Source organism: Mycobacterium europaeum (genome assembly GCF_034555895.2).
Taxonomy (GTDB): Bacteria; Actinomycetota; Actinomycetes; order Mycobacteriales; family Mycobacteriaceae; genus Mycobacterium; species Mycobacterium europaeum.
On the sequence record NZ_CP157315.1, the window covers coordinates 2806343 to 2862350 of the forward strand.

General features: G+C 68.6%; 57 protein-coding genes and 1 pseudogene (2 of these 58 cut by a window edge). 27 read left to right on the top strand and 31 right to left on the bottom strand.

Features of this window, described 5'->3' with window-relative positions:
- The 3 genes in view from U8D42_RS12390 to fdxA are tightly spaced (at most 6 nt apart) and all read right to left on the bottom strand, a layout consistent with a single transcriptional unit that may run on beyond the window.
- On the bottom strand, positions 1 to 130 hold the start of the coding sequence (locus tag U8D42_RS12390) for a hypothetical protein (RefSeq protein WP_322861580.1). Its footprint begins 296 nt before the window's first position; the window shows 130 of its 426 coding nt (coding positions 1-130); it begins with the start codon at positions 128 to 130; its stop codon lies beyond the left edge, outside the window.
- Positions 127 to 807 carry a helix-turn-helix transcriptional regulator gene (locus U8D42_RS12395; RefSeq protein ID WP_322861579.1) on the bottom strand — a complete coding sequence of 227 codons (681 nt, stop codon included), beginning with the start codon at positions 805 to 807 and terminating at the stop codon, positions 127 to 129. Before U8D42_RS12395 ends, U8D42_RS12390 begins: the two co-directional genes overlap by 4 nt.
- Before the next feature lie 6 nt (positions 808 to 813).
- Complete coding sequence (gene fdxA / locus U8D42_RS12400) at positions 814 to 1170, bottom strand: ferredoxin (protein ID WP_322861578.1); 357 nt, start codon at positions 1168 to 1170, stop codon at positions 814 to 816.
- 94 nt (positions 1171 to 1264) lie between these two features.
- On the opposite strand from fdxA, the gene U8D42_RS12405 reads away from it, so the two are divergent.
- Positions 1265 to 2086, top strand: coding sequence for a class I SAM-dependent methyltransferase (locus U8D42_RS12405; protein ID WP_322861577.1), 822 nt, complete (start codon positions 1265 to 1267; stop codon positions 2084 to 2086).
- A gap of 16 nt (positions 2087 to 2102) precedes the next feature.
- Here U8D42_RS12405 and U8D42_RS12410 read toward each other — a convergent pair whose 3' ends face one another.
- Together U8D42_RS12410 and U8D42_RS12415 are read right to left on the bottom strand one after the other, a co-directional pair.
- The gene (locus tag U8D42_RS12410; RefSeq protein ID WP_322861576.1) at positions 2103 to 3263 is read right to left on the bottom strand and encodes a site-2 protease family protein; all 1161 of its coding nucleotides are present in this window, start codon (positions 3261 to 3263) and stop codon (positions 2103 to 2105) included.
- A 118-nt stretch (positions 3264 to 3381) separates the two neighbouring features.
- Positions 3382 to 5487, bottom strand: a complete 2106-nt coding sequence (locus U8D42_RS12415; RefSeq protein ID WP_322861575.1) for an adenosylcobalamin-dependent ribonucleoside-diphosphate reductase — start codon at positions 5485 to 5487, stop codon at positions 3382 to 3384.
- Positions 5488 to 5623: 136 nt separating this feature from the next.
- Between U8D42_RS12415 and U8D42_RS12420 the strand changes: the two genes are divergently transcribed.
- Both U8D42_RS12420 and U8D42_RS12425 read left to right on the top strand, forming a co-directional pair.
- The gene (locus tag U8D42_RS12420) at positions 5624 to 6046 is read left to right on the top strand and encodes an Hsp20/alpha crystallin family protein (RefSeq protein WP_322861574.1); all 423 of its coding nucleotides are present in this window, start codon (positions 5624 to 5626) and stop codon (positions 6044 to 6046) included.
- 198 nt (positions 6047 to 6244) lie between these two features.
- Entirely contained in the window at positions 6245 to 6460 is a 216-nt protein-coding gene (locus U8D42_RS12425; RefSeq protein WP_208859494.1) for a hypothetical protein, read from the top strand.
- 43 nt (positions 6461 to 6503) lie between these two features.
- Here the strand turns inward: U8D42_RS12425 and U8D42_RS12430 are convergent, their stop codons facing one another.
- From U8D42_RS12430 to U8D42_RS12440, 3 genes are all read right to left on the bottom strand, one after another.
- Positions 6504 to 8162, bottom strand: coding sequence for an HAD-IIB family hydrolase (locus tag U8D42_RS12430; RefSeq protein ID WP_322861573.1), 1659 nt, complete (start codon positions 8160 to 8162; stop codon positions 6504 to 6506).
- Between the two features lie 170 nt (positions 8163 to 8332).
- Complete coding sequence (locus U8D42_RS12435; protein ID WP_322861572.1) at positions 8333 to 9730, bottom strand: wax ester/triacylglycerol synthase family O-acyltransferase; 1398 nt, start codon at positions 9728 to 9730, stop codon at positions 8333 to 8335.
- A gap of 16 nt (positions 9731 to 9746) precedes the next feature.
- A complete protein-coding gene (locus U8D42_RS12440; RefSeq protein ID WP_322861571.1) occupies positions 9747 to 10997 on the bottom strand; it encodes an alpha/beta hydrolase family protein in 1251 nt (416 codons plus the stop codon).
- Between the two features lie 128 nt (positions 10998 to 11125).
- On the opposite strand from U8D42_RS12440, the gene U8D42_RS12445 reads away from it, so the two are divergent.
- A complete protein-coding gene (locus tag U8D42_RS12445) occupies positions 11126 to 11257 on the top strand; it encodes a hypothetical protein (protein WP_322861570.1) in 132 nt (43 codons plus the stop codon).
- A gap of 24 nt (positions 11258 to 11281) precedes the next feature.
- Here U8D42_RS12445 and U8D42_RS12450 read toward each other — a convergent pair whose 3' ends face one another.
- Both U8D42_RS12450 and U8D42_RS12455 read right to left on the bottom strand, forming a co-directional pair.
- Positions 11282 to 14083: an AMP-binding protein gene (locus U8D42_RS12450; RefSeq protein ID WP_322861569.1), complete on the bottom strand. Its 2802-nt coding sequence runs from the start codon at positions 14081 to 14083 to the stop codon at positions 11282 to 11284.
- Between the two features lie 157 nt (positions 14084 to 14240).
- Positions 14241 to 15224 carry a GNAT family N-acetyltransferase gene (locus U8D42_RS12455; protein ID WP_322861568.1) on the bottom strand — a complete coding sequence of 328 codons (984 nt, stop codon included), beginning with the start codon at positions 15222 to 15224 and terminating at the stop codon, positions 14241 to 14243.
- 328 nt (positions 15225 to 15552) lie between these two features.
- Between U8D42_RS12455 and U8D42_RS12460 the strand changes: the two genes are divergently transcribed.
- Positions 15553 to 15816 (top strand): hypothetical protein, encoded by a 264-nt coding sequence (locus U8D42_RS12460; protein WP_322861567.1) that lies wholly within the window; start codon positions 15553 to 15555, stop codon positions 15814 to 15816.
- A 154-nt stretch (positions 15817 to 15970) separates the two neighbouring features.
- A complete protein-coding gene (locus U8D42_RS12465; protein ID WP_322861566.1) occupies positions 15971 to 17809 on the top strand; it encodes an AMP-dependent synthetase/ligase in 1839 nt (612 codons plus the stop codon).
- A 35-nt stretch (positions 17810 to 17844) separates the two neighbouring features.
- Here U8D42_RS12465 and U8D42_RS12470 read toward each other — a convergent pair whose 3' ends face one another.
- Positions 17845 to 18873 (bottom strand): YncE family protein, encoded by a 1029-nt coding sequence (locus U8D42_RS12470; RefSeq protein ID WP_322861565.1) that lies wholly within the window; start codon positions 18871 to 18873, stop codon positions 17845 to 17847.
- A gap of 210 nt (positions 18874 to 19083) precedes the next feature.
- On the opposite strand from U8D42_RS12470, the gene U8D42_RS12475 reads away from it, so the two are divergent.
- Both U8D42_RS12475 and U8D42_RS12480 read left to right on the top strand, forming a co-directional pair.
- Positions 19084 to 20208 (top strand): hypothetical protein, encoded by a 1125-nt coding sequence (locus U8D42_RS12475; protein ID WP_322861564.1) that lies wholly within the window; start codon positions 19084 to 19086, stop codon positions 20206 to 20208.
- Between the two features lie 10 nt (positions 20209 to 20218).
- A complete protein-coding gene (locus U8D42_RS12480; protein ID WP_322861563.1) occupies positions 20219 to 21538 on the top strand; it encodes an alpha/beta family hydrolase in 1320 nt (439 codons plus the stop codon).
- A gap of 105 nt (positions 21539 to 21643) precedes the next feature.
- Here U8D42_RS12480 and U8D42_RS12485 read toward each other — a convergent pair whose 3' ends face one another.
- Both U8D42_RS12485 and U8D42_RS12490 read right to left on the bottom strand, forming a co-directional pair.
- Positions 21644 to 22447 (bottom strand): ribosome hibernation promotion factor, encoded by an 804-nt coding sequence (locus tag U8D42_RS12485; protein ID WP_085240113.1) that lies wholly within the window; start codon positions 22445 to 22447, stop codon positions 21644 to 21646.
- 27 nt (positions 22448 to 22474) lie between these two features.
- Positions 22475 to 22756 carry a DUF1876 domain-containing protein gene (locus U8D42_RS12490; RefSeq protein WP_085240112.1) on the bottom strand — a complete coding sequence of 94 codons (282 nt, stop codon included), beginning with the start codon at positions 22754 to 22756 and terminating at the stop codon, positions 22475 to 22477.
- A gap of 243 nt (positions 22757 to 22999) precedes the next feature.
- On the opposite strand from U8D42_RS12490, the gene U8D42_RS12495 reads away from it, so the two are divergent.
- Positions 23000 to 23647, top strand: a complete 648-nt coding sequence (locus tag U8D42_RS12495; protein ID WP_322861562.1) for a TetR/AcrR family transcriptional regulator — start codon at positions 23000 to 23002, stop codon at positions 23645 to 23647.
- On the opposite strand, the gene U8D42_RS12500 is transcribed toward U8D42_RS12495, so the two are convergent.
- The 5 genes from U8D42_RS12500 to U8D42_RS12520 are packed head-to-tail and all read right to left on the bottom strand — an operon-like array spanning position 23635 to position 27686.
- The gene (locus U8D42_RS12500) at positions 23635 to 24864 is read right to left on the bottom strand and encodes a lyase family protein (protein WP_322861561.1); all 1230 of its coding nucleotides are present in this window, start codon (positions 24862 to 24864) and stop codon (positions 23635 to 23637) included. The genes U8D42_RS12495 and U8D42_RS12500 overlap by 13 nt on opposite strands.
- Positions 24861 to 25424 carry a protocatechuate 3,4-dioxygenase subunit alpha gene (pcaG, locus tag U8D42_RS12505; RefSeq protein WP_322861560.1) on the bottom strand — a complete coding sequence of 188 codons (564 nt, stop codon included), beginning with the start codon at positions 25422 to 25424 and terminating at the stop codon, positions 24861 to 24863. Before pcaG ends, U8D42_RS12500 begins: the two co-directional genes overlap by 4 nt.
- Positions 25417 to 26172: a protocatechuate 3,4-dioxygenase subunit beta gene (gene pcaH, locus U8D42_RS12510; RefSeq protein WP_322861559.1), complete on the bottom strand. Its 756-nt coding sequence runs from the start codon at positions 26170 to 26172 to the stop codon at positions 25417 to 25419. Before pcaH ends, pcaG begins: the two co-directional genes overlap by 8 nt.
- A 60-nt stretch (positions 26173 to 26232) precedes the next feature.
- Positions 26233 to 26718, bottom strand: coding sequence for a hemerythrin domain-containing protein (locus tag U8D42_RS12515; protein WP_085240107.1), 486 nt, complete (start codon positions 26716 to 26718; stop codon positions 26233 to 26235).
- Positions 26715 to 27686 (bottom strand): Rieske 2Fe-2S domain-containing protein, encoded by a 972-nt coding sequence (locus U8D42_RS12520; RefSeq protein ID WP_322861558.1) that lies wholly within the window; start codon positions 27684 to 27686, stop codon positions 26715 to 26717. Before U8D42_RS12520 ends, U8D42_RS12515 begins: the two co-directional genes overlap by 4 nt.
- Before the next feature lie 377 nt (positions 27687 to 28063).
- Here U8D42_RS12520 and U8D42_RS12525 point away from each other — a divergent pair, with 377 nt between their 5' ends.
- From U8D42_RS12525 to U8D42_RS12555, 7 genes are read left to right on the top strand one after another with little or no spacing between them, the layout of a single operon-like run.
- A complete protein-coding gene (locus U8D42_RS12525) occupies positions 28064 to 29371 on the top strand; it encodes an aromatic ring-hydroxylating dioxygenase subunit alpha (protein ID WP_322861584.1) in 1308 nt (435 codons plus the stop codon).
- The gene (locus U8D42_RS12530; protein WP_085240105.1) at positions 29368 to 29907 is read left to right on the top strand and encodes a 3-phenylpropionate/cinnamic acid dioxygenase subunit beta; all 540 of its coding nucleotides are present in this window, start codon (positions 29368 to 29370) and stop codon (positions 29905 to 29907) included. Before U8D42_RS12525 ends, U8D42_RS12530 begins: the two co-directional genes overlap by 4 nt.
- Positions 29904 to 30167, top strand: a complete 264-nt coding sequence (locus U8D42_RS12535) for a dihydrodiol dehydrogenase (RefSeq protein WP_322861557.1) — start codon at positions 29904 to 29906, stop codon at positions 30165 to 30167. Before U8D42_RS12530 ends, U8D42_RS12535 begins: the two co-directional genes overlap by 4 nt.
- A complete protein-coding gene (gene hcaB / locus U8D42_RS12540) occupies positions 30164 to 30958 on the top strand; it encodes a 3-(cis-5,6-dihydroxycyclohexa-1,3-dien-1-yl)propanoate dehydrogenase (protein ID WP_322861556.1) in 795 nt (264 codons plus the stop codon). The genes U8D42_RS12535 and hcaB overlap by 4 nt, the downstream gene beginning before the upstream one ends.
- Positions 30955 to 31677: a class II aldolase/adducin family protein gene (locus U8D42_RS12545; RefSeq protein WP_322861555.1), complete on the top strand. Its 723-nt coding sequence runs from the start codon at positions 30955 to 30957 to the stop codon at positions 31675 to 31677. Before hcaB ends, U8D42_RS12545 begins: the two co-directional genes overlap by 4 nt.
- 31 nt (positions 31678 to 31708) lie before the next feature.
- On the top strand, positions 31709 to 32869 hold the full coding sequence (macS, locus tag U8D42_RS12550) for a MacS family sensor histidine kinase (RefSeq protein WP_085240102.1): 1161 nt from the start codon (positions 31709 to 31711) through the stop codon (positions 32867 to 32869).
- Entirely contained in the window at positions 32859 to 33524 is a 666-nt protein-coding gene (locus tag U8D42_RS12555) for a response regulator (RefSeq protein WP_085240101.1), read from the top strand. The genes macS and U8D42_RS12555 overlap by 11 nt, the downstream gene beginning before the upstream one ends.
- A gap of 48 nt (positions 33525 to 33572) precedes the next feature.
- On the opposite strand, the gene U8D42_RS12560 is transcribed toward U8D42_RS12555, so the two are convergent.
- The 4 genes from U8D42_RS12560 to U8D42_RS12575 form a co-directional block, all read right to left on the bottom strand.
- Positions 33573 to 34889: an acyltransferase family protein gene (locus U8D42_RS12560; protein ID WP_431523850.1), complete on the bottom strand. Its 1317-nt coding sequence runs from the start codon at positions 34887 to 34889 to the stop codon at positions 33573 to 33575.
- A 159-nt stretch (positions 34890 to 35048) separates the two neighbouring features.
- Positions 35049 to 35339, bottom strand: a complete 291-nt coding sequence (locus U8D42_RS12565; RefSeq protein WP_085240099.1) for a YiaA/YiaB family inner membrane protein — start codon at positions 35337 to 35339, stop codon at positions 35049 to 35051.
- A 137-nt stretch (positions 35340 to 35476) separates the two neighbouring features.
- Positions 35477 to 36280 (bottom strand): IclR family transcriptional regulator, encoded by an 804-nt coding sequence (locus tag U8D42_RS12570; RefSeq protein ID WP_090423117.1) that lies wholly within the window; start codon positions 36278 to 36280, stop codon positions 35477 to 35479.
- 41 nt (positions 36281 to 36321) lie between these two features.
- The gene (locus U8D42_RS12575) at positions 36322 to 37413 is read right to left on the bottom strand and encodes a permease (RefSeq protein WP_322861554.1); all 1092 of its coding nucleotides are present in this window, start codon (positions 37411 to 37413) and stop codon (positions 36322 to 36324) included.
- A gap of 97 nt (positions 37414 to 37510) precedes the next feature.
- On the opposite strand from U8D42_RS12575, the gene U8D42_RS12580 reads away from it, so the two are divergent.
- Together U8D42_RS12580 and U8D42_RS12585 are read left to right on the top strand one after the other, a co-directional pair.
- Positions 37511 to 38329, top strand: coding sequence for an SGNH/GDSL hydrolase family protein (locus tag U8D42_RS12580; protein WP_322861553.1), 819 nt, complete (start codon positions 37511 to 37513; stop codon positions 38327 to 38329).
- A gap of 36 nt (positions 38330 to 38365) precedes the next feature.
- Positions 38366 to 39031, top strand: a complete 666-nt coding sequence (locus tag U8D42_RS12585; RefSeq protein WP_085240096.1) for a DedA family protein — start codon at positions 38366 to 38368, stop codon at positions 39029 to 39031.
- Positions 39032 to 39041: 10 nt separating this feature from the next.
- Here U8D42_RS12585 and U8D42_RS12590 read toward each other — a convergent pair whose 3' ends face one another.
- Positions 39042 to 39662 (bottom strand): TetR/AcrR family transcriptional regulator, encoded by a 621-nt coding sequence (locus tag U8D42_RS12590; RefSeq protein ID WP_085240095.1) that lies wholly within the window; start codon positions 39660 to 39662, stop codon positions 39042 to 39044.
- A 155-nt stretch (positions 39663 to 39817) separates the two neighbouring features.
- Between U8D42_RS12590 and U8D42_RS12595 the strand changes: the two genes are divergently transcribed.
- Both U8D42_RS12595 and U8D42_RS12600 read left to right on the top strand, forming a co-directional pair.
- On the top strand, positions 39818 to 40255 hold the full coding sequence (locus U8D42_RS12595; protein WP_208859458.1) for an anti-sigma factor antagonist: 438 nt from the start codon (positions 39818 to 39820) through the stop codon (positions 40253 to 40255).
- A gap of 239 nt (positions 40256 to 40494) precedes the next feature.
- A pseudogene (locus tag U8D42_RS12600) lies at positions 40495 to 40658 on the top strand (carboxylate--amine ligase); the annotation flags it as partial.
- 29 nt (positions 40659 to 40687) lie between these two features.
- Here U8D42_RS12600 and U8D42_RS12605 read toward each other — a convergent pair.
- The 3 genes from U8D42_RS12605 to U8D42_RS12615 form a co-directional block, all read right to left on the bottom strand.
- Complete coding sequence (locus U8D42_RS12605) at positions 40688 to 41473, bottom strand: sulfite exporter TauE/SafE family protein (RefSeq protein ID WP_322861552.1); 786 nt, start codon at positions 41471 to 41473, stop codon at positions 40688 to 40690.
- A gap of 64 nt (positions 41474 to 41537) precedes the next feature.
- Positions 41538 to 42470 (bottom strand): catalase family peroxidase, encoded by a 933-nt coding sequence (locus U8D42_RS12610; protein WP_322861551.1) that lies wholly within the window; start codon positions 42468 to 42470, stop codon positions 41538 to 41540.
- A 17-nt stretch (positions 42471 to 42487) separates the two neighbouring features.
- Positions 42488 to 43276: an SDR family NAD(P)-dependent oxidoreductase gene (locus tag U8D42_RS12615; RefSeq protein ID WP_090423113.1), complete on the bottom strand. Its 789-nt coding sequence runs from the start codon at positions 43274 to 43276 to the stop codon at positions 42488 to 42490.
- Between the two features lie 227 nt (positions 43277 to 43503).
- Between U8D42_RS12615 and U8D42_RS12620 the strand changes: the two genes are divergently transcribed.
- From U8D42_RS12620 to U8D42_RS12630, 3 genes are all read left to right on the top strand, one after another.
- Positions 43504 to 44097, top strand: coding sequence for a hypothetical protein (locus U8D42_RS12620; protein ID WP_244275444.1), 594 nt, complete (start codon positions 43504 to 43506; stop codon positions 44095 to 44097).
- A 147-nt stretch (positions 44098 to 44244) separates the two neighbouring features.
- Positions 44245 to 45804 (top strand): long-chain-fatty-acid--CoA ligase, encoded by a 1560-nt coding sequence (locus tag U8D42_RS12625; RefSeq protein ID WP_322861550.1) that lies wholly within the window; start codon positions 44245 to 44247, stop codon positions 45802 to 45804.
- A gap of 8 nt (positions 45805 to 45812) precedes the next feature.
- Complete coding sequence (locus tag U8D42_RS12630) at positions 45813 to 46592, top strand: MBL fold metallo-hydrolase (protein ID WP_322861583.1); 780 nt, start codon at positions 45813 to 45815, stop codon at positions 46590 to 46592.
- Here U8D42_RS12630 and U8D42_RS12635 read toward each other — a convergent pair whose 3' ends face one another.
- Positions 46593 to 47432 (bottom strand): enoyl-CoA hydratase/isomerase family protein, encoded by an 840-nt coding sequence (locus U8D42_RS12635; RefSeq protein WP_322861549.1) that lies wholly within the window; start codon positions 47430 to 47432, stop codon positions 46593 to 46595.
- A gap of 56 nt (positions 47433 to 47488) precedes the next feature.
- Positions 47489 to 47782, bottom strand: a complete 294-nt coding sequence (locus U8D42_RS12640; protein WP_322861548.1) for a hypothetical protein — start codon at positions 47780 to 47782, stop codon at positions 47489 to 47491.
- A 146-nt stretch (positions 47783 to 47928) separates the two neighbouring features.
- On the opposite strand from U8D42_RS12640, the gene U8D42_RS12645 reads away from it, so the two are divergent.
- Entirely contained in the window at positions 47929 to 48909 is a 981-nt protein-coding gene (locus U8D42_RS12645) for an Acg family FMN-binding oxidoreductase (RefSeq protein WP_322861547.1), read from the top strand.
- Between the two features lie 25 nt (positions 48910 to 48934).
- Here the strand turns inward: U8D42_RS12645 and U8D42_RS12650 are convergent, their stop codons facing one another.
- Together U8D42_RS12650 and U8D42_RS12655 are read right to left on the bottom strand one after the other, a co-directional pair.
- Complete coding sequence (locus tag U8D42_RS12650; RefSeq protein WP_322861546.1) at positions 48935 to 50410, bottom strand: hypothetical protein; 1476 nt, start codon at positions 50408 to 50410, stop codon at positions 48935 to 48937.
- A gap of 133 nt (positions 50411 to 50543) precedes the next feature.
- Entirely contained in the window at positions 50544 to 51311 is a 768-nt protein-coding gene (locus tag U8D42_RS12655) for a class II glutamine amidotransferase (protein WP_348636951.1), read from the bottom strand.
- Positions 51312 to 51358: 47 nt separating this feature from the next.
- Here U8D42_RS12655 and U8D42_RS12660 point away from each other — a divergent pair, with 47 nt between their 5' ends.
- Positions 51359 to 51907, top strand: a complete 549-nt coding sequence (locus U8D42_RS12660) for a hemerythrin domain-containing protein (protein WP_322861544.1) — start codon at positions 51359 to 51361, stop codon at positions 51905 to 51907.
- 265 nt (positions 51908 to 52172) lie between these two features.
- On the opposite strand, the gene U8D42_RS12665 is transcribed toward U8D42_RS12660, so the two are convergent.
- Positions 52173 to 52835, bottom strand: a complete 663-nt coding sequence (locus U8D42_RS12665) for a TetR/AcrR family transcriptional regulator (RefSeq protein WP_322861543.1) — start codon at positions 52833 to 52835, stop codon at positions 52173 to 52175.
- Between the two features lie 572 nt (positions 52836 to 53407).
- Between U8D42_RS12665 and U8D42_RS12670 the strand changes: the two genes are divergently transcribed.
- Both U8D42_RS12670 and U8D42_RS12675 read left to right on the top strand, forming a co-directional pair.
- A complete protein-coding gene (locus U8D42_RS12670) occupies positions 53408 to 55168 on the top strand; it encodes a serine/threonine-protein kinase (RefSeq protein ID WP_322861542.1) in 1761 nt (586 codons plus the stop codon).
- A 306-nt stretch (positions 55169 to 55474) separates the two neighbouring features.
- A protein-coding gene (locus U8D42_RS12675; protein WP_348636952.1) for a DUF1942 domain-containing protein crosses the window boundary here: on the top strand, positions 55475 to 56008 show its beginning. 753 nt of this gene lie beyond the right edge of the window; only the first 534 of its 1287 coding nucleotides appear in the window; it begins with the start codon at positions 55475 to 55477; its stop codon lies beyond the right edge, outside the window.

A 56008-nucleotide genomic window follows, 5' to 3' on the forward strand; every position in this document is an offset into this window, starting at 1 on the left:
TGCCGAGCCCGATCTGGAGGGTCACGTTGGGCGCGCGGAACTTCAGCGGCGCTTCCAGGAACGAGATGGCCAGCACCATGCCCAGCCACACGAAGGTGACGGCGACGGCGATCGCCGGCCCGGTGCTCATGTGGCCGCCTTCTGCAACGCCAGGTGCGCCACGCACAAATCCGGTTCGACGAACGCGTCGAGCCGGTCGACGGACACCGGCGCCTCCCACGCCTCCATGGCGCCCTGCATCAGGCCCAGGTGCACCGGGCAGACGACGGCGGTCCGGTTTTCGGCCAACTCCAGGAAGGGGCAGTGCCGCAGGCCGACCTGTTGCTCCCCGTCGGCCACCCGGCGTTCGGGCGCGAAGCCGAGTTCGTCGAGCATGTTGACGAGGTGGTCGATGGCGTCGTCGGCGCTGGCGGGCGGGGTGGGGACCTCTTCCACGCTGGATTCCAGTTTGTGCCCCCAGGCGCGGCCCGCGGCCTGGGCCTTGGCGCCGGCATCGCGCTCTCCGGCGAACGCCGTGGCCAGGATCTCGGCGAGCAGGCGGTAGTGCCGCGTGCCGCCGCGGTCCATCTGCCTGACGGCGCGGAACATCAGCGGCGGGCGGCCCGGGCCCTTGCGGCCCAGCTCGACGTGCTCCACTTGCCCGTCGCCGACCAGGCTGTCGAGATGAAAGCGGACGGTGTTGGGGTGCACGCCCAGCATTTCAGCGATCGCGGCGATGCTCATGGGATCGGCCGACCGCCGCAACACCCGCAGCACCTCGCGGCGCCGGCTGGCGGATTCCCCGATCGACGCGGGCGGCAACTTCACGGGCCCTCACGCTCCTTCCGCTTGGTCGGCCCTCGGCTGGGCGGCCACCAAAGGCGTGTCTACACCCAGCGGGCCAATCTTGGCCGCCCCACCCGGGGACCCCAGGGGAGCCTCGCGGCCCGGCAGCGTTTCGGCGAAGAACGCCTCATTCTCGGCCAGGTACGGTTTGAGCTCCTCAGGCAGGTCGTCTTCGTAGTAGATGGCGTCGACCGGGCACACCGGTTCGCACGCACCGCAATCCACGCATTCGTCGGGATGGATGTAGAGCGCCCGACCACCCTCATAGATGCAGTCGACGGGACACTCCTCCACGCAGGCGCGGTCCATCACGTCGATGCACGGCTTTCCGATCACGTACGTCATGCGATAGAGTTTACACAATATCAGTTGTAAAAACGACCGCGTTGGGAGAACAGGTGAAGCAGATTCTGGAATGCGCTGCGGGGCGGGCAATCTGATGAGCAAGCCACGGGCCGACGTGCGGCCTTCCCTGCCTGCGGCGAGTCGCACCGACGCCGCCGTGGCGGGCCACTGGCTGTTGGCCCGCCTGGGCAAACGCGTCCTTCGCCCCGGGGGCGTCGAGCTCACCCGCACACTCCTGGCCCGCGCCGGGGTGGCCGACTCCGACGTGGTGGAGCTCGCTCCGGGCCTGGGCCGGACCGCCACCGAAATCGTGGCACGCCGGCCACGGTCGTATGTCGGCGCCGAGGGGGATCCGGACGCGGCCAACGTGGTTCGCGGCGTGCTCACCGAACTCGGTGTCGAGAACGGTGACGTCCGTGTCGCCGATGCGGCGGCCACCGGGTTACCCGACTCCAGCACCGATGTGGTCATCGGGGAGGCGATGCTGACCATGCACGGCGACGCGGCCAAGCACGCCATCGTCGCCGAGGCGTCGCGCGTGCTGCGGCCGCGGGGCCGGTACGCGATCCACGAATTGGCCCTGACACCGGACACGGTGCCGGACGAGGTCAGCACCGATATCCGGCGATCGCTGGCCCAGGCGATCAAGGTCAACGCGCGACCGTTGACGATCGCGGAATGGTCGCGGCTGCTGGCCGAACACGGGCTGGTGGTCGACCACGTCGCGACGGCCCCGATGGCACTGCTGCAGCCACGCCGGCTGGTCGCCGACGAAGGGCTGCTCGGGGCGCTGCGCTTCGCCCGCAACGTGCTCGTCCACCGGGACGCCCGCAGGCGGGTCCTCACGATGCGCCGCACGTTCCGCCGGCACCGCAAGCGGCTGGCCGCCGTCGCCATCGTCGCCCACAAACCGTGACTTCGATCGTCGTGGCCTAAATGCTCTGAGCCGACGCCGGTTTCGCGTCGTCGGGATGGGCGAGCCGGTAGACCTCGATCAGCCGCGCCACATCGGTGGGGGTGACGATGCCGACCACCTGACCGCCCTCGAACACCAGGGCACGGCTGTGCGGACCGGCGGGCGCCATCCGCTCCAGCAGGGCGGTCAACGGCTCCTGGGGGGCGCCGGACGGGACCTCGTGCAGCGGTTGCGCGACCTCCCCGACGGTGGTGGCGGCGCGGCGCCCGGGCGCGACGTCACGCAACTGCCGCAACGTGATCAGTCCCGAGACCGACCCGTTCTGGTCGACGACCGGGTACGCCGAGTGACGGTCGCCGAGCACGTAGCGCTGGACGAAGTCGTCGACGCTGATCCACCCGGGAGCGGTGTGCGGCCGGGCCGTCATGGCGTCGCCGACGCGCACCCCGGAAAACATCTGCTGGGTCGATATCCGCATCTCCTCTTCGCGACTGGCCGCGAAGATGAACCAGCCGATGAACGCCAGCCAGACGCCGCCGACGAGCCCGCCCAGCAGGAATTCGGCCAAGCCCAAGGCGATCAGGATGAACGCGACCACCCGGCCGGCATGCGCGGCCCCGATGCCGGCGCGCACGCTGTCGCCGTGGCGCCGCCACAGGTAGGCCCGCAGCACCCGGCCACCGTCCAAGGGGGCGCCCGGCAGCAGGTTGAACAGTCCCAGCAGGAGGTTGATGCCGGCCAGCCAGGAGGCGACGCCGACCACGATGGGTGCGGCGCCGACCGTCGGCAGCGCGGCGACGAGGCCGCCGAAGATGGCCGCCAGCGCGAGGCTGGTGGCCGGGCCGGCGATCGCGATCCGGAAGGCCGCCCGGGGTGTCTTCGCCTCGCCGCCCAGGGTGGTCACGCCGCCGAACAGCCACAGCGTCACGCTGCCCACGGAGACCCCGGCGCGGCGCGCGACGACGGCGTGCGCCAGTTCGTGCGCCACCAGCGAGGCCAGCAACACCAGCGCGCCGCACGCGCCGGCCGCCCAGTAGGCGACGGGCGAATACCCCTTGACGCTGCCTGGAAGCGTGCTCGCCAGGCTCCAGGTGAACAACCACAGAATGACCAGCACGCTCCAGTGGACTTTCACCGGAAAGCCGGCGATCCGCCCCAGCGGGATCGCATCGCGCACCTCAAACCTCCAAAGTCGTTGCGGCCTGGCGATTCGGCCGCGTCCTCTCCGAACGTAGGGCGGTGCCGCGGCCCCCGCTAGGGCCGTTCGACCCCCGTCGGCCCCACTTTGGACACGGTCAAAACTCGCACCGCCGTCCCAGGCAACCGCCGCTGAACGTGGCGTCGGCGGCGAGCAGCGCCTGGTCGGATCCCACGTAACTGAGCACCTGCCCGGCCCGGGTGCCGTAGCGGTAGACGGTGATGCCTTTCACCTTCGCCTTCCACGCGGCGAGATAGATCGCACGGACGTCCTCGACGGTCGACTCCGCCGGCAGGTTGACGGTCTTCGAGACCGCGGCGTCGACGTGCCGCTGCACCGCGGCCTGCATGCGCAGGTGCCATTCCGGGGCGATCTCCGCCGCGGTGGGGAACGCCGCACGAACCTCGGCGGGCACGTGCGGGTCCCCGCGCACGCCGCCGCACCGGGCGATTTCGGCGATCAGGTCGGGATGGTAGAAACCCCGGTCGCGGGCCAAGCGGTCGAAGCACGGGTTGACTTCGAGCAGGCGCCGCCCGATGACGGCACGCACATAGGCGATCGCGAACATCGGCTCGATCCCCGCGCTCGTCCCCGCGATCAGCGAGATCGTGCCGGTCGGCGCGATCGAGGTGAGTTGGGCGTTGCGCCGTGGCGCCGACCCCGCAAACCGGCTGTCGGGGAAGGCCGGAAACGGTCCGCGTTCCTCGGCCAGCCGCTCCGAGGCGGTGCGCGCTGCCCGGCCGACGGTGCGGGCGATCCGCCCGGCCAGGCGAACCCCCCGCTCGCTGTCGTACGGGATGCCCAGCACGGCCAGCAGCTCGGCCAGGCCCATGACGCCCAACCCGATCTTGCGCGTCGCCGTGGTGGCCGCCTCGATCTCCGGGAAGGGGAAGCGGCTGACGTCGATGACGTCGTCCAGGAAACGCACGGCGAGTTCGGCCACCGCGGCGAGCCGGTCCCAGTCGACGCCACCGCCGCTCACCATCCGGGCGAGGTTGATGGACCCCAGGTTGCACGATTCGTAGGGCAACAACGGGACTTCCCCGCACGGGTTGGTGGCCTCGATCCGGCCCAGCGCCGGCGTGGGATTGGCGCGGTTGATCGTGTCGAGGAACACCAGCCCCGGATCGCCGCACCGGTGCGCCGCCTCGCAGATCGCGGTGAACAGGTCGGCGGCGGAGACCGTCGCGACCGTCGCGCCGGTCCTCGGGTTGACCAGTCGGTGGCTGCCGCCGGCCCCTACGGCGCGCAGGAACTCGTCGGTCACCCCGACCGAGAGGTTGAACTGGTTGAGCTCGCTCGGGGCGCTGGATTTGGCGGTGACGAAGTCGTAGATGTCGGGGTGCGCTACGTCCAGTACCGCCATGGACGCTCCCCGCCGACGGCCGCCCATCGAGATGACCGTGGCGGCGTAGTCGAAGAGCCGGAGAAACGACAGGGGCCCGCTGGCCGTACCGCCGGTGCGGGCCACCAGGTCACCGGCGGGCCGCAAGTGGCTGAACGTGTAGCCGGTCCCTCCCCCGGCCTGGTGTATGTCCGCGCCCTGCGCGAGCGCGGCGAAGATCGAGTGCAGCGAATCCTGCACCGGGAGAACGAAACACCCGGACAGCATGCCCAGCTCGGTGCCGGCGTTCATCAGCGTCGGAGAGTTGGGCAGGAACTCGAGGCCGCGGAGCATCGCCGAAAACCGTTGGGACCACCTGGCCGAGGACCCGCGACGGTACTTCTCTTCGGCCCCCGCGACATGGTTCGCGACGCGGTCCATCATTTCGCCCGTCGACTCCACGGGCCTGCCACGGTCGTCACGCAGCAGGTAGCGTTCGCCCAGCACCGTCACGGCGGCCACACTCAACTTCAGGTCATCGCGCACGCCGATCAGTTCTTTGGTCGCGCGCAGTTCGGCGTGCTGCTGGCGGTAGACGACGTACGCGCGGGCCACGTCGTCGAGGCCGGCCGCCGCCAGCTGCGCCTCGACCAGGTCCTGGATGTCCTCGACCGTGGGGATTCCGCTCCGGGGCCGGCCCACCAGGGCGTCGGCCACCGACCCGGCAAGCACGCCGGGCAGGCGGGGGTCGCGATGCCCGGCCTCGCGCGCGGCCCGGGCGATCGCCGTTTCGATGCGGCCCACGTCGAACGGCACCAGCCGCCCGTCGCGGCGCCGGACGCTCGACGGCCACCGCGCGGACCGCGCTGTCCCGACCATCATCCGAGTATCCCCGCCGCGCCAAAAGTCGTCGCCGGAAACGGGATAAGGACTTCCGTCCCTACCCTGGCGCCGCCTCGCATGGTCGGATCGAAGATGTCCGTTTGAGGCAAGTGACACATCTGTAGGAGAAGACATGACCACCACGCTGCCCGCGGCCCAGAAGCCGCACACGTTGTTCCCCGAGTTCTTTTCGGGCTTCCCGTCGTTCGCCGGACTCCGTTCGATGTTCGACACCCGGCTCATGCGGCTGGAAGACGAAATGGTCGACGGCCGCTACGAGGTGCGCGCCGAGATTCCCGGCATCGACCCGGCCAAGGACGTCGACATCACGGTCCGCGACGGTCAGCTCACCATCAAGGCCGAGCGCAGCGAGAAGAAGGAATTCGACGGCCGATCGGAATTTTGCTACGGCTCGTTTGTCCGCACTGTCTCGCTACCGTCCAACGCGAACGAAGACGACATCAAGGCGACCTACGACAAGGGCATTTTGACTGTCTCCGTGCCGGTTTCGCAGCCCGCACCCGAGGAGAAGCACGTCAAAGTCGCCGTCAAATAGCCGGCTGAAGCGTGGGCCCGGGCAGCGTCGCCCGGGCCCCGCATGGCGATTGCGCAGTCGGATTCCGGTGATGACTTTGGGCCCTATCCGCAATCGGCGCGTGACGCAATAATGGTGACATCTGACGTAATTTTGCTGGTGCGATTTGCGGCCGAACAAAGGAGCATCACGGCTATGGGTAATAGCCCGACGATGTTGTTGACCGACTCTGACGTGGACGCCCTGGCTTCGGAATTCCTGCAGTCGCGGTATCTCGGCCCGATCTATGCCGACTGGTCCCCCGATCGACGCCTCGACACGTTCCTGCGGCGCCGCGGGCTGTCTCGCGTTGCCGACGACGGCGACCTGTCCAATACCGTCCTGGAACGCATCATGGTCCACGTCGGCCGCGCCTCGCGGTTGGCGCGAGGCTGATCGCTTCCCGCAACGCGCCACCTGGGGTCGGCCCGCCCCGGGCTCAGTGGTGTCCTTGCGAAGGCAGGTAACGCTTCTCGACCGCTTCCACCAGTTGCTGGCGTATTCGTTCCAAATCGGCGGCGCGACGGGCATCCAGGTCGTCCTCCCAGGCCGCGACCCGCGCCGCGAGTTCCTTGTCGGCGATGGTGCCTTCCAGCCAGTGAGAGAAGTCGCCCCGTTCGAGATGGTATTCGAGCGCTTGTTGGTCGAGGTGCCGCAACGCTACCGTGAAGTCGTGCATCGTTGCGGCCGGTGCGATGGGCAGGCCGTCGGTGCTGTGGAAGTAGAACCGCCGCTCTGCCGGAAGGTGGATGTCGGCGTATTTGTGGCGGTGCCGGACGTGCCTGGTGTGGCGTTCCCCGATGGTGAATTCGCGGGGTGGCCCCGAGCCGAATCGGATGGTGGCCCGGCGCCGGGAGGCCAGGTCTGTCGCGGTGTCGGACCTGGTGAGCGTCACCACGACGTCGCTGCTGTCGGCCTCGTGGGCGGGCAGCGACGCCGGGACGAACGAGCACAGGACGTAGCCGCCGCGGCGCGCCCAATGCGCTTGCTCCCCCATGCCCAGGAGGTGGGCCTCGTCGTAAACCACCCAATGCGGGAAGCCGTACCGTTCTCGGTGCGCCTCAGCGGTCGCCCGAAGCCGATGCACGTAGTCGGTCTTGCCCGGCTCGGCCAGTCCGGACAGATCGACCACGATGCCGGAGTCGGGGCGCAGGGCGTTGACCAGCTCGGCGGGTTCGGGCAGGTGATGACCGGCGTCGACGATCTGCACATGGCCGAGTTGCTGCAGCTGCAGGTGATCACCCTCGGGGTCGATGACGAGAACGCAGTAGCCGGCCGAGATCCATCGCTCCACCATCAGGCCGACGAGGTAGCTCTTTCCCGACGCGGCCGGCCCGGTGACCAGGATCCGTGCCTGGCTTCCCGGCAGTCTCGTGGGGGTTCCGTCCTCGAACGCTCCGATCTCGAGCCAGTGGCGCGACGGGCAGAATCGTTCCGCCCCAGAAAGATAGGGGCTGTTCAGCAGTCCGGCGACACCGGCAGCTCCCGGCTCGTCCAGCACCACGTCGGCGGATCGCCGAAGTGACGAGACGGCGTTGGCCACCGCCGCACCGACCTCGGCCACACCGAGCAACGACAGATCGTTCTCCGCGTCGCCCACCGCCACCGTGTTGTGTGGCGACAGGTTCATCGTCTCCAACAGCGAGGTCAAGCCGGTGCCCTTGGTGATCCCCGCCGGCAGCACCATCAGGGCGGCGCGATTTCGGACCAGCTGGTAGTCCATTTCCAGTTGACCGATCACCTCACCGACTGCCGCAACGTGCTCACCGTCGACGGCCACCAGCACCTGGCCCCGCCGGAACGGGATCCCCCGCTCGGTGAGCGCTTTGTCCAGCTCCGGACCCACCGCAGGTGCGAGCGCCCTGGCCTCTCCGTCGAACGACACCACGGCGCCGTTCTCGAGCACCAGCGCGTCGACGTGGCCGGCCAACTGGGGGAACTCGGCGTGCAATTCGGCCCCGATGCGGCCGGTGACGACCACGATCGCCAGGCCGTCGCTGCGCGCCCGGTCGATCGCCCGCAGGACCTCCGGGTCCAGTTTGCCGCCCGACGTGAGGGTGCCGTCGAGGTCGGCTGCGACCACCTTGAAAAACGCCACGCCCCCGCCCATCTGTATTCGCCGGTTTGCAATCCGAATGTTTCGTGCCGCGGCATCGGATCTCCCGATGCCATGCTGAACGTATGGCCCGTCGCCTGCAACCCTCTAGGGCCGTTCGTCCCCGTTCGGCCTCGACGAATGGCCCGGGCGCATCATGGTGCCGCCGCGGGTCAGGCGGCCCCCAGGGCATCCTCCAGCTCGGCCAGCGACTGCTCGGTCAGAGGTACCAGCGTCTCGATATCGGGCACCACGACGCGGCCGGCGGCGAAGCCGAAGCCGACCCGGTCGGCGTATGAGCACGTCGTGATGTTGAGCCCGTGGCCGTCGTAGACCGTCGAAACCGGATACATTTCCTCGATTCGCGCGCCGTTCCAATACATTTCGGCAGCCGGGCCGCGGACGTGGGAGATCGGCAGGTTGTACCCGGTCCGGATCTTCGGCGCGAACGGCAGCAGCGGGCCGATCGCCGTGGTCGCGATGCTTCCGGCGTTCGTCAGCAGTGACGCCGCCGCTCCCCGTTTGGCCACCCAGCGCTTTCCCTCCGACATCGAGCGGTGGATCGCGTTCAGTCGGGCCAGCGGGTCGTCCAGGTCGGTGCCCAGCGGGCACATCCAGAGCCCGAACCTGTTGGCATGCCGATCGTCTGGCATTTCCTGCTCGCGCTCGCGCACCGTGATGGGGCAGGCCGCCACCAGCGACCGCTTGGGCAGCTCCCCCCTGTCCCGCAACCAGCGGCGGACAACCCCGGCGGCCATCGCGGTGAGGACGTCGTTGACGGTCACGCCGGCCGCCTGCCGCACGGCGTGGATGCGGTCGTTTGTCCAGCTGCCCGCGGCGACCGCGCGCTCGGGGCCGAGGCGGCCGTTGAACCGGGTGTAGGGCGCCCCCAGGGGCAACGCGGTGGTGTGCCCGACCAGGGCGTCCAGCACGGTGGCGATCTCGCCGGTGGTCACCCGCCCGACCAGCCCCGCACCCGAGGCGGCGGCGCCGGTGAGCGACCGTATCGGCGACAGCAACCGGGAGATCAGCCCGCCCGTCGCCGTCGACCCCGTGGGCTCGCCGCGGGAGTCGGCGTAAAACGGTGGCATCGAGCGCCGATCCGGGTTGTCGCTCAGCGCATCGGTGATCATTCGGAAGCCGGCCACCCCGTCGACGACGGTGTGATGCACCTTGATGTAGAAGGCGAACCGGCCCCTGTCGAGGCCGTCGATCAGATACGACATCCACATCGGCCGTGCGGGGTCGAGGCCGAGCGCGTCCAACTCGCCGATCAGCCGCCACAGACCCTGACCGGAAACCGTGCGCCGCTGGCAATGCCGGCTCACGTCGACCGGATCCATGTGCCGCCAGACCCACATGCCACCGGTGTCGACACCGCGATGCGGGTACTTGCGCAGTCGCGGATCGATCGAACCGTTGCCGGCCAGTGTCGTTCGATGCAGCTCGTCGACGTAGTCGGGCCCGGCGTCGCCGGGCGGCGAAAGGATCAGCACGGCACCGACGTGCATCGGGTTGGACACCCATTCCGCGGTCATCATCGCCGCGTCGAGCGGATCCAGCAGATTCATCGCCGAACCTCCGCGGTTAAGCGGGGCGGTCGCGCTGGTCGACGGCGCTGTTCAACAGACCCGACTGCTGCAACGCCGCTTCGACGAACCGCTGCACCGGTCGCGCACGGAAGAATCCGGTGTGCCCGCCGCGGTACCACACGATTTCGGGTTTGCCCCAGTGTTCCCAGAGGCGGATGACCTGCTCCCGGGGATGCACCACCTGATCGGCGACGCCCGCGTAGATGAAGCGGCCGGGCATCGGCACGAGCGGCGCCAGTGACAGGGGCGACGTCATCCGTCCGATGGGCTCGGCGAGTTCGATCGTCTGCCGGCGGGGATCGCCGGGGGCGAGCCCGGAGTGCCGGCTCAGCAGGCCGACCAGGTCTGCGACCGGGACACCGAGGATTGCGCACGTCAGCCCGGGTTCGAGGCTGGCAACCAGCGCGGTGATGTAGCCACCCAGCGACAAACCGTTCAGCCCGATCTGCGATTCGGGCTCTTGCCGGCGTATCCAGGACAGCAACCGCCGGATGTCCCACACCGCCTGGCCGGTCGCGTGCACGTCGTCTAGGACGTCCTCCCCGGGAAAGACCGCGCCTTTCGGGAGACCCCTGGCGCGCGGGCCGTGCATCGGCAGCACCGGCATGACGACGTTCAAACCGAGGTCTTCGTGCAACCGCCAGGACCGGAACAGAGCGAGATCCAAAGCGGCTCGGCCCATTTCAGTTCCGTGGATGCACACCAACCACGGCCGTGGTTGCGGATGGCGAAGCAGCAGGGCGTATTCGCGGTTGTTTGCGGTGTAGCTCATCCACCGGTCCGCGCCCGGTTCGCCCGGCCGGGGCAGGTATCCGCTGTCGAAGGACATGCGGTAGTAGGAACGCTTGCCCTTTTTGACCTTTCGCACGGTGACGTCCGAAAGCGGCGGCGGGGCACCGAAGAATCTCTTGGGGTTGTCGAGCCATCCACGGTCGCCGTAGAACTTCAGCCCCGCGACCACCTCGCTGGTGATCCGTTCGAACTCCTCGGGGTGGCTGACCGGGCGTCGCGCCTTCAGGCCCAGCAGGACGACCTCGTCGCGAAACGCCTGGGCCGCCAGGGCGAGGGTGGGCCGCGCGATCGGAAGCTCGTCGGGCCCCTGCCTGAGGTAGTCGCGCCATGACTCGGCGACGTACCGACCGGTGCTGGTGAACGGTTTGACGGCGCTGCCCAGGCCGACGCCCCCGGGCGCGTTCAAAGGCAAGGGGCCGCGCCGGGGAGCTCCGCCGTTGGTCGATACCGCCATGGTGGCAAGTTAGCAGGCGCGCAAATCGGCGTGTTAGGGACTTACGGCCCGGTCACGGCCGCGAAAGTCCTTGGCCGGCAGGCCGACGGCAAGCGCACCGGCCGAGCTGGGCCGAACTCTCCGACGACGTGCTGGAATCGGTCGAGAACGGCCGCAAGCAAGCCATCGAGGCGGTCCGCAAGTTCGTCACCGCGCGTATCGAGTTCTTCCGGAACGTGGTCCCAAGCGCCGGTCAGGCCGGCAGCAAGCACGGCGAGTAAAACCTCGACGCCACGGCTGTCGGGTCATTCGACGTCCGGTTCCCCGGACAGCCGCAGGACGGCCTCTCGCACGGCGCGCTGTAATTCGACGGCCGCCGTCCAGCTGTTCCCGGAGGGGTTGATGGGCTCTCCGACGGTGATGTCGATGGCCCCGTGTCGCGGGAAGTGGTGCTCTGGACGAAGTATGGTCCGGGTCCCGCGAATGGCCACCGGGGCGACAGGCACCCCGGTTTGGGCGGCCACCACGAAGGCACCCATGTGAAACGGCCGCAAGCCGGGTGCGCGGGCCAGGCGGCCTTCGGGGAAGATGACGAGCGACTGGCCGGCACGCACCAGGCCGGCCAGCCGGTCCGCGTCCGCGACGCCGTGTTCGCGCTCGTGACGCTCGACGAACTGGTGGCCCAGCCGCTTCAGCACGAATCCGTTGATCCCTTGATGCTCAAGCACTTCAGCGGCGACGAACAGAAACGACTGCGGCATGACGGCAGCCAGCGCCAACGGATCGATCCAGCTGGGGTGGTTGGCCACCGCGATAGACGTGCCCGAGGGAAGGTGGTCCAGGCCGTGCACGGTGATCGCGGTTCCCGTGAGACGGGCCAGCAGCCGGACCGCGGCCCGCGCCACCCGCCACCGCCACCGCGCGCGTGGGAGCACCAGCAATAAAACCGCGACCGACAACCCGAGGATTGTGTACACCGCCCACGCGTAGCCGGCGAAGGCCACGTCCCCCGCCGCGCGCCCGGCGCGGCGCAGCGACGGTGCCGCGCCGCGGAAGCGGAGCCGGGCCAATTCCCACCACAGCGCGCGCGGTCGCGCGCCGATCTTGCCGGCCTGATAGAGGGCCCGGCTGGCAGACCGCCGGATCTTGCCGCTGGATGTCTTCAGAACCGTGCGCGGCGGCGCCAGCACCACATCGTCGGGCGCCACCCCCAGCAGATCGACTGTGGTTGCCGCGATTTCGGAGCGTAACGCGGCGCGTGCGTCGTCTCGGAGCACCCGCGTCTCGGCCATGACGACGAGTCGCTCGGGGCCTCCGGAGGGATCAGGAGAGGCGAACACCGCCACGCAGCCCTTGCGGACCCCCTTGATGTCACCCACCGCTTCTTCCAGTTCCGCGGGGTGCAAGTTACGTCCGGCCCGGATGATCATGTCCTTGATCCGGCCGGTCACGTAGACGTCGGCTTCGACCGTGTACCCGAGATCGCCGGTGTCGAGCCAGTCGTCGTGGAACAGCGCACGCGTCGCCGCCGGGTTGTTGAAGTAGCCCGCGGTCGCCGACGGTCCGCGAAACTCGATGCGGCCTTCGCGGCGATCACCCAATTCGTTGCCGGCGGCGTCGACGATGCGGATTTCATGTCCCGGCAGGGGCCGGCCGCAGGCGACGAATCGGAGGTCGCGCTCCCCGGGCCTGGCGGGCTCGGCCTGTCCGGACCGTGCGAAAACGTCTCGTCGAATCCGGTCGATCACCGGACCGCGGCCCAACGGCGGAAAGGCCAGCCCCACCGACGACTCCGCCAGCCCATACACCGGCGTGATCGCTTCCCTGCGAAAGCCGTACGGGGCGAAGCGATCACCGAAGCGCTCGATGGTGTCAGCGCTCACCGGTTCGGCGCCGTTGTAGGCCAAACGCCAGCTGCTGAGGTCCAGTCCCTCGATCTCGTCGTCGCGAATCTTCGAGAGGCAGAGTTCGTAGGCGAAGTTCGGGCCTGCCGACATGGTGGCGCGGTTGGCGTGAATCGCCCAGAGCCAGCGCGACGGGCGGATCAGGAAGGCCTGCGGGCTCATCACCACCAGCGGGACACCGAAGTACATGCAACCGAGCCACGCACCGATCAGGCCCATGTCGTGGTAGAGCGGCAGCCAGCTGACGAACGTGTCCGATCCGGTCGCCCCGGCGGCCTGACCCATCACCCGGATGTTGGCGAGCAGGTTGCGGTGCGTCAGTGCGACCCCTTTGGGCTGCCCGGTGCTGCCGGAGGTGTACTGCAACAGCGCGAGGTCCTCGGACCGCGGCCGGGGAAGGGGTGGTGTCGCGCCTTCGCCTGCGCGCGTGAGGGATTCGGGGACGACGACATGACGCAGGCTTTCGACATTCGAGCGCAGCAGGTGACCGAGGGTGACGGCCTCGGGGACCGTGACGAGCATCGTGGCACGGGCGTTGCTGAGAATGCCGGCGGTGCGGCGCAGGTGATCCGGGAGTTGGGAGGGGCGCGCCGGTGGATAGACCGGGACGGGCACGGCACCGACGAGGACCACGCCGGCGAAGGTCACGAAATACGCCCGAGAGGTGGGCAACATGATGGCGACCGCTTCGCCCGGCACCACATCGTGTGCGACCAGCCCGGCGGCTACGGCGGCCGCCTCCCGATGCAGGGCGCCATAGCTCATGTCGGAGTTGTTGGCGGGGTCGCCGGCGTCGTCGAGGATGCGGAGGTGGATCCGGTCGGGCGTGGCGCCGACGTGCCAGTTGAGCATGTCGTTGAGGCTCTGCGCGGACTCCGGCGTCGAGGCGGGCGGCGCGGTGGCCGGCAGCGAAACGACGCCGCGGCCCGTTCGCACCGCCGGGCGGCCGTGCGCCAGGGCCGGGTTGAGGGCCGCTACCAAATCGCGCGGTGTCTCCGCGCTGGCCAGGATATGGGGCGGCAGCGCCACCCCGAATTTGTCCTGGACACGCGACAACAATTCCGCCAGCTCCAGGCTGCCGATGCCGAGCGCGTCGAAAGGGCTGTCAAGCGTCACCGGAGGCGACGCGGCCTGCGGGTGAACCTCCTCGACGAGACCGCGCACCAAGGCCAGAACCGGAGAAGCGCAGTCTTGGGTCGCCATCGGTCACGAAGCGGCCGGGGATCCAGAAACGCATTCGATGAGCGACTCCATGGCACAACTCCTCGAACTGGCGAACAAGTCCTCATGGTGCGGGCGTACCCGGCTCTTCGGTAAGGGCGCAAAGCCATCAAAGCACGGGGCGTTTGTCACTCGCGGTCTAGTCGAATGCGTGGATCACCTGGCGGGCCACCTGCCGCATCTGCTGATACGTGGCGCGATCGAGTGGCAGATCGCGGAAACGCGGGATCTCCCCCGTCGTGGTGACCACGCCCGGTTCCTCGCGCGCCCAGCAGGCGTGCACCTTGTCGCCCAACGCGCGCGCGGGCGGATTGTCGGCCAGCACGCGGGCATGGAACCGCTTGATGCCGTCGACGCGCGCCGCGACCGCCAGCGCGCACAGCAGCAGCGTGCCGATTCCGCGCCCCTGGTAACCGTCGGCCACGGTGAGCGCGACCTCCGCCGAGACGGGATCGTCCTGATCACGGACGAACCGGGCGTCGGCGACGACCGGACCCGCCACGCCGTCGGTGACCACCCAGACGAAGTGGTCGACATAGTCGACCTCGAACAGATAGGTCAGCCGGGCATCGGTCGGAGTGCCGCCTTGGTAGCGCCGGTACAGGGTCTCCCGGGAGAAGGAACCACTGCTCTTGAACCGCTCGGCGTCACCGGGTAGGACGGGGCGCAGCGACAGCACGGCACCGTCGCTGGTCGGCACCGGGATGGGGGAGATGTAGGCGGCCAGCCGTTGCCGGGCGGTGCGCAGCATCCGGTCGGCGACTGCCGGCATGGCGAGCATGCAGTCGAAGGCGGCGCTGTATCCGATGTAGCCCCACACGTCGTCCCGCGCCGTCACGGTTGCCGTGCGGGTCGCGTGGCGCAGCAGCGCGATCTCGCCGACGATCGTCGTGGCCGTCAGCTCGGTGGTGGTGACGCGCGCCTTCGGGCCGACATGCCTGACCACGACGGAACCGGACGCGATGATCGCGAACGACTCGGCCCGCTCTCCTTGGCGCATCAAGACCTCGCCGGCGGCGGCGCGTAGGGGCTCGAGCAGGGCGGCCAACACCGCGAGTTCCTCGGCCGGGATGTCGGCGAACACGGGCAGGTCCGCGAGTTCCTGGGTGCTGACCACCCTCACGCCGGCCCGCCTGCCCGCCCCGGAATCCGGCCCGAATCACGCCCCGATTGCGAATCCATTGCTAATACGGTCATTTCGCCGATTTCGGAATCCAGGGCCCTTGAAACAAGTAACGTGGCGATACACCATCCCCGATGTACGGTACGCGACCGGCACCGCCATCGCCGGAGAAGTAAGTAGGTGACCGCAGTGACAAAAGACCCTGTCGGACTGGGACTTCGGCAGGCCGGAAGTAAGACCAAAGCCTTTCGGTAATCGTGCTCTTGTCCTCTACGGCCGGACCTTCGGGACTGGTCGGATGGATCGTTAAGGCTGATGGGGAGGGATCATGAATACAGCGAAGTGGCGGCAGCATTGGCCCCAGCGTAAGCCGACAGCCGCGATTTATCAGCTGACCGATCGCCTACACGAGGGACATGTCGCCCGGGTGCCCGCCAATCGGATTCCCGAGACCGTGTCCGCCTGGCTGGCCGAACTCGGTGCCCACAGCCCGTTGGTCGACGACCTCGAGCGCGCCGTCCGGGGCGGCGACTGGTCCACGGCACATGCCCTCGGCGAGTGCCTGTCCATCGAGATAGCCCCGGCCGACTGACGGCCACCGCCCGGCCGGACCCGGTCGCCAGGGACGTTCGCCGCTCCCGACGTGACTTTCGTCTCTATCGCCGGACGGCCACCCCCCGCAGGATCGAAGGGTATGCCGGTGCGCCACGTCATCGGTACGTGTTCGGGAACAATGGATTCGAGTGATGAAAGCATCTTTCGCCTCAACGGAGAGGCCTGATTTCCGCAAGATCGAGGGCCGCGCGCCGTCGGTGGCACAGATGTTCGTCAACCGCGTCGCCGCCACCCCGCAAGCGGAGGCGTTTCGCTACCCGCAGGACCACACGTGGGCAAGCGTGAGCTGGCAGCAGGTCGGCGAACGCGGCAACAATCTCGCCGCGGGGCTGATCTCGCTGGGGATCGAGCACGAGGATCGGGTCGCGCTCGCGTCCGCGACGCGTTACGAGTGGGTGCTCGTCGACTTCGCGATCATGTGCGCCGGCGCCGCGACCACCACCGTGTACCCGACGACGAACGCCGGCGATGTCGCCTACATCGTCGCCAACTCCGGCAGCCGCGTGGTGGTCGCCGAAAACCAGACCCAGCTGGACAAGCTGCTCGAGCACCGGGCCGAACTCCCCGACGTGCGCAAGGTCGTCATGATCGACGGCAACGGCGACGGTGACTGGGTGATCTCCCTCGCCGATCTGGATCTGTTGGGCAAGCAGCTGCTCGCCGACTCCCCCGAAGCCGTCAACGAGCGGATCGCCGCCGTCGGCCCCGAACAGCTGGCCAGCCTCATCTACACCTCCGGCACCACCGGGCGCCCCAAGGGTGTGCGGCTGACGCACGGGGCCTGGACGTACACCGCGGCAGCCATCGATTCGCTGGACATCCTCGGCCCCGACGACCTGAACTTCCTCTGGCTGCCGCTGGCACACGCGTTCGGCAAGGTGATGCTGGCGCTGCCCCTGCAGGTCGGTTTCCCCACGGCCATCGACGGGCGTGTCGAGAGGATCATCGACAACCTCGCGATCCTGCACCCGACCATCATGGGTGCGGCACCGCGCATCTTCGAGAAGGCGCACGCGCGCATCCAGGACATGGCGGCCGAGCAGGGCAGGCTCAAGAAGATTGTCTTCGATTGGGCGATCGGGGTCGGCCTGAAGGTGTCCAAAGCCCGGCAGGCCGGGAAGAATCCCTCGCTGGCGTCGTCACTGTCCTACAAGGTCGCCGACCGGCTGGTGCTCTCCACGATCCGGGAGCGGTTCGGCGGGCGCCTGCGGTTCTTCGTCTCCGCGGCCGCGGCGCTCGACCGCGACGTCGCGCAGTGGTTCGACGCGGTGGGCATCATCGTGCTCGAAGGCTACGGGCTGACCGAGACCGCCGCCGCATCGTTCATCAACCGGCCCAACGCATATCGCTTCGGGACGGTCGGCCGGCCGTTCCCGGCCACCGACGTCAAGATCGCCGACGACGGCGAGATCTTGCTCAAGGGGCCGGGTCTGATGACCGCCTACCACGAGCTGCCGGACGCCACGGCCGAGGCGCTCGACGGGGACGGCTGGTTCCACACCGGTGACATCGGGCAGATCGACGCCGACGGGTTCCTGCGGATCACCGACCGCAAGAAGGACATGTTCAAGACCTCGCAAGGCAAGTACGTGGCGCCCTCAGCGATCGACGCGCGGTTCAAAGGCTCGTGCCCGTACGTGAGCGAGATCGTCGTCTATGGCGAGGGCAAGCCATATTGTGTCGCTCTGGTCAGCCTGGACACCGAGGCGATCACCGACTGGGCCAACAAAAACGGTCTGGCGGGCAAGTCGTTCGCCGAGATCGCGCGTGACGACAAGACACAGGAGCTGATTGCCGGGTACATCGACGCCTTGAACGCCGAGCTGAATCGCTGGGAACAGATCAAGAAGTTCACCATCGCCGACCGCGAATTCACCGTGGAGTCGGGCGATCTGACGCCCAGCATGAAGCTCAAGCGCAAGGTGGTCATCGAGAAATTCGCCGACCGCCTCAACGCGCTCTACGACTGAAACGGCGTCTTTCGCTCTCGCCCCGGCCGGGCAGGCTACGGCTGGACCGACAAGACGGTGACGGTTCCCGACCAGTAGTCGCCGACATAGAGCCGGTCGCCGTCGGCGCTCACCGCCAACGCTTCGGGATGACCGCCGACATCGATGGTGTCGGTCACGCATTGGGCGATGGTGTCGACGATCGACACGCTGCGCTCACCGAAGTTGCTCACGTAGGCGTATTTGCCGCTCGGGCTGATCCGTACACAGCGCGGCAGGTCCGCGGCCGGCATCCGCTCCGCTTCGCCGGTGACCGTGTCGACCACCGACAACGAACCGCTGCTCACCACGTACGCCCGCAAACCGTCCGGCGTGATTTGCACCTCAATCGGCTTGTCCCCCAATGGGATCAACTTGACATCGAAGGACGCGAGGTCGATCGCCGAGACGCAGGAACGGTCATAGTGCGTCGCGTACGCCATCGACCCGCCGATGGTGATCGTGTCGGGCGCGCCGATCAGTCCGACGGTATGGCGCACCACATCGGTCGCGGCGTCGATGACGGCGAGCGAGCCGGCGTCGTATTGGTGGTAGTAATCGCTGCGTCGGCACAGCCCCACGTACAGGCGTTGGCGTCCGGAGTCTGCCACCAGGCTGGTGACGGCGCGGCCGTCGAACCCGGCCACGGGACAGCCGAAGGCGGTCCCCTCGCCAAGCACCCACACTCGCCCGCGATTGGCGGCATTGCCGGCCGCATAGATCAAGGCCCCGTCCGGGGTGTCGACCTGCTGCACGCAGCACGCGCCGGGAATGACACCGACGCGGTGGTCGGATATGTCGATCACCGACACCGAGCCGCCGTGATTGGCGGTGTACAGCCGGCTCCCGTCGGCGCCGATGGTCAGCGCCCGCGGGTGCCCGCCGGCCGGGATAACGCTGAGGATCTCGTAGTGGCTGCCGATGAATGCCACCGAGTCGCTCAGCGCCGCGTAGGCGACCGAATTGCCCGGGTTTACGGTGAGGTCGTGCAGTCGGTCGTCGAATGTCACCCGTGCGATGACGGATCCCCCGGTTCGTCGTTCCACCCATCCCATCGTTGGCAAGCCGGCGGCGACGAAGTAGGGAAGAAAGTCCTCTAAACCACCGCCGAGGTCCGCGAGGGGATGTCGGGTCCCGCGCGCTGAGAGCCTGGGACCTTAGACCCGCAGCCGAGGGCCAACGACTCTCGTGGCGTGGCCGTCGTGATCCATACGGTGGGACAAACCGCAATGACGACGCAAGCAGTGGAGGATGGCATGCACTCAGATCGCCTGAAATCGTTGGCGAAGGCGCAAGGTCCGTTCGCCTCGGTGTACTTCGACGACTCACACGACACTCTGGACGCCGTCGAGCAGCTCGAAGTGAAATGGGGCGACATCCGCAGGCAACTCGAGGACATGGGCGCGGACGCGAAGGTCCTGGGCCTGCTCGAGCAGGCCGTGCTGCACCATCGGCCCGCCGTCGGTCGGCGGGGCCGCGCCCTGATCGCGACGAACGATCAGGTCCTGGTCGACGAGCAGCTGATCACCCCGCCGGCGGCCACGGTGGTGCGCCTTTCGGATTACCCGTACCTCGTGCCGTTGATCGGCATGCAGGTGCAGCACCCGACGTACGTGTTCGCCGCGGTCGACCACACCGGAGCGGACATCAGCCTCCATCAGGGCGACGCCGTCACCTCGAAGACCGTCGACGGCGGTGGGTATCCGGTGCACAAGCCGGTCACGGCCGGCTGGAACGGGTACGGCGACCTCCAGCACACCACCGAGGAGGCGATCCGGATGAACTGCCGCGCGGTCGCCGACGAGCTCACTCGGATGGTGGACGAGGCGGACCCCGAGGTGGTGTTCCTCTGCGGGCAGGTGCGTTCGCTCGCGGACGTGACGGCCGAGCTGCCGGAGCGGGTGGCCGCGCGGGTCGTGCAGCTGCACGCCGCGGCCCGCAAGACCGGTATCGATCAGAACGAAATCAGCGAACTGACCGCCGCGGAGTTCGAACGCCGTCGCAGCGCCGAAACGACCAGCGCCGCCGAGCGATTCGAAGCGGAACAGGGGCGCGGCTCCGGGCTGGCGGCCGGCGGCCTGGCCGCCGTGTGCGCGGCGCTGCGCGACGGGAACGTCGACACGCTGATCGTCGGCGACCTGGGCGACGCCACCGTGGTCACCGGCAAGGCGCTGACGACGATCGCTCCCGATGCCGACGCGCTGTCCGACCTTGGCGAACCGGTGCAACGCGTGGCCAGGGCCGACGAGGCTTTGCCGTTCTGCGCCGTCGCGGTCGGCGCTTCCCTGGTGCGGGCCGACCACCGGATCGCCCCCGAGGCCGGGGCCGGCGCGTTGCTGCGGTATGCCGCGACCGACAGGCTCGCCGGTCGACGACCCTAGGGAGCAAACCATGAGGCGATTCATCGACCGCGCCGACGCCGGGCGCCAATTGGGCGCGCGGATGGGATACCTGCGCGGGCAGGATGTGGTGGTGCTCGGCCTGCCGCGCGGCGGAGTTCCGGTGGCCTTCGAGGTCGCCAAGGCGCTGCAAGCCCCCCTGGATGTGCTCCTGGTGCGCAAGCTGGGAGTGCCCTACCACCGGGAACTCGCTTTCGGCGCCGTCGGAGATGGCGGGGTGCGTGTATTCAGCGACGCCGTGGTCCGCGAGGCGCGGCTCACCCACCAGGAAATGGCTGCGGTCGAGGCCCAGGAGCTGGCCGAGCTGCAACGCCGGTCGGAACGCTTCCGCGGCGCGCGCCAACCGATTCCGCTGCGCGGACGGATCGCGCTGATCGTCGACGACGGGATCGCGACCGGCGCCACCGCACAGGCCGCCTGCCAGGTGGCCCGTGCCGAGGGGGCCAGCAAGGTGGTGTTGGCCGTCCCCATCGCGGCAACCGAGACCGCCCAGCAGTTCGCTCGATACGCCGACGAGGTGGTATGCCTGGAAACGCCGGTGCCGTATCTCGCCGTCGGCCAGGGATACCGCCACTTCCCGCAGACCTCCGATGACGAGGTCGTCGCCCTGCTCGAGAGCGCGCGCGACGGTTTCGGGGTGGTCGCCGCCGACACCGACGATCCGCCGCTGCGCGACGAGGAGATCTGGGTGCCGACCGGATCTGTTGCGGTGGCCGGGCACCTGACCATTCCCGAGCACCCGAAGGGTGTCGTGGTATTCGCCCACGGCAGCGGCAGCAGCAGGCACAGCCCGCGTAACCGCTTTGTCGCCGAGGTGCTCAACAACGCCGGCTTCGCCACGGTGCTCTTCGACTTGCTCACCCCCAAAGAAGAGCGCAACCGCGCCAAGGTATTCGACATCGCGCTGCTCGCCAGTCGCCTGATCGACGTCACGGGCTGGCTGGCGGCGCAGCCCGATACCGCCGCATTGCCGGTCGGTTACTTCGGCGCCAGCACCGGAGCGGGCGCGGCGCTCACCGCGGCCGCCCATCCCGGGGTCAAGGTGGCGGCGGTCGTCTCGCGCGGCGGCCGGCCCGACCTGGCCGGCGACGCCCTGCGCCACGTCGACTCCCCGACCCTGCTGATCGTGGGGGGACGCGACGAAATGGTGCTGGCGCTCAACCGGCAGGCCCAAGCGGCGATCCCGGTCGAGTGTGAGGTCGCTGTGGTGCCGGGCGCCACCCACCTCTTCGAAGAAGAGGGCGCCCTCGCCCGGGCGGCTGTGCTCGCCCGCGACTGGTTCACCGACCACCTCGCGCAGCTGGAGCACTGAATCCGTTCACAGCCCGAAGGTTTCGTTCACAGCCCGAAGGTTTGGGGCGGCGGTCCCGGACGGGGGGATGCCGGGACCGCCGCGGATTCAGTTGGTCTGTCGGTGTCAGCCGGCCGGTGTGATCAGGCCGTAGTGTCCGTCGTAGCGGTGATACAGCACGCTGCCACGGTCACGGGCGGCGTCGACGAAGAACAGGAAGGGCAGGCCGAGCAACCCGATTCGCTCGATGGCCTGCTCGACATCCAGCCGAGGCGCCGGCTGCGGACTGACGGTCAGCGGCAAATTCAAGGGCGCCAACTCATCGCCGGCGGTCGGATCGACCTGCGCCAGGCGGTATTCGGTCGGCCCGCCGCGATAGATCACGCTGTCCTGCCGTGTGACCTCCTCGGTGAAGAGGTGGAAGTCGTAGTCGAGCTGTTCCATCTCGTACGCGGCCTCTTCGACCGTGCAGGTCGGCAGGCTGTATGACTTGTGCCGCATGATGCGGCGTTCGCTTTCCGGCCTCGGGTAGTACTTCGGCCGGTTCGTCGGGTCGCTTTCGTGCCGCCATTCATGCGGACCGCGGCGGGGCACACCGCCCCGTTTGGCCTCCCAGTGCTCGGCGGCGCGCTCCAGTTGGCGGCGCAGTCGCGCCTCGAGCCGATCGATCGCCTCCCGCGCGGTGGTGCCCTCGACCTGCGCACGCACCGGCCGGCCGTTGACGTCGAGGTTCGCCTGAGCGATCACCCGGCGAGCCACGGCGGGGTCGCCGTGCTCGCTCAGTCTGACGTGGGCGTCCAGCACCGGTTCGTGGGTGAGAGGGCCGAGGTCGCCGATCTTGGTGCGCGCGTAGTCCTCGGCACCGGGCAGTTGACCGTGCGTCGTTACCCGGACCTCGAAGGTGGCCGGCAAATCGGGGCGTTGTCTCATGGTGACTTTCGTCTTCCGTCGCGTCGCTCAGTGATGCAGACCCGTGACGGGTTCGTGCGTACTGGCCTGAATATCGGTGGAGGTGGCGGCGAACAGCTGATTCGCCAGATCGGACAGCGCGCGGGCGATGGCCAGCTCGTCGCCGATGGCGGCCACCGGCGGGTCGGCCGGGTCGAGTCGCGCCAGGCCGATACCCACGAGCGTCTTGCCCGCCCAGGACAGTCGTGCCTTGGCCCGCGTGCGCTCGTCGCGCTCTTCGACCAGCACGTCGATGTGGCATTGCTTGGTGCCGTCGTCGCTGTTCGTCATCACCAGATCTCCTCGGATTGCCGATGGTTTCCTCGGCGCTATTGATGCGACCACTTCGCGCCTGTGCCCGAGTAGGGGCGGAAGTCCCGAATCGCCGGGCCGTTCGTCGGCGGCCCCGCGCGTTGCAGCGAGATCAGCAAATGCGCGGATGCCGGCGAAGAATGCGCCGACTTAATCGACATTATCGCTGGACTTAATCAACAGTTTCGTTCGTGTATATGGGCGTGCCCAACAGTTACGGGCGTGTCCGACCTCCCGACACAGACCAAATACCTGCATGCCTCGCGGGGCCGCCGGTCGTCGCCGCATTCGGGCGACGACCGCGAGCAGGCGATCCTGGCCACGGCCGAGCGCCTGCTGCAGGAGCGCCCGCTCGCCGACTTTTCCGTGGACGACCTAGCAAAAGGCGCCGGGATTTCGCGCCCCACCTTCTACTTCTATTTCCGATCGAAGAACGCGGTGGTGCTGTCGCTGCTCGACCAGATGAACAGCAAGGCGCATGCGGCCCTCAGGACGCTCGGCGGCATCTCGTCCGGCGACCCCGCGGAGCTGTGGCGGGCGCGCATCGAGGCGTTCTTCGAGGTGTCGGGCTCACACCCGGCGGTCGCCGTGGCGGGCGCCGCGGCGAAGGCGACCAATCCCGAGGTGCGGCAGTTGTGGTCGGCGCTGATGCAGCGGTGGATTTCGCTGACCACGGCGGCCATCAAGGCTGAGCGCGGTCGGGGCGCCGCCCCCGACACCATCCCGGCCGAGCAGCTGTCGGTCGCGCTCAACATGTTGAGTGAGCGGGTGATGTCCGCGACGTTCACCGCCGAGGACGAGTCGATGCCGGAGGACCGGGCGATCGACACCTTGCTGCACATCTGGTTGGCCAGCATCTACCAGCGCTGAGCGAGGGCGGCCCGGGCGCGGTCCAGGCTCTCGTCGATCAGTCGGTCGACCGCGCCGACGTAGGTCGGCGACGGCGGCTTGCCCGCCAGCCCGGCGATGGCGTCTTGCTCCCCCGAAACGTCTGCCGCGTCGAGGTTTTCGAACATCCGCTCGGCGTGCACCGTCAGCCCCGCCACAAGTTCGCCGCATTGGGATCCGGCCACGACGCTGCGCCGGGCCAGGGTGCGCAGGGCATCCCATTCGGCGTGCCAGGCGCCGTCGGGCCGCTCGTCGTTGGTCAGCGCCGCGGCGGTGTGCAGGGTGGCCGCCAGCTGGGGTGCGGACAGGGCGGCCCGGCGGATGAGGATGGACAGCACCGGGTTCCGCTTGTGCGGCATCGACGACGAACCCCCGCGGTGTGCGCCGCCCGGCTCGCTCAGTTCGCCGATCTCCGGACGGGTCAAGGTGACGACGTCCGAGGCGATCCGGCCCCAGCAGTCGGTGCAGCCGACGAACGCGTCGGCGGCCGCGGTGATCGGTGAGCGGGTGGTGTGCCACGGCGGCCGGAGGGCCAAACCCAAAGCCGTTGCGGCGGCGTGCACCAGGCCGGTGGAGACCGCGGCCGGGTCGGCGGCGGTGGTCAGCAACGCCGCCAGCTCCGTGCTGGCGGCCAATGTGCCGGCCGCCCCGCCGATCTGGATGGGGCAGACCACCTCGGCCAACCCCTCGACGGCATCGACGGCGCCGTTGCACCAGCCGGCCGCCTTCGCCCCGAACGTAGTCGGCGCGGCGTGCTGGGTGAGGGTGCGTGCCACCATGGGCGTCCCCCGGTGCAGGGTGGCCAGGGCGGCCAGGGTCGAGATTTGACCCCTGAGCTGTGCGGCCAGCTCCCCCACGACCTCGCGCACGCCGAGCATCAGGCCGGTGTCGAGCACGTCCTGACTGGTGAGCCCCCGATGAATCCACGGTGCCACGGCCGGCGCGGCGCGCTCCCGCAGCAGGGCGACGAGGCCGATGACCGGGTTGCCGCCGGCCTCGGCGGCAACCGCCAGGGACTCACCATCGTTGGGCGTCAACAGCATTGGCAGGTCGGCGCCGGCGCACTCGGGTGGGGCCAGGCCCGCGGCGGCCAGGGCGTCCAGCCAGGCGGATTCCACCGCGACCATCGATTCCAGCAGGGCCCGGTCGGTCATGTGCTCCCCGGCCCGATGGTCTCCGGGCCACAACAGGTTGGTCATCTCCCACCGTCCCGGTAGGCCAGGAACACGGTCTCGCGCGCGCCCTGCAGGTGGATGTCGAAACGGTAACCCGGGCAATCGGTTTCGGCTGCACACAGCAGGGTGGTGCGGCGTTCCGGATCGAGGCCCGCCAGCAGGGGGTCGGCGCCCAGGTCGCCGTCGGGCAGGTATGCGCGGGTGTACAGCCGGTCCAGCAGGCCCCGCGCGAACACGGTGAGGGCGAAGAACGGCGACCGGGCGGCGTTCGCAGGGCCGGGCGCCATGGTGGTGAAGCCGTACCGACCGGCGGCGTCGGTCGCACAGCGCCCCCACCCGGTGAACGTGGCGGGATCGCGGCGCAGTGAGCCGGGCCGACGGATGACACACCCGTCGGCGTCGGGCTGCCAGAGCTCGACCAGCGCGTCCGGGACGCCCTCGCCCGCGCCGTCGTAGACGGTGCCCCGCAGCCGGATGGCGCGTGGATGGTCCTGGCCGACCATTGCACAGTCGCCGGGATAGGCCAATCCGAGGTGGAGGAATGGGCCGACCGTTTGCCCTGGGGTGCAACAGGGTTCAGCCATCGTCGTCCTCCATCGGGGTCTTGCGCGCGCCGGCGAGCACGATGTCCCAGCGGTACCCGGTCGCGTACTCCGGTTCGGTGAGGTCGTGGTCGTAGCGGGCGATCAGCCGTCGACGCGCGGCGGGGTCGAGGACCGACTGAAAGATGGGGTCCAGGCCGAACAGCGGGTCGCCGGGAAAATACATCTGGGTGACCAGGCGTTGCGGGAGGGCGGTCCCGAAGACGGAGAAGTGGATGTGCGCGGGGCGCCACGCGTTGTGGTGATTGCGCCAGGCGTACGGCCCGGGCTTGATGGTGACGAAGCGGTACGAGCCGTCCGGCCCGGTCAGACACCGGCCGGCCCCGGTGAAGTTGGGGTCGAGGGGGGCGGGGTGCTGGTCGCGCTGGTGGCGATAGCGGCCGCCGGCGTTGGCTTGCCAGACCTCGAGAAGCTGTCCGGCAACGGGCTTGCCCGATCCGTCGAGCACCCGCCCGGCGACGATGATCCGCTCTCCCAGAGGTTGCCCCGGATGACCGGCCGTCAGGTCGGCCTCGAGCGGGTCCACGTCGCGGTGGCCGAAGCAGGGCGCCCAGCGTTCGACCTCTTCGGGGTCGACCGGCACCGGCGCGCGTGTGGGATGGCGCAGGGCGGTGCCGCGGTAGGGCGGGTAGTCGAGCCGGGGCTGCGCTTCCGGGCCGCGGTATTGGGCTGCGATGGCGGCGATCTCGGCCGTGATGTCACCCTGAGACGCGGCACACTCGGGGGTCATGAGCCGTGACGCTACTCTCGCCGGCCGCGTGCGCCGCGCATATGAGCGGCGCGATTGCGGTTAGAGGGAGCGCACCAGCGCCGCGCGCCCCTTGGTCCGCATCTTGTACACGGCGGACCCACGGTACTGCTCCATTTTCGCGGCCATCTTGTTGCCGAGCTCCTCGAGCTCGGCATCGGTGATCTTGACCTCGGGGGGCGCCGGGATCAGGTCGCGCTCCTCCTCGTCGGCGTGGGCCTCCAGCACCGTCTTGAAGGAGTTCCATTCGTCCTCGTAACCCGGCGCGCTCTGCGGGGTCTTGAGCAGCACGGAAAGCTGGTCGACCACCTGACGGTGCTCGGCGTGAGCCACCGCGATCAGTTTGGTGGCCTCTTTGAGGGCCGGGTAGTACAGGTCGTCCTCGATGCGGAAGTGGATGTCGAGTTCGATCAGCATCTCGTCGAAGAGGGCATGCCGCTCCTCGCTGTTGACCGGCGCCTCGCTGACCTTGCGGCCCAGGCCCTTGAGCAGGATGTGGTGTTCTTTCAGCACGTCGTAGGCGTTCACTTGCCCTCCCCTTCTCCGATTCCCGCCGCTGCGCCGAGCGCGGGCCCGGGTTGCGATCGAACCTCGACCATTCCGTTGACCAACCTCGCCTGATAGCACGGCAGCGGGGCCGCCGCCGGGCCGCGCAGCACCTCTCCGGACTCGGCCGCAAACCACGAACCGTGCCAGGGGCATACGAGCCGGCCACGGTCGATCCAGCCGTCGGCCATGGGCGCCGCCAAGTGGGGGCACAGCTCCCCGAACGCCGCGACCTCCCCCGGCTTGGTCTGGCAGACCACCAGGCCCACCCCGTCAACCTCGACCCGCACCGGCTTGCCGTTCAGCGAGCTCGCGGGCAGCACGGGCTTCCATTCGGTGGTGCGCAGCCGCGCGCCCGACTGGTCGATGCCGACGCCGGACTCGAACACCAACGCCCCGCCGAGGTAGCTGCCCGCGACGGTGATGCCGTAACCCAGGGCGGTGAGGGCGATGCCGCGGCCGTGGCGGCCCCGGCGCCGATCCCACCACGACTGCGCGTAGAGCGCGGTGGCGGCCAGGTTCAACAGGCCGTGCACGGCGCCGACCCGGCGGTCGGCCTCATGGGTGTGCTGCCAATCGGTGACACCGGTGACGGCGGAGCCGATGCTGGCCAGGATTCCCACGCCCAGCGCGCGGGACGCGAACTTCGACGCGTCACGTACCTCGGTGGCGGGTTGGCCGGGCAGCAGGCTGAGTGCGTCGAGCGCGACGGTGGTACCCAGCGCGCCGCTGGTCAGCGACGCCAGCGGCGGGTGAACCGGGTGGCCGAGCCACACCCCGTGCAAGGCGTTGGTGACGGTGTTGCGGGCGCCGCCCAGGCCGTTGATGGCGAAGCTCAACAGGTGTTCGAACCGATAGCTCGGCCGATCCAGCCACTCTTGACGCCCGATGGCGGACACCACTCGCGATCCGAGCTTTTGCAGCCGAGCATCCACTGACCGAGCGGTCATAGCACCAGCCCTCCCTCAGATACGTCGCCGATCGATGGCAACGCACGCAAAATCGAACGTTTTACCCCTTGGTTACCGCGCGCTCACATGCGCAGCGGAGCTGACGTGACCACCGTATCCCGGCCTTCCGGCCACATGATTGCCCGCAACCTGTGAATTACCACAAAGCATTCTTGTAAAAAGCTGGCCATGGATCCGGCCCGGTGACAGGCCCGGCAACGGCCGATTGACCGCGGGCGGGTGCATGCGGGATTCTATTGAGCGGAAGGTTTCTCTGCAGAGCAGACACGACAGCGTGGGATGGGGGCGCCGTGACAGTCCATCGCGCCACCCGCGACGGCGTTCTCGACCCCGTCTTGGCCAGCGTCCGCGAGGGCATGATCCCCGCGCACATCTACAACGACGGCACGCTGTTCGCGCTGGAGAAAGAGCGCCTGTTCAGCCGGGCGTGGACGTTCGTGGGGCACGAATCCGAAATCCCGCAGGACGGCGACTACGTGGTGCGCCGGGTCCTCGACGACTCCTTCATCATCGGTCGCGACTCGGATGGACAGGTACGCGCCCTGTTCAATATGTGCCTGCACCGCGGCATGCAGGTGTGCCGCGCGGAGATGGGCAACGCGTCCAACTTTCGCTGCCCGTACCACGGCTGGACCTACCGCAACGATGGCCGGCTCACCGGCCTGCCGTTCCACCGCGAGGCCTATGGCGGCGAGGACGGGTTCGCCAAGGATGCCCAAAGTTTGCTGCCCGCACCGAAATTCGCGAGCTACAACGGTCTGCTGTTCATCAGCATGGACGCGAAAGCCGAACCGCTCGAAGACTTCCTCGGCGACTTCAGGTTCTACCTGGACTTCTACACCAAGCAGAGCCCTGCGGGGCTGGAAGTGCGGGGGCCGCAGCGCTGGCGCATCAAGGCCAACTGGAAGATCGGTGCCGAGAACTTCGCCGGCGACATGTACCACACGCCGCACACCCACGCGTCGATCGTCGACATCGGCCTGTTTCGCGAACCGAAGGCCCAAAAACGCAAGGACGGCGCGACGTATTGGGCGCACCGGGGAGGCGGCACCACCTACAAGCTCCCGCCGGGCGGTTTCGACGAGCGCATGCGCTATGTCGGCTACCCCGACGACATGATCGCCCGGATCAAGGACGTGTGGACGCCGCGACAGCAGCGCCTGGTCGGTGAGGACGGTTTCATGATCTCGGCGGCCACCTGCTTTCCGAACCTGAGCTTCGTGCACAACTGGCCCAAGGTGCAGTCCGGTCGGCACGACCGGGAATCAGCGACCCTGCCGTTCATCTCGATCCGGCTGTGGCAGCCGATCAGCGCGAACGAAACCGAGGTGTGCTCGTGGTTCGCGGTGGACGCCGCCGCTCCCCCACAGTACAAACAGGATTCGTACAAGGCGTACCTGATGTGTTTCGGTTCGACGGGCATGTTCGAGCAAGACGACGTGGAGAACTGGGTGTCGCTGACCACCACCGCCGGCGGTGCCATGGCCCGCCGGCTGCTGCTGAACAGCCGCATGGGCCTGCTCTCCGACGGCACGGCGGTCGTCGAGCCGCTGACCGGTGAGGCGTTCCACGGGCCGGGCCGCGCGCAGGTCGGCTACAACGAGCACAACCAGCGCGCGCTGCTGAACATGTGGGCCGACTATCTGCAGGGGAACGGCGCATGAAAAAGCCGTTGGCCTGCTTGCCGTTTCATGACCTCCGGCATCAGCAGGCCCACCAGTTCCTGGTCGACGAGGCCTACCTGCTCGATGCCCAGCGGTACGAGGAGTGGCTGCAGACGCTGACCGACGACGTCCGCTACGTGATGCCCGTGCGGGTCACCACCGCCCGGGGTGCCGGGTTCGACGCGTCACCGGTTAGGGGCCCGGGAATGGCGCACTTCGACGAGGACAAGTATTCGCTGAGCCAGCGCGTCGCCCGGATGGCCACCGAACACGCCTGGGCCGAGGACCCGCCGTCGCGGCTGCGTCACTTCGTCACCAATGTGCGCACCTTCGAGGGTGAGGACCCCGTGCACCTGTGGGTCGAATCGGCCGAGCTGCTGTTCCGCAGCCGGGGTGACGTGAACGAGAGCGCGCTGCTGTCGTGCGGCCGCGAGGACCTGCTGCGCCGTAGCGGGGACGGCTGGAAGTTGGCCCGGCGTACCATCATCGCCGACGAATCGGTGCTGCGGATGCAAAACCTGGCGGTGTTCCTTTGAGCGAGGAACTGCAGCGGCTCCTGGACGGGACGGTCGGCGAACCCCTCGTCGTCGCAAACGAATTCACCGAGGTGGTGGTGCGCCGCGTCGACACCCGCAACGGGTCGAGATTGCTGATCAGCGCGCCGCGATCGGGGCAATGGATCACCCTGGACGCGCTGGAGGTGGAGGCCCTGACGCGGCAGAACAGTCGCACCCTGGCGGCGATGGTCGGTAATCCGCACGCCCCGCTGCTGCCGGACGAGGAGGCCCCGCGATGACGGGCTGGCTGGACGGCAAGCGGGCGCTGGTCGTCGGCGCCGGTTCCGGGATCGGCCGGGCCGCCCTCGACGCCTTCCGCGCCGAGGGCGCCAAAGTCGCTGCGCTGGAACGTGATCGCGAGAAGTGCGAGCGCCTGCGCGCGGAGTTGCCCGGTGTCCCGGTCGTGGAGGGCGACGCGGTCACCCGCGACGCCAATGAACGAGCGGTCGACGCCGCGGTCGATGCCCACGGCGGGTTGGACACCCTGGTCCACTGCGTCGGAATCTTCGACTTCTACCGGGGCATCGGCGACATCTGCGCCGACGACCTCCCCGGCGCGTTCGACGAGATGTTTCGCACCAACGTGCTGAGCCAGCTGCAGTCCGTCAAGGTGGCGCTCCCCCGGCTGCGATCCGGCACGGGACCCTCGATCATCCTGACCGCGTCCGCCTCGTCCTTCTATCCGGGGCGCGGCGGCGCGCTGTACGTGGCGTCGAAGTTCGCAGTCCGCGGCCTGGTGGCCGCCCTGGCCCACGAGCTGGCGCCGCGGATCCGGGTCAACGCGGTGGCGCCGGGCGGCACGCTGGGCACCGACCTGCGCGGGCTCGCCAGCCTGGGCCTCGAGGACGTCCGCCTGGACGACACCCCCGGTCGGGCAAAGGAGGTGGCCGCGCGCACACCGCTGAACGTCGCGCTCACCGGGTCGGACCACGCCTGGAGTTTCGTGTTCCTGGCCTCCGACCGCGCCCGCGGGATCACCGGCGAAACGGTCCGCCCCGACGGCGGATTCGGGCTGGCCGCACCGCGATGACCTCCCTCGATGAGCAACGCGCGCTGGTGGCACAGGGCTGCCGGGTGGCCGCGGCCCGCGGCCTGGTCGACGGCGTGCTCGGCCACCTGAGCCTGCGGGTCGACGACGAACGCCTGCTCGTTCGCTGCCGCAGCGACACCGATGCCGGGGTGGCGTTCACCCGGCCCAGCGACATCCGGCTGATCACCTTCGACGGTGGGGCGGGCGCCGACGGCGAACTCGACGGGTACCGCGTGCCCAACGAACTGCCCATCCACGTGGAGACCATGCTGGCCGATCCGGCGCACCGGGCCGTCGCGCACCTGCACCCGCCCGCCGTCGTCGCCGCCGACCTGGCCGGCATCGCGATCCGGCCGATCTACGGCGCCTACGACATTCCGGGCGCGCGGCTGGCCCGCGGAGGTGTGCCCGTCTACGAGCGTGCGGTGCTGATCCGCACGCCGGCGCTGGGCAGGCAGATGGTGGCGGCCATGCGCGGACGGCCGGTGGTGATCTGCCGCGGGCACGGGATCACCAGCGCGGCCGCCACCGTGCCGCAGGCGGTGCTGCAGGCCATCAGCGTCGACGCGCTGGCCCGAATGTCGTTGCGGGTGAAGGCTGCCGGCGGCAGCCTGCGGGACATCGACGACGCCGATTGGGACGACCTGCCCGACCTCGGGCCGTCACTGCACACCGGCGCCGCCTGGCGTCACGAGGTGGCCCGGTTGCCGGCCGACTGAGATCTTCCCTCCCGCAACCCGGCCCACACTTATGCTGACCTCGATGGCGAAAAGCGACCCCGATCCGACCACGCCGTTATGGCGTGCGGCGCAGGTGTTCCGGCTGCTGAGCTGCGTCTACGCCACCGGCTTTCAGATCGCCATCAACCCGGATCTGCGTCGGCCCGCGCTGGGCTGGGCGCTGTTCGCGGTGCTCATCGGCTGGAGCGCGGCGTGCGCGCTGGCGTACCTGCGCGGGTTCGGCCGCCGACCGGCGTGGGTGCTCGCCGAGATCGTGATCGCCGTGCTGCTGATGGCGTCGAACACCATCGTCACCACCCCACACTGGGCGTCCGAGAACCAGACCTGGCCGACCACGCTGTGGGCCAGCAACCCGACGATCTCGGCCGCCATCCTGTTCGGCCCCGCCGGCGGCATGCTCACGGGCCTGGTGGTGATGGCCACCAATTTCGGGGTCAAGAACTATTTCGCCCTCAACCTGGGGCACAACGCCACCGTCATCATCGAGCTGGCGATCGGCATGGCGATCGGCATGGCCGCCCAAACCGCGCGGCGCGCCCACGACGAACTCCAGCGGGCGGCCCGGTTGACGGCCGCGGTGCAGGAACGGGAACGCCTGTCCCGCCAAGTCCATGACGGTGCCATCCAGGTGCTGGCGCTGGTGGCCAAGAAGGGCCACGAAATCGGCGGTGCCACCGCGGAACTCGCCGAACTGGCCAGCGAGCAGGAACGCGCGCTGCGGCGGTGGCTGGCCGCCACGGACGTCGACCAGGACACCGACGGCGCCACCATCGACCTGCGCACCCTGCTGCGCAGCCGGGAATCCGACCTGGTGTCGCTGAGCCTGCCCGCCACGCCGGTGCCCTTGGGTCGCCGGGTGGGCACCGAACTGAACGCGGCGGTGGGCAATGCGCTGGACAACGTGGCCGCGCATGCCGGCCCCGGCGCGCACGCGTTCGTGCTCGTCGAAGACCTGGGCGATTCCGTGGTGGTCAGCATCCGTGACGACGGTGTGGGAATCGCCGCCGGCCGGCTCGAGGAGGCCGCCGGCCAGGGGCGCCTCGGCATCTCCCAATCGATCGTGGGGCGGCTGGCTTCGCTGGGCGGCACGGCCCGCCTGCGCAGTGAGCCCGGAGAAGGCACCGAGTGGGAGTTGTGCCTGCCACGCGGAAAGGCACACCATGGCCGGTGACACCCCCACGACGACGGTGATGGTCGTCGACGACCATCCCATCTGGCGCGATGCCGTCGCCCGCGACCTGGCCGAAGACGGCTTCACCGTGGTCGCCACCGCCGACAGTGTCGCCGCCGCCCGGCGGCGGGCGGCCGTGGTCAAGCCAGACGTGGTGGTGATGGATATGCAGTTGCCCGACGGCGACGGCGCGGAAGCGACCGCGGGGGTGCTCGCGGTCTCCCCGTCGTCGCGGGTGCTGGTGCTCTCGGCCTCCGACGAGCGAGACGATGTGCTGGAAGCCGTGAAGGCCGGCGCCACTGGGTATCTGGTCAAGAGCGCCTCCAAATCGGAACTGGCGCAGGCCGTGACGGCGACAGCTGAGGGCCGCGCCGTGTTCACCCCGAGCCTGGCCGGGCTGGTGTTGGGGGAATATCGGCGTATCGCACAGGGCAACGACGACGGTCCCGCCCGGCCCAGCCTCACCGAACGCGAGACCGAGGTGTTGCGGTATGTGGCAAAGGGGCTGTCCGCCAAGCAGATTGCGCAGAGACTGTCCCTGAGCCACCGCACGGTCGAGAATCACGTGCAGGCGACCTTCCGCAAACTCCAGGTCGGCAACCGGGTGGAGCTGGCCCGCTACGCCATCGAGCACGGCCTCGACGAAGAACCGTGACCCGCGGGGCGGCCGGCCGACCGCCCCGCGGGTCAACGAAGCCTCCACCTACGAGCGCGCCGTGGTGAGGTGCTTTGCCGGCGCGGCGGCCAGCACCCGGGCGCCGACCAGCGCGGTCACCATCACGGCCATGCACACCAGGCCGTCGTCTTTGAGCCCCCACCTGATCGCGGCGAGGATGGCCACGCCCGCCACGCACAGCAGGGCACCGATGGCCGCTCCGCGCCCGCGCGAGGTCACCGTGGGGGCGCCGTCCCAGCCGGCCAGCGGGTTGTTCTCCAGCGGCCGCAGCGCGACGAAGAGCGCTGCGACGGCGACGACCACGACGAGCAGCTGCGCGAGGCTGACGGCGAGGAAGTCCTGCGCGCCCGGATAACGGGGGCAGCCGAGGTAGTCGAAGGCCAGGTGCACGCCCAGCAGCACGGGCATGTGCCACAGGTACAAGGTCATGGCCCCGGAGTTGCCGATCGCCGTCCACCACCACACCCGCGGTCGCCGGGCCCAGCGTGCGATCGCCGGCGCGGCGGCGATCGCCAAGGCGCTCAGGATGATTGCGTGCCCGGCCAGCAGCAGCGACGGCGGGCTGGTGTTGGAGAGCTGGTGATCACCGGTGCCCACCATGCTGATCTGGTACGGGCCCCAGTGCACCAGGGCGACGTCGACGGCGAAGAAGGCGGCCGCGACCGCCAGCGCGGCGCGCCCGGTGAGCAGCCGGCGGCGATAGGCGATGCCGAACATGGCGGGGATGAGCCAGACGGCCAGGTTGAGGTAGCCCAGGGGCATCATGGCCGGCCAGTGCAACCGGACGGCGTCGATCGCCGCGATGGTCCCGTAGACACCGGCCACGGCCGCGGCGAGACGCCCCGCGGTGGTGATGCGGTACAGCACCGGCATGGCGGCCAGCACCAGCACGTAGGCGCCCAGGAACCACAGCAGCTGCGTGCTGACGCCGGCCACCGGCTCGTAGATATGTTGCGGCAGAGCGTGATACAGCATCGTCAGCGCCACCGCCCAGAACGCCAGGTAGTAGAACACGGGCCGGAACAGTCGCGTGCAGCGTTTCATCAGCCAGTCACCCCAGTTGGTGCCGACGGACCACGAGGACAGGCAGGCCGCGGCGCCGGCGAAGAAGAACAGGGGCATGATCTGCAGGATCCAGGTCGCCGCCTGGAACACCGCCGAGGTGGTCAGCAGGTTGTCCCAGATCAGGACGTGGTTGCGGATGATGCTGATGGCCATCACGGTGTGGCCGAGCACGACACCGATCAGCGACGTGATGCGGATGACGTCCAGGACACGATCGCGGTCAGCCGGAGTGGCCGCCGCGACTTGGGCGACGTCCGGGAATCTGGTGAGAGCTGCCATGGGAATGTTCCGATCCTTTCGTGAAACCTATTGTCGAAGCAGGGAATTGGGTGGCGCTGCGGTCCGGAGGTGCTGTGGCGGGTGCCATGGATGAAGCATCGCCGATCGCGCGGGGCCGGCACCCGCGCAGTTCTACGCGTCGGGCCTGCGTAGCACTACTCAGTTCGCGGCATTGAGCGGGTCGTAGTCGGCCAGCAGTTTCTCGATCCGGGCCTCGTCGAGTCGCACACGCACCGTGGCGGCTTCCTGTTGGTCGCGAATCACCTTGGCCAAGGTGAACGCGCTCGACACCAAGAACAGGAACGTGATGCCGAGGAAGGATCGCTGCCACAGGTCGAGCGGAAGCAGGTAGATGCCGCCCAGCGCGGTCACGAAGCTGATCGCGAACGCGACAGCCGCTTGAACGAAGAAGGCAGCGGTGGTTTTGGACATGCTATCGGGAACGGTCATGCCAATCAGCCTGCGGCAGGCCGCTACTCGCCGGAATCCGTAAGACTACTCAATTGCGGTGTGCGCCGAACGGAACCCACGGTGGCCGGCCGACTGCGACCGGAAGGCCCGCGCGGACGCGGCATCGCTCGGGCACCTCAGCCCAGCTGATCACCAATGTCCTTGGCGGCCTTGACAAGCGCGGCCGCCACCGCGCCATATCCGGAGCTGTCCAGCCGGTTTTGGGGCGCGGCGGCGTTGAGCGCGAGCCGCAAACCCGGGGCCCGTGTGGGTATGGGGACCGCGACCGAGGCCACGCCCTCCTCGCTCTCCTCGCGATTGATCGCGTACCCGCGCTCGCGGATGGCGGCGAGCTCGGCCTCCAGCTCGGTGCGGGTACCGATCGAGGACGGCGTGATGCGTTCCAGCCGCTCGTGCGGCAGCAGCTGGCGCAGCTCCGGTTCGGGCAGCTGCGCCAGCATGACCTTGCCCGTCGAGGTGCAATGCGCGGGCAGGGTGCGGCCCAACCGGGACGCCACCCGGACCGCCGCCGGGCCCTCCACCGCGGCGACAAAGCGGACGCCGGCGCCGTCGAGCATCCCGACGTGAACGGTTTCGCGCAGCTGTTCGCTCAGGCGTCGCATGATCGGCATGGCGGTCCGCTGGATGTCGACGCGGCCGAAGATCGCGAACGCCACCCCGGTCAACGACGGCCCCGGCAGATAGGCCTTTGACACCGGGTCTTGCCGGACGAACCCGCGGTAGGCCAGCATCGCCAGCAGCCGGTGCGCGGTGGACGACGCCACGCCGAGGTAGCGGGTCGCCTCGCTCAACCGGATCTCGGGTCGTTCGCCCAACAGCAGCAACAGCTTGAGGGCGTTGTCGACGGACTCGATCGGGTACTGGGGCGCAAGCGAGTCGGCGGCGGGCACCTCGGCGTCCCGGTCACGCTTCCTCGGCATGACAGTGAACGTACCGAAGGACCACCCGCGCGGGTCGCGACTCACAGCAAGCTGAGGACGCCCGCCCCGAGCAGTCCCGCCGCGATCACCACGGCCGTCGTGGTTGCGACGGCGCGCCAGCCGAAGCTGCGGGCGACCATGGCGGCACCCGGAGCGCTCACCGCAGGGAGGGTGATCAGCAGCGCGCCGATCGTCCCCGACGACGCGCCCAGCAGGGCCAGCCCCTGCAGGATCGGAATCTCCCCCGCCGTCGGGATGACCATCAGCGTCCCGGCGACCGCGACGACCAGCACCAGCACAAGGCCCGGGAGCAGTCCGTGGTGCGCCGGCTGGCCCAAGCTGAGCAGCCAGCCCCGCAGCGCCCCCGCGAGCAGCACCAGCACGGCGTACTCGGGCAGCAGGAACAGGCACAGAGACAGCAGGGCCCGCACGAACCTGCGCGCCCGCCCCGCGGGCTCGTCGTCGTCAGCCGCCGCGACCGTTCCCGCCGGGATGGGCTCACCGCCGGACCTGCGCGAGACCCATCCCACCGAAGCCGCGACGCCGAGCACCGTGGCGACCCCGACGACCATCCTGGTCAGCGTCCATTGCCAGGGCGCGACGAAGAACAGGAACACCAGCACCGCCGGGTTGAGCAACGGGTTCGCCAGCCAGTAGGCGACGGCCGCCGCGGGCGAGATGCCGTTGCGCCGCAAGGTGACGGCGACCGGCGCGGTGCAACACGCGCACATCATCGACGGCATGCCCGCAAGCCCGCCGGCCAGCCCGCTGGAGACCGCCCCTCGACGGTTCAACGCGCGCGGCAGCCATGACCGGGGCAGCAACGCCTGCACCGAGGCGCTGATCAGCAGCGCCACGATCAGCGCCGGCCAGATCGACGACACGTACGCGTGGAAGAACGTCGCGGCGGCGTGCCAAGTCGGGCGGTCCCCGGCGTGCACGCCACCTGCGGTGAGGATGCTCGATCCGGACCAGTGGCGGCTCCGGTGAGCGGCGGCGGCCTTCGCCGCGTAGGGCGCCCACTTGGCCCACAGCAACCCCGCCGCGGACACGGCCAGGGCGACGAAGACACCGAACGCGACGCTCGCCCGACGACCGATGCGAATCCCGTTGCCCTTCAAAGGCATAGCCATGCTCAACGACGCTAGTCCACCGGCCGCGGTTCTGAGCAGGAGAGTGGGTGGCCATGCTTCCCACACCGGGGCGGCTATGGCTATTATTCTCGGCTTCGTGCGCGGGGCTATTCCGTTCGGGTATCGCCGTTACGTCGCCATCGGGGACAGCCAGACCGAGGGCCTGTGGGACGGCGACGACGTCGTGGGCCTCCTGGGATTCGCCGACCGGCTCGCCGTCATGCTCGATTCGCTCTATCCGGGCCTGCACTACGCCAACCTGGCGATCCGCGGCAAGCGGATCGCCGACGTCCTGTACGAGCAGGTCCCGCAGGCGCTGGCGATGCGGCCGGACCTGATCACCGTGTGCGCCGGGATGAACGACGTCATTCAGCCGGGCCGCTCGTTCGGCCCCGCCCTGGCCGACCTGGAGTACGTCTACGCCGCGCTGGCCAGGTCCGGTGCGACGGTGGTGACGACGACCTTCCCGAACGTCGCGCAGTTCCTCCCGCTCGGGCGGCTGGTGTCGGGGCGTCTGACCCGCATCAACGCCGCGATCACGGCGGCCGCCGACCGCTACGGGTTCGGGCTGGTCGACCTGTACAACGCGCCGTCGATGCGCGAGCTGGACACCTGGGCCGTCGACCGGGTACACGCCTCCAGCAAGGGGCACATGCTGTTCGCCGCCGCGGCCGCCGAGGCCCTGAATCTGCCTGGAAGCAACCATGATTGGGCCCACGCCAGCCCCGGCGCCAGGAGGCGGTCGCTCAGTAGCGGCGCTTACGAGCAGCTGCGGTGGACGCAGGACAGCTTCTTCCCGTGGATCTGGCGGCGGCTGCGCGGCATGTCCTCGGCCGACGGCCGGGAACCCAAACGGCCGCGACTGGAGAGCCTCAGCGCGCCGAGCAGACCGGCCGGCGCGAACCGGAGGGTTTAGGGCGCGTTCCGCCGGGCGGTCAGGCATCCTGGACGCATGGATGTGGAGGTTTTGCTGCACGCGATCCCGCCGCTCGCGGTCTACCTGGTGGTCGGCGGTGTGGTCGGGCTGGAGAGCCTGGGCATCCCCCTCCCCGGAGAGATCATCCTGGTCAGCGCCGCGCTGATGTCGTCGCACGACGACCTGCCGGTCAACCCCGTCGGTGTCGGGGTCGCGGCGGTGATCGGCGCCGTCATCGGCGACTCGATCGGCTACGCGATCGGTCGCCGGTTCGGCATGCCGCTCTTCGACCGCCTGGGCCGGCGGTTCCCCAAACATTTCGGTCCCGGACACGTCGCGTTGGCCGAAAAGTTGTTCAACCGCTGGGGAGTTCGGGCGGTCTTCTTCGGCCGCTTCATCGCGCTGCTGCGGATCTTCGCCGGGCCGCTGGCCGGAGCGTTGAAGATGCATTACCCGCGCTTCCTGGTGGCCAACGTCTCGGGCGCCATCTGCTGGGCCGGCGGCACCACCGCACTGGTGTATTTCGCCGGGATGGCCGCGGAGCGCTGGATGGAGCGGTTCTCCTGGATCGCGCTCGTCATCGCCATCGTCTTCGGTCTGATCGCCGCCTTCGCACTGCGCGAGCGCACGTCGCGGGCCATCGCCGAACTCGAGGCCGAGCACTACCGCAAGGCCGGCAGCACCGCGGCCGACGCCGCGTGACCGCCGGCGGCTAGCTGGCCGCCTCGCCGACGTCCTCCGGCGCGACCGGCCGGTGCTCTTCGATCAGGGCGACCGCCATCCTGCGGGCACGCAACGCCGCATCCGAATCACCCACGGCCGCCAGCACGATGGCGCCCTTCATCAGGATGTGCCACGACGAGGCGAAGTCCTCGACGTCGGCCAGCCCCGCCGCGACGGCGCGGTGACGCAGGATGTCGCGGACGTGCTCGATGTGGGTGATGCAGGCCTGTCCGGCGGGGGATTCGGGTCCGAGCTCGAGCAGCACGTTGATGAACGAGCAGCCTTCGTAGCCGTCGCGCAGCTGGATCCACTCGTGCATGACGTCGAAGATCGCCAGCAACTGTTCCTCGGGCGTCTCGCCGCGCTGCCGGGACTGTTCGTCGATCAGCCCGTGCGTCCACAATTCCTCGCGCCGCTGCAGCACGGCCAGCACCAGGTCGTTCTTGGTGGCGAAGTGGCGGTACAGCGTGGCCTTTGCGACCCCGGCCCGCTCGATCACTTCTTCGGTGCCGACAGCACGGACCCCGCGCCGGCTGAACAGGTCATATGCCGAGGTCAAGATGCGCTCGCGAGCCGACGCGGCGGGCCTTCCGAGGTCGGAAGCTGTCATAACAACCCACAACATACTCTTAGCCGGGACAGGTAGACAGACCGACCTGTCTTGTTATAGAAATGAGATTCGCACTTCCGCGAAGAGTCTGTCTTCAGAGGGCAGGACGGGCATCCATCGCAGCGTCGTAGACGCCGGTCGATTAGGAGTCCACGATGTGCTCGGCCATTGCAGAACCTATGACAACTACCCACTTGATGCTGAGCACGAAGCTGGTGTACGAGCTGGGCGATCCGAACAGCACGCTGCGCGCGACGGCCGATCGCAGCGGCCCGGCGGTGCTGGTCTACGCGGGCGGGGAGATCGACGCCTGCAATGAGCACACCTGGCGCCAGCTGGTCTCCGAGGTGGCCGGCATCGTCATCGCTCCCGGCCCCCTGGTGATCGACGTGACCGGCCTCGAGTTCATGGGCTGCTGCGCCTTCGCGGTGCTGACCGACGAGGCGAAGCGCTGCAAGGAGCGCGGCATCGAATTGCGGCTGGTGAGCTGCGAGCCGATCGTCGCCCGCATCGTCGACGCGTGCGGCCTGTCCGGGCTGCTGCCGATCTACCCGACGGCCGATTCCGCCCTGGCGTCCGCGGCCCGTTGGTGACGGGGCGTCCCGGCCGCTGATCGCCGTCCCCCGGCCGGATGAGCGACCCGCCCACCTTCGGCGCGAAGGAGGAATTCCTCCTCGTCGACCCGCGCACCGGTGAACCGGCTCCGCGAAACTGGAGCTGAGCAGCTGCCAGGTGGAAACGACTTCCAGCGTCGTGGCAACCAGCTCCGGGCTCGGCGAGGGACTGGCGCGGAGCCGTGCCGGCGCGCGAGCAGCTGGGCGCGCTCGTGCGGCGGGTGCGGCCGGCGCTGGAGTCGCTCGGTGAATATGACCGCGTCGCAGCCGAACTCGACCGCGTCGCCGAGCAGGGCAACGGGGCGATGCGCCAGCTGCGGGCGTGGCGCAGACGGGTGAGGCGGTGGACGTGATCGAGGAGGCGGCCGCTGCCACGCTGAGCTGGAACCCTTTGGGCCCCAGCCTTTTCCGTCACGCGACGGCGACCAGTCGATACAACCCGATCAGGCCGACCACCACGATGGTGGCGCGTAGCGCGTTGCCCGACAACCGGCGCCCGTAGCGGGCCCCGACCACTCCCCCGACCAGCGAGCCGGCCGCGATCAGCCCCGCGGCCGGCCAGCTGATCCGGTCGAAGGCCACCCACGTATAGGCCACCGCCGCAACCACATTCACCACCAGTGTCATGAGGTTCTTGGCAGCGTTCATCCGCTGCACCGATTCCGGCAGCAGCGCACCCATCACGCCGACCAGCAGGATGCCCTGCGCCGCGGTGAAGTAGCCGCCGTAGACGCCCACGGCGAACGTGCCGAGCACCAGGACGGCCATCCGGGCGGGCGTGACGTGCTCGGCCGAACGGCCCGCCGCCTCGGCCCGCCGGCTCGTCCAGGCCTGGATCCGCGGCCCGGCGACCACCAGCGTCAGCGCCAGGACCAACAGCACCGGCACCACCTCGGCGAAGACCTTTTCCGGCAGATGCAGCAGCAGGAACGCGCCCAGCACCGCGCCGGCCAGTGACGCCGGGATCTGCCAGCGCAGCCGGTCCCACTGGCCACGCAACTCGGCGCGGTAGCCCCAGGTGCCCGACACGCTGCCGGCGACCAGACCGATCGCGTTGGACATGGTGGCCGTGACCGGCGGGAAGCCGAGGGCGACCAGCGTGGGGAACGTGATCAGGGTGCCGGACCCAACGAGCGCGTTGATGGCGCCGGCGCCGAACCCGGCCAAACAGATCAGAAGCATGTGGGAAGGCGACACTGAAGAAAAACCCTAGCCTGCCGCCGGTTTCGGCTCGCGGGCGACCGGCGGGGCGAGGTTGTCGTCAGGCGGGTGGCGCTTGGGCCCCGCGGTCGACGCCGGTGCGGAGCTTCACCGACGCCGAATACGCGAGCGTGCGGAAGCGCAGGACCGGATCGTCGGAGGGCTCGATGCCGTCGGTCACCCGCATCGGGTCGAACACCACGATGTCGCCGCCATGCTCGCGCTCGGTCTCCAGGCCGGTGATCTCCAGGGTGCCGACGGTCGCGATCTGCGTGCTCTGCCAGGGCGCCGACGGGTCGACCGTCGAGTCGGTGGGCCCGCCGATCTGCACCCGATAGTTGAATCGCACCGGCCCGCCCTGCAGGCGCGCGTTCAGCTCGTCGGTGAGAAAGTCCGGACCCTCGCTCCGGGCGGCCGACGCCGACAGGTAGTTCTCGGTGGCGGCCGGAACCATGTGGTAGCGAACGAATCTGGCGCTGCCGTCGGCGGCGACCCAGCGGAACGCGTGCAAGCCGTGGTACTCGGTGGTGGCATAGCTGGCCGGGATCCTGTTCGCGTCCCGCAGCACCGGCAGCGCGCCGAGCAGCCGGGGATGGGTCAGCAAGTGGGTGGCCATGCGCAGCGGTGTGGTCAGGCCGGGCCGCATCGCCTTGAGCAGATCGACGAATCCGTCCGGTGTGCTCGAGGCGAACAGTCGTGCGGTCTGGGCGGACACGTCGGTGGTGGAGCCGTCGGGCAGCGTGAACTTCACCGCCATGCCGCGGATCCCCGGCACGTTGTCGCGCTGCTTGGGGTTGCCGGCTCCGTTGGAGAAGCGAATCAGCGCCGGGATCGTCGAACCGTCGAGATGCTTTGCGCGCGTGAGCATCACCGCATCGGGTGTCGCGGTGAACGTGCCGCGGTAGAGCGTGCCCTTGGCGTGCAGCGCGCGGCAGCCCGGCTGCGCACCGCCGGTGCCCCGAATCGCCTCGATCGCCTCGTCGGGAGTGACCATGCGCGAATCTTAAGGCGCTAGGAGGGAAAGCCGAAGAGTTTGACGACACCGTGGTCGCGGCCGGCGGTGTAGCCGCCGTCGACGGCGATGGCCTGGCCGCTGACGAAGGAGGCGTCGGGCGACAGCAGGAACGCCGCCATGGCCGCGACCTCCTCCGGCCGGCCCAGCCGCTGCAGGGCGTGCTCGGCGGTGATCGATTGCAGCGGGCCCTCCATGCCGGGGAGGCCGAAGACGTTCTGGGCCATTGGCGTGTCGATGAAGCCGGGACAGATGGCGTTGGCCCGGATGCCGCTGGGCCCGTAGTCGAGCGCGATGTTCTTGGTGAGCAGCACGACGCCGCCCTTGGCCGCGTTGTACGAGCTGCCGCCCGCCGTACCCTCCAGGCCCTCGACGCTGGCGACGGTCACCAGCGAACCGCGTTCGCCGTCCACCCGGGGTTGCTCGATCATCCGCGCCAGCGCCGCCTTGGCGACCAGGAACGTGCCGGTGAGGTTGGTTTCGATCACCCGCTGCCATTCGGCCCGGTCGAGCAGATGGACCGGGCCTCCCCCGGCGACGCCGGCCGCGTGCAGGACGCCGTCGAGGCGATCGGGCACGGCGGCCAGCACCGCGGCGACCGCGGCCTCGTCGGTCACGTCCGCGGTCACGAACTCGAACCCGGGCCCGAGGTCGGGCGGGTCGGCCAGGTCGGCGCCGACGACCGTGCCCCCCTCGGCCAACAGGCGCCTCGCGGTCGCCAGGCCGATTCCGGATGCGGCGCCCGTCACGACGAACGTGCGTGAGCGGGCACGGTCAGGGTTCACCACGCTTGGTCCCCTCTGCTGAAGGATCGTGTCAGGCCGCAGACATGTTGACACACCGCACCGCTCGCACGTGGGCAAACTCTGCGATGGCGCCGGAGACGGTCAGTTTGATAGCAGAGAGCTATCGGCAAATAGCGGCCCGGTCTTGAACAGCGCCCGTCCGCGGGGACATGGTGAAAGCCAGCGGGCGCATCACCCCCTTCGCCCAGGGCCGGATTAGGAGCCAACACATGTTTACGTCGACACCCGAGCCGCTACGTCCGCGGCGGGTCGCCCCCGTCGCGGTGATCGTGGCCACCGCCGTCGCGGCGGCCATCGTCGTGATCGGAACCACCACCTCGCCGCCCTCGGTGCGGCTCACCTCGGGCGAGCCGATCGCCATCGCCCAGGGCGTCTCGATCGTTCCCGCGCCCGGCTGGACACTCGGCCACCGCGGGCCGAATTGGGTGGCGCTCAGCAACGCCGACCGCAGCGCGCAGATGCGGGTCACCGTCAAACTGGCCGGCGGAACGGATGTGGTGGCCGTCCTGCAAGCGGACAAAGATCAGTTCGCCAGCACCGCATCGGCCGTCCTGGGCAACGTGCGGGAAGTCAGCGAGCCGCGCACCAGGACGCTGCCGGGGCCGAAGTTCCAGCAGGAGGCCTCCATCGACTACACCGCCGACGTGCTGGCACCCGAGGGCGCGATCCCCGTCATCGGCACCTTCACCGAACTGCTGAACACCTCGACTCAGCAGTCGGCGTTCGTCGATTACCGTCAGGACAACAACGCGACCCCCCAAGCCGCAGGCGATGGCGGCATGATGATCCGGTCGATGGAATGAGCGCGCTGCGGCTCGGCTTTGCGTGGGTATCCAGGGCTTTGCGTGTGAGTCCACGGAGGGAAAATCGCCTAGCTCCCACCCTCAGTGCACACTCAACGGCCCCAGTGCACACTCAAGAGGAACAAACTCACCTACCTGGGGGAATCAATGCCACCAGCCGACACCGCGGCGAACACGACCGAGACACTGGCCGGGTTCGTCGATCGGCACGCACAGCAGCGGCCCGACGCCGTGGCCATTCGCTACGGCGAACAGCAGTGGTCCTGGGCTGACTGGGCCGCGCGGATCCGCCGCGCGGCCGGCGCGCTGCGCGCCGCCGGGGTCCAGCGGGGGCAGTGCGTGGCGTTCCTGGACAAGAACCACCCCGCCTGCCTCGAGGTCCTCTTCGCCGCCGCGTCGATCGGGGCGGTGACGACCATCGTCAACTGGCGCGTCATCGGCGACGAACTCGTGCACGTGCTCGACGACAGCGGGGCGCGGCTGCTCTTCGTCGGCGCCGAGCTGCAGTCGGCGGCCGAGGCGGCCGCCGCACGGGTGCCGGGCGTGCAGCGCATCGTCGCGGTGGGTGACGAGTACGAATCCCTGCTCGCCGCGGCGGCGCCCACCGAGGGCGACGCGGGCGTCGACGAGGGCGAGACCGCGCTGGTGATCTACAGCTCCGGCACCACGGGGCGACCCAAGGGCGTGCTGCTGAGCCAGCGCGCGCTGGTCAACCACGCCGCCAACCTGGCGCCCGCCTTCCCGTTCGACGACGAGGACGCCAACCTGGTGGCCATGCCCCTGTTCCACGTCGGCGGAATCGGCTACGCGCTCTTCGGAATTCGCGCGGGGGTGCCGACGATCATGACCCGCGAGCCCGACGCTGCCGCCCTGATCGGCGCGGTGCGGGCCGGCGCGACCCACGCGTTCTTCGTCCCACCGGTGATCGCCCGGTTCCTCGACGCCGGCGAGGCGGCGCATGCCACGGTCGCGGGCTTGCGCTACATCGTGTACGGGGCGGCGCCCATGCCGCTGCCGCTGCTGCACCGGGCGCTGTCCACCTGGCCTGAGACCCGATTCGTTCAGGTGTACGGGCAGACGGAACTGTGCGGCGCGGTCACCGCGCTCAGCGACGCCGATCACCGCGACTCCGCCCGTCCGCACCTGCAGCTGGCAGCCGGAAAGGCGGTGCTGGGCACCGAGATTCGTGTGGTCGATCCCGAAACGGGCGTCGAGGTCGCCGCCGGGGAGCCCGGCGAGATCTGGGTGCGCAGCAACCAGAACATGAGCGGCTATCTGAACCGGCCGGAGGCGACGGCCGAGACGATCACCGGCGACGACTGGGTGCGCACGGGCGACGTGGGGCGCCTGGACGCCGACGGCTACGTCTACATCGAGGACCGGCTGAAGGACATGATCATCACCGGCGGGGAGAACGTGTACGGCCCCGAGGTGGAGAGCGTGCTCATCGAGCATCCCGCCGTCGCCGACGCCGCGGTGATCGGGGTGCCCGACGACTTCTGGGGGGAATCGGTCAAGGCGATCGTGGTGCCCTCGGGTGAGGTCGACGCCAACGACGTCATCGCGTTCTGCCGCCGGCACCTCGCCGGCTACAAATGCCCGCGAACGGTGGAGTTCGTGGAGTCACTGCCCCGTAACGCGAGCGGCAAGATCCTCAAAACCGAGCTGCGCCAACCATATTGGCGTGGCCGGACACGAGCGGTATGACCGCGCCGGTGGACGCGCGCCGGCGCGAATGCGCGATCAGCGTGCTGGGCGGCCCGACCACGGTGGTCGACATCGCGGGCCACCGGCTGGTGATCGATCCGACGTTCGACCCGCCCGGCGTGCACTCCTACCTGACCAAGCTGACCGGGCCCGCGGTGAGCGCCGAGGCGCTGGGCCGGGTGGACGCGGTGTTGATCAGCCACGACCAGCATCCCGACAACCTCGACGACGCCGGCCGCCGGATGGCCCTGGCCGCCCCCTTGGTGCTCACCCACCCCGGGGCCGCGGGCCGGCTGGGCCCGCCGGCGGTGGGGGTGGCGCCCTGGCAGACGTACGAACTGTCCGGATCGCTTGACGTGCAAGCCGTTCCGGCGGTGCATGGCCCGGCCGACGGGCAGCGCGACGAAAGCGGCCACGTCAACTGCGAGGTGACCGGCTTCGTGCTGTCCGGGCCCGGCCTGCCCACCGTCTATCTCAGCGGCGACAACGCCTCGATGGCGGCGGTCAAGGACGTGACCGACCGGGCGGGCGTCATCGACGTCGCGGTGTTGTTCGCGGGGGCGGCCAGCGTGCCGGTCAAAGAGCGCGGGCGACCGCTCACCCTGACCGCGGCCCGCGCGGCGGCCGCCGCCGAGATCCTGGGCGCCCGGGTGGTGATCCCGGCCCACGTCGACGGCTGGGCCCACTTCAGCGAGGGCGTCGACGAGTTCGCGGCGGCGTTCGATCGGGCCGGGATCAGCGACCGGCTCCGGGTCGCTCCCCGAGGCGAGTGGCTCGACCTGTGGTGATCACAACCGCCCGTCGACCCGCAGGTCCGGGTGCACCCAGTCGGGCGAGCGGCGCTCCTTGAACGCGCGGAAGCCCTCGCGCGCCTCGGCGTCACTGAGGCTGCTGGTCATGCCGATGCGGTCGTAGAGGCCCAGATAGCTGTCGATGCTGGACTTGATGACGCCGCGGGCGCGCGGCGCGGTGCGGCAGCATTGCGCAAGCAGGTCTTTCGCCTCGGCGAGCAGGTCGTCGTGCGCGACCACGCGGGTGACCAGGCCCCAGTCCAGCGCTTCGGCCGCGGTGAGCACCCGTCCGGTGAACATCAGGTCGCGGGTGCGCACCGGCCCGATGACACGGGTGAGCATCTGGCTGTAATAGGTGTCGGCGTAGCCGCGGAACAGCTCGGGCACGCGGAAGGTCGCCCGCTCGCTGACCACGGCCAGGTCGCTGCACAGCGCGATCTGGAATCCGCCGCCCTGGCACAGTCCGTTGACCGCGGAGACGACGGGTTTCGCGGAGGTGCGGACCGCGTCGAACGGGGTGACGTCCATGCCCAGCGCGCCGCCGAAGGTGATCCAGTTGTCCGTGGCTCCCCCGCCGCCCATGTCGCCGCCGGGCGCGAAGACGTCTCCGGTCCCGGTGAGCAGCAGCCCGGCCAGTTCCCTGTCCTCGTTGACACGGCCCACGGCGTAACGGATTCCGAAGTACATCGCGGGTGTCAATGCGTTGCGCGCCTCGGGCCGGTCGATGGTGCACACCGCGATCGATCCCTGGCGCTCGAAGGTCAGATAGGGGGTGCCGAGCCAATCGCCCTCCGGCGGTCGGGGCGTGCTCTGCGATGTCGTCGGTGTCTGCGCCACGGGACTCCTCGTGCGTCGGTCGCTACTGTCGCTCTTACAGTAGCGGCGGCAGCCGGTCAGACATACGGCAGCGTCGCCGTGGCGCTGGTGGCGGATGCGTCGTCGAGCAACGTCGCGAGTGCGCTCTGCAGCGTGGCCGTGGCTTGTGCCACCGGCTTCTCGCAGTATCTGCAGGTCGTCTTGAACTGCGGCTGGTCGCCTTCGTCCGGCCAGAACCGGCGCGGCCCCGCCTGGGCGCCGGGGTCGTAGGCGACCGCCTGATGGGGGGCGTCCTTGAGCAGCCTGCCCACCGGATGACCCTGCGGGCATTCGAGTTTCAGGATGCCGATGCCCTCTTGGTTTCCTACCATCGCCACCGTCCTTACCGGGATTGGTTGCACACCGATTGTCACCCGCCGGTCCGTCCCGGGGGTTTCATTGCAAAATCTGGAGCACTCGACCGACAAGCGGCTCGGGAAGTGGGATGCTCGGTGTCAGGCGAAGAATTGAGGTCGATATGCCAGCCGCCATGGCGGACACCGAACTCGTTGAGGACGCGGTGCGGTCAGCATGCCGCGCGCCGTCCCTGCATAACAGCCAACCCTGGCTGTGGACGGCCGGCCGCGGTCAGCTGCAGCTCTTTCTCGATTCAAGCCGGGCGATGGTCTCCGACCGGTCCGGCCGGGAGGCGCTGATCAGCTGTGGCGCGGCGCTCGACCACCTTCGAGTGGCGCTCGCCGCAGCGGGGCGGCAAGCCCGGATCTCCCGCCTCCCCGATCCGAAGGATCCCAACCATCTGGCGTCCGTCGACTTCACCTCGGTGGGGAGCGTCACCGACGCCGAGCGGCGGCGCGCCGGCGCGATCTGGGCACGCCGAACCGACCGATTGCCATTCATCGCACCGATGAACTTCGAAGCGCTCGAGCAGTCCCTGCGTGGTGCCATCGACAACGATGCCGTGCATCTGGACGTGATGGCCAACGACGTACGCGACAGGCTGGCGCGGGCGTCGTGGATGGCCGAGTCGCTGCGCCTGTATGACACCGCGTACCACAATGAGCTGCATTGGTGGACAACGCCGTTCGAGGGAGCAGAGGGCGTTCCGTACAGCGCTCTGGTCTCGCCGGCCGAGAGCGAGCGCGTCGACATCGCGCGGACGTTCCCGATGACGCATAACCGGGAACGGCGCACCGAAATCCCCGAAGACGAGTCGACAATTGTGATGCTGTCCACCGACGGCGACACTCGACTTGACGCGCTGTTGTCCGGCGAAGCGCTCTCGGCGCTGTTACTGGAGTGCACGATGGCGAACCTGGCGACGTGCCCGGTAACTCACGTCACCGAGCTCAAAGTCACGCGCGAGATGATCGCCGAACTCCTGGAAGAGGGCAGGAGGCCGCAGGTTCTGGTGCGGGTGGGCGTGGCGCCCCCGGCGGCCGAACCGCCGAGGTTTACGCCCCGTCGACCGCTCAGCGAGGTTTTGCGGTTCGCAGGTTGAACACGGTCCACCCGATCCACTCCGTTCAGCGCGACGGCCGCGACAGAATGAGGATCGCTTGTTCTGACAGCTCGCGTGCCGCAGCGGTGGTTTCGGCGCAGGCCAGCAATTGCACGCCCCGCCCGGCCTCGATCTCGACCGGGCTCAAAAGGATGACGCCCTGTTCCCGGTTGCCCGGTTTGAAGAGCAGGTCGTCAAGACCACGAACAGCATCGGCGAACGGCCGCGGCGCTTGGCTCTCTCCAATGCGTTGTGCCACTACGAATTTCGTGCGGCTAGGATCCCGGCTCAATCGGTTCACGATGGTCATCGGAATGGAGACACCGCCCCAGCGACCGTTGCACTCAATCCAGTGTAAGTCCGCGGATTCGAAGCTCTGCCCTACCAGTAGCGCGTCGAGACTACATCGGCCAAAGTATCCGACCAGTTGCAAGACCGCCGCCAGACGCATCGCCTCATTGGCCAGTTGGTTTCGCCAGCGCTCCGGAAGCTCCGCTGGCGCTGACCCCACAAAGGTCCCCTCGCTACCTAGCAATTGCTGCTCGAACAGGCCCTCGATGAGAGGCGGGCCATCGTCGATAGTGGGGATCCACAACTGGACGGAAGGACTGCTCAACGCCGGCGCCTCCCATAACCCGACAAGCAGCGGATAAACGTCGTACCAGCCGAGCGCATGCAGGGTGTCGAGAATGTATTCCTTGATGTCCGCCAGCGAAGCCCCAGCCACCTGATTTGCGGCAACACTCACATTCCCGGCCCCACCTGCGCTGTAGGGCACCTTGACTACCACTCGCGCCGCCGATCGGGCGAGCGCGCGAATGCGATTTGCGAGCGCGGCTGGACCATACGCGGCGCACGTTGGAGGCAAGGCATCGTCACCGAGCACCTCGCTGATCAATGTTGCGAACCAAAGCTTGTCGTTGACGCACCGCGTGAGCCGTGGAGGCGGGCTCGCAATGTGAACGGCGACGTTCGCCGCCTCAGCGACGGCTGCGCCGAGTTGCCATGTGCTGCCCATGCCGATATGCGGGAGGATAGTCAGACCGCCCTTGCGCCTCGTCGCTTCCACGATGCGCTCGAACGCCTCAGCATCGAGTCGACAACGCACCGCCAGTGGGCGCAAAGGGTTGCCCTCCCCGGAGGACAAATTGAGGGTGACGACCGGTCCGGTCCCGAGGACATGCGAGCGGTAATTCTCGAAATCGGGGTGGGGCTCACCGCCGAAAGTGACCAGGTCGCCGCGGCGCGCGAGAAGTGAGAGCCGATATTCGTAGGTCGGGGCCTTTTGCGGTGTGGAAAGGCCGATTTCTCGCGTGTCACCGATGACCAGCCACGGGCCCGCCGCCATACCCGGCCGCACACGGTCTCCAAACGCACTGGTCGCCGCCAGCGCCGCATCCTTCGCGGCTGTCTTCTGCGCTACCACCTGGACATGACGCAACTCGCGCTCGTCCAGCGTTGCGACGATCCGCGGGACTAACGGAAGCAGCTGCCTGTCCATTGCCGGTCCTGAGACCAAGTACCTGTCCTATTCCCCGCACAGGGTGGGTGACCCGAGTCTACCCGCCGCGATTTGTTCGCATTCTGCTACCGTGTCCGCGCTATGGCGACCGAACGCCTTGGGAGCCAGCAACTTACAGCGGCTCAATGTCAAAGCAGAAATCCTCGGTCACCCGATACACAGAGCGTTCCGGGACCTGGCGCCAATGCTCATGGCTGATCGGTTCGGAGGCGACGACGACCGCTCGGTAGAGCCGGTCGGTGTGATGACGAATATGCGGGAAGCCACAGATTTCGCAATCGTGCACGCCTTCGCGCTGGACATAGTAGAGCGTACGTCCGATGCGGCTGCCGACCATTTGCTCGCCGTCCGTCAGGATGACGTTGAGACCGATCGGTGCGGTCGGCTCAATTTCGCCGCACCACTGTGCGATCTGACGGATCCCTTGGCGTAGCACCTCCAGCAGCGGAAGGTCCGGCGAACGCGCTTGCAGAGTGCGCAGGTAGTGGAAGACATGTTCGCTGTCCGTGTCACCGCGAATCGCGTCGCGTCGCTCCTTTGGCAAGAGCTCAAGCAGCCGGGGGCGCAGTCGGTCAAAGCCGGGAACCGTGCCGTTATGGATGAAAGACCAAGGGCCATCGACGAACGGATGGGTGTTTTCGATCTTCGGAGCACCAACGGTTGCGCGGCGCACGTGGGCGAGCACCTGCTGCGAGAAGATTCGCGAGGCTGCCCGCCGGAAATGCTCTCCTTGATAGGCAGCCCAGGCTTGCCGCTCGACATGCGGACAATGGTCTTCATAGGTCGCAATACCCCAGCCATGTGCGTTCCCTCGGCCGGTCACGTCTTCGCGGCTCTGTACCATCAGGGCGTTTTGCGCATAGACGAGTGTGCACTCCACCTTCGTGGGCTCATTCGCGCGAAAACCATATAGGCGACACATTTCTTGTGATTGCCTTTCCCGAGCACAACTATACTGTCGTCAATGTCGACGAAGTTTGTTCAATGACAAACGCTTGGGGCCCATCGGATCTGGCCGATGCTTTCAAGGAGGACCACGCTGTCCTCGGCCGCGGCCTGCACGAGGTCTCCGAACATCTCAGGGCGGGCGACGATCGGGCGGCCAAGGCCCGTGGCGAGCGCCTCGACCGCGAAGCCGGCGCGCACATCGCCTTCGAGGAGCAATTCTTTTATCCGGCGTTGCGTCGCATGCTCGGCGATGCCGAGGTCGACGATCTTTACGGAGAGCACCGCGAAGGCCTGTCGGTCATCAAGGCCCTCGCGGAATTGCCGGAAGGTGCGGAGCTGAGCGAAACCGACCGTCAGACTCTGCTGCACGCCTCGGAGTCGACCGAGGTGCACGTCGCCGAATGCGGCGAATTGTTCGGCGTCATGGGCCGCATTCCGCTCGAAGAGCAAAAGGCGCTTTATCGAGAACTTGTCGCCTTGCGGGAGAGGGCGCCGCGCTGGACCGAGTTCGCTGCCGCCAGGGAATAACAAAGCCTGAACCAGGCGCCCCGACGCCGGCACGAGCGCACGGCTCGCGAGTGGCGCGTTATCTCACTACTCAACTTGTCACCTGCCAGAAACCGTATGTGACTTGCGCGCGTGTGATACGTGATGTATCGACACAATTGTGGCACACCGCACGATCCCGGACTGCCCGACGCGGTACATGGGTGTCTTCACCGAGCTGACGACACGGCCACAAGAGCTCAGAGCGCTTCGAAATCCGGTGTGCGAGCGGCGAATTTGTAGCCGGCTATCGGTTTCGTTTCTTCCCGGGTCGCGGCAACGGCACCTCCGGGTCGATGCGGACGCCGCGGTCGCGGAGGTGATGGTCGATAATCAGCCAAGCGTGAAGCACAAGCCGATCGACCAGTGCCTTGCGGGACTCGGTCCGGCGGTTCAGCCAAGCCAGAATCCCCGCGTCGACAAGCCCGCTGAGCTCGACGACGATGGCGAGGGCAGCGTCGGGATCGTCCGCGAAATGCGGAAAATAGCGCGCACCGATCGCGGTGAGTTCGGCGGCGAAGTCGGCCTGATCCGCCTTGTAACGCTGGGAACTCGGCTGGTACCCGCGGCTGACGAGGAATCGATACAGGTTGCGGTTACTGTCCGCCCAGAAGACCTGGCTCTGGATCGGCGCACGGATCACGTCAAGGGGCGTATTGCACAACTCCAGCCGGCGCACGATGTCGGCTTGCAACTCCCGATAGGCGGTGCGCGCCACCTCGAGATCGAGCTCCTCCTTACTGGCAAAGTGTCGATAAACGTTGGGACGAGCCAGCCCGGCGCGCTCGGCGATTTGCTCGGTCAACGCGTCGGGACCGTGCTCGTCGATAACGGCTCGAGCCGCCTCAAGAATTTGCTCGCGCCTCGGGAGCGCGCGGGCCTCCTTGCCGCGCGTAGGTGATGCAGCCACTGGTTAATCCTATCGGCCGAAATATCGATAATGCATATATCGTTTGCGGGGGAGAAGGACGGATGGGATCGGACGCCGCCTCATTGATGTCCAACCCGGCCGAGCTTACCCCAGGACGGCGCCCGTAAAACGCGGTTTCGCACGGTGTCCGCGGGATGCGCGGAGCAATCTGTCGCCCTTGAGCCCCAAGAGGTCGTCACCGGCCATGGCGTGGGCCCGTTCGTATTCGGCTGAGCTCATCACGGATGTCGCCGACGAGGCCCGGGCTGACGACGAACCCGCCGCGGCGAGACGCCGCGCCGCGTTGCCGTCGTCCGATAACGAATCGGCCCCTCGCCCGACTACGCCCGGCGCGGGACGGTTGGATCGTAACCGCGCGAGGGGTCTTGGACGACAGCGGCAACCGGCGACTTGGAGGACCGGCTGCTACGGTGACCTCGGTGACGAAAGCTCCAAGCGCCAAGGTCCTTCTGGCATAGCTGGAACGCACCCGGTCTTGCCGGAAATGGGCCTGTCGGCTGATGTTGTCTCGCCGCTGCCTTCCGGTTTGCGGCTGAGTTGAGGAGTCGGCGATGAACGACGCCGTGCGGGATTCACTCGAGGGGTTGCAATTTGGGCATTATCGCCTGAAAAGGCTCCTGGGCCATGGCGCAACGGGCGAGGTGTATGAGGCCGAGGACACCCTGGAGCAGCGGATTGTTGCACTGAAGCTACTGCCGCTGGTGTTTAGCCACGACCCGGCTTTCTGTGCGCGACTTCAGCGGCAAGTACACGCCGTCAGTCGGCTGCACGCACCGCACATCGTGCCCATCCACCATTGCGGCGAGATCGACGGGCAGCAGTTTTTGGAAATGCGCCTGATCGAGGGCGATGACTTGTCCAGGCTGCTAAGGCGGCCGGAGACGCTGACCGCACCGGGGGCGGTCAGCATTGTGCGCCAGATCGCGTCGGCATTGGATGCGGCCCACGCAGCGGGGGTCATCCATGGCGACGTCAAGCCGGAAAACATTCTGATCGCCCGAAACGATTTCGCGTATCTGACCGACCTGGGCATCACGGACGTCGCCGCCCGCAAGGGGGTAGCCCGGATAGTGGGAAGCGCTATCGGGACCTGGAAATACACAGCGCCCGAGCGATTCAGCGCTCCCAGGGAGAACCACCAGATTGATATTTATGCGTTGACCTGTGTGCTCTATGAGTGCTTGACCGGGTCGCCGCCATACTGTGCCCATACCCCGGGCGCACTGATCAGCGCGCATCTGGCGGAGCCGATCCCGCGGCCCAGCCAGTTGCACCCCGAAATCTCGCCTGCGTTCGACGAAGTGATCGCGCGGGGCATGGCCAAGGACCCGATAGAGCGCTATTCGAGCGCCGGTGATCTGGCGCTAGCCGCATACGACGCACTCGGCGCAGCGGATCAGGCCCTGGTGGCCGAAATCCTGACCCTCAGCGAGCAGGCCGCCGGGCCCGACGCCGAATTGGCAGTGCCGCCTTCTCTTTCCGCGCCCTCCGCCCCTACGGTGCCTACGCCATCTGCAGTGTCCATGTCCGCCACCGGGCCCGCGCCGCACCCGTCAGCTGACCCGCCGTTTCTCAGCGTGGCGGAGTCAGTGACCGAACGGTTGTCAACGGCCGAGTCCACCGGGACGCCGGGGACCCTCCCCAGGTTTGGGCTGGGCGGTACCGAGTGGCCCAGCGAATTCGGCGCGGGCCCGTCAAGTCCGCGTCCGGCCTCGGCAAAACCCCGCAACCCGAGACGACGACTTCTGTTTGGCGCCGCGGCCGTGGTTGCTGTGGTTGTCCTCGGCGGGGTGGCCAGTTGGCTGATTCGTCCGTCGCACCCCGCGTCAACCGTTTCCGGCGCGCACAGCAGCACATCGCCCGCGCCGGTGCCGGCTTCGTCTGACACCGAGATCCAGGCCCGGCTGATCGGCATGCTCCCTCGCGGCTACCCGCCGGGGACATGCAAGCCGATCGCTGCGCCAAGTGCTGCGCTGGCTAAGGTTTCGTGCGGCACGAACTCCGACCCTGACGGCCCTGTGTCGGCGACATACCTGCTGTTCCCGGATGAGAACTCGGCCCGCGCCGCCTTCGATCAAATCGTGCAGGCCGCCACCGTCGTTGAATGCCCAGGGCGAATCCAGTCGCCGGGCCCGTGGCACCGCAACGCCACCCCGGATAAGACCAGCGGAATGCTGGTGTGCGGGACCCAACAAGAAAATCCGATGGTGGCGTGGACCGATGACGCCGAACTGCTGGTCGGCGTCGTCAACGGGCAACCCCAGGGCCCCACCCTCGACCAGCTGTACGCGTGGTGGATGTCCCACTCGTGACGGCCCGGCCGGGATGCCGCCAAGCGGCGCAAGCGGTTTGAAGCTCGATGGCGTGGCGGGTTTCGGCGGCGGCGCTTTCCAATCCCGACAAGCATCGTCGGCCGACGCCGGAGTGGCTGCTGCGGATTTCATGCTGGGATATCGCTATAAAAATCCCACCAGCGATGATACGGTTTGTATCGCCGGGCGATGCAGCGTCCGCTCGGGGTGAAACAGACACTACAGGAGTGAACGGCAGTGAAAGTTTCCGGCACAACTAGCACAACCACCGCAATCGGCGCCGCCCTTACCGCGAGCTTCGTCGGCATGGCCGGCGCGTCGACCGCTTCCGCCGATCAAGCCACCACGGCCGCCACCCACGGATTCGGCTCTCAGGCAACCATTGTCAATGGCGATGTCGTCCAGGGATGGACCATTAGCGACCTCAAGCCAAGCAGCGACGCCATCCCGTATCCCGTGAAGGGCACTCTCTGGGAAGCCACCGCCACCGATGAAGCCATCAAAGGCTCCGCTATCCCGATCGTGCCGAATTTAGACGCTCGTACGCCAAACGGCCAGACGTACCCGGCGCTCTTCCAAGTGGCCACTGCCCAGGGAGTCAACCCGGCCACCCTCCCCCAAGGCCAAAAGACAACCGGCAAAGTCTATTTCGATGTCACCGGTGACAAACCCACCGGCGTCGTGTATGACACCGGAGGGCAAGACCTGGCCTCCTGGACCGAATCCAAATCGCCGCAACGCCACTCGGACAGCACAACGACGACCATTTCGGCGAGCGGTCCGGGGGTCACGCCCACACCCGCAGCAGCGCCCGTTGCCGCCGCGGGTCAACAAGCCCCC

Coding starts and splice junctions, on each gene's coding strand:
- U8D42_RS12570 (WP_090423117.1), bottom strand. CDS start 36,280: ATGCCGAGGAAGCGTGACCGGGACGCCGAGGTGCCCGCCGCCGACTCG.
- U8D42_RS12590 (WP_085240095.1), bottom strand. CDS start 39,662: ATGACAGCTTCCGACCTCGGAAGGCCCGCCGCGTCGGCTCGCGAGCGC.
- U8D42_RS12420 (WP_322861574.1), top strand. CDS start 5,624: ATGACCACCACGCTGCCCGCGGCCCAGAAGCCGCACACGTTGTTCCCC.
- U8D42_RS12595 (WP_208859458.1), top strand. CDS start 39,818: ATGTGCTCGGCCATTGCAGAACCTATGACAACTACCCACTTGATGCTG.
- U8D42_RS12500 (WP_322861561.1), bottom strand. CDS start 24,864: ATGACCAACCTGTTGTGGCCCGGAGACCATCGGGCCGGGGAGCACATG.
- U8D42_RS12525 (WP_322861584.1), top strand. CDS start 28,064: ATGATCCCCGCGCACATCTACAACGACGGCACGCTGTTCGCGCTGGAG.
- U8D42_RS12560 (WP_431523850.1), bottom strand. CDS start 34,889: ATGGCAGCTCTCACCAGATTCCCGGACGTCGCCCAAGTCGCGGCGGCC.
- U8D42_RS12670 (WP_322861542.1), top strand. CDS start 53,408: ATGAACGACGCCGTGCGGGATTCACTCGAGGGGTTGCAATTTGGGCAT.
- macS (WP_085240102.1), top strand. CDS start 31,709: ATGCTGACCTCGATGGCGAAAAGCGACCCCGATCCGACCACGCCGTTA.
- U8D42_RS12465 (WP_322861566.1), top strand. CDS start 15,971: ATGAAAGCATCTTTCGCCTCAACGGAGAGGCCTGATTTCCGCAAGATC.
- U8D42_RS12415 (WP_322861575.1), bottom strand. CDS start 5,487: ATGGTCGGGACAGCGCGGTCCGCGCGGTGGCCGTCGAGCGTCCGGCGC.
- U8D42_RS12575 (WP_322861554.1), bottom strand. CDS start 37,413: ATGGCTATGCCTTTGAAGGGCAACGGGATTCGCATCGGTCGTCGGGCG.
- U8D42_RS12490 (WP_085240112.1), bottom strand. CDS start 22,756: ATGACGAACAGCGACGACGGCACCAAGCAATGCCACATCGACGTGCTG.
- U8D42_RS12435 (WP_322861572.1), bottom strand. CDS start 9,730: ATGAATCTGCTGGATCCGCTCGACGCGGCGATGATGACCGCGGAATGG.
- U8D42_RS12555 (WP_085240101.1), top strand. CDS start 32,859: ATGGCCGGTGACACCCCCACGACGACGGTGATGGTCGTCGACGACCAT.
- U8D42_RS12545 (WP_322861555.1), top strand. CDS start 30,955: ATGACCTCCCTCGATGAGCAACGCGCGCTGGTGGCACAGGGCTGCCGG.
- U8D42_RS12440 (WP_322861571.1), bottom strand. CDS start 10,997: ATGGCGGTATCGACCAACGGCGGAGCTCCCCGGCGCGGCCCCTTGCCT.
- U8D42_RS12520 (WP_322861558.1), bottom strand. CDS start 27,686: ATGACCGCTCGGTCAGTGGATGCTCGGCTGCAAAAGCTCGGATCGCGA.
- U8D42_RS12460 (WP_322861567.1), top strand. CDS start 15,553: ATGAATACAGCGAAGTGGCGGCAGCATTGGCCCCAGCGTAAGCCGACA.
- hcaB (WP_322861556.1), top strand. CDS start 30,164: ATGACGGGCTGGCTGGACGGCAAGCGGGCGCTGGTCGTCGGCGCCGGT.
- U8D42_RS12480 (WP_322861563.1), top strand. CDS start 20,219: ATGAGGCGATTCATCGACCGCGCCGACGCCGGGCGCCAATTGGGCGCG.
- U8D42_RS12475 (WP_322861564.1), top strand. CDS start 19,084: ATGCACTCAGATCGCCTGAAATCGTTGGCGAAGGCGCAAGGTCCGTTC.
- U8D42_RS12650 (WP_322861546.1), bottom strand. CDS start 50,410: ATGGACAGGCAGCTGCTTCCGTTAGTCCCGCGGATCGTCGCAACGCTG.
- U8D42_RS12585 (WP_085240096.1), top strand. CDS start 38,366: ATGGATGTGGAGGTTTTGCTGCACGCGATCCCGCCGCTCGCGGTCTAC.
- pcaH (WP_322861559.1), bottom strand. CDS start 26,172: ATGACCCCCGAGTGTGCCGCGTCTCAGGGTGACATCACGGCCGAGATC.
- U8D42_RS12645 (WP_322861547.1), top strand. CDS start 47,929: ATGCCAGCCGCCATGGCGGACACCGAACTCGTTGAGGACGCGGTGCGG.
- pcaG (WP_322861560.1), bottom strand. CDS start 25,424: ATGGCTGAACCCTGTTGCACCCCAGGGCAAACGGTCGGCCCATTCCTC.
- U8D42_RS12640 (WP_322861548.1), bottom strand. CDS start 47,782: ATGGTAGGAAACCAAGAGGGCATCGGCATCCTGAAACTCGAATGCCCG.
- U8D42_RS12620 (WP_244275444.1), top strand. CDS start 43,504: ATGTTTACGTCGACACCCGAGCCGCTACGTCCGCGGCGGGTCGCCCCC.
- U8D42_RS12625 (WP_322861550.1), top strand. CDS start 44,245: ATGCCACCAGCCGACACCGCGGCGAACACGACCGAGACACTGGCCGGG.
- U8D42_RS12485 (WP_085240113.1), bottom strand. CDS start 22,447: ATGAGACAACGCCCCGATTTGCCGGCCACCTTCGAGGTCCGGGTAACG.
- fdxA (WP_322861578.1), bottom strand. CDS start 1,170: ATGACGTACGTGATCGGAAAGCCGTGCATCGACGTGATGGACCGCGCC.
- U8D42_RS12610 (WP_322861551.1), bottom strand. CDS start 42,470: ATGGTCACTCCCGACGAGGCGATCGAGGCGATTCGGGGCACCGGCGGT.
- U8D42_RS12450 (WP_322861569.1), bottom strand. CDS start 14,083: ATGGCGACCCAAGACTGCGCTTCTCCGGTTCTGGCCTTGGTGCGCGGT.
- U8D42_RS12530 (WP_085240105.1), top strand. CDS start 29,368: ATGAAAAAGCCGTTGGCCTGCTTGCCGTTTCATGACCTCCGGCATCAG.
- U8D42_RS12565 (WP_085240099.1), bottom strand. CDS start 35,339: ATGACCGTTCCCGATAGCATGTCCAAAACCACCGCTGCCTTCTTCGTT.
- U8D42_RS12405 (WP_322861577.1), top strand. CDS start 1,265: ATGAGCAAGCCACGGGCCGACGTGCGGCCTTCCCTGCCTGCGGCGAGT.